At 71.3% G+C, this 57,441-nt stretch carries 50 protein-coding genes and 1 rRNA gene (1 of these 51 only partly in view); 33 read left to right on the top strand and 18 right to left on the bottom strand.

The features are described 5' to 3' along the window. Both C503_RS0125345 and C503_RS0125340 read right to left on the bottom strand, forming a co-directional pair. A protein-coding gene (locus C503_RS0125345; protein ID WP_026316685.1) for an FtsK/SpoIIIE domain-containing protein crosses the window boundary here: on the bottom strand, window positions 1-37 show its start. 2,636 nt of this gene lie to the left of the window's left edge; the window shows 37 of its 2,673 coding nt (coding positions 1-37); the start codon lies at window positions 35-37; the stop codon falls past the left edge of the window. Between the two features lie 120 nt (window positions 38-157). Beyond that, window positions 158-466, bottom strand: a complete 309-nt coding sequence (locus tag C503_RS0125340) for a hypothetical protein (RefSeq protein WP_018685030.1) — start codon at window positions 464-466, stop codon at window positions 158-160. A gap of 512 nt (window positions 467-978) precedes the next feature. Between C503_RS0125340 and C503_RS0125335 the strand changes: the two genes are divergently transcribed. The 7 genes from C503_RS0125335 (at window position 979) to C503_RS0125305 (ending at window position 6,546) form a co-directional block, all read left to right on the top strand. Beyond that, window positions 979-1,953: a LysR family transcriptional regulator gene (locus C503_RS0125335; RefSeq protein WP_018685029.1), complete on the top strand. Its 975-nt coding sequence runs from the start codon at window positions 979-981 to the stop codon at window positions 1,951-1,953. 51 nt (window positions 1,954-2,004) lie between these two features. Then, the gene (locus tag C503_RS0125330; RefSeq protein ID WP_018685028.1) at window positions 2,005-2,355 is read left to right on the top strand and encodes an antibiotic biosynthesis monooxygenase family protein; all 351 of its coding nucleotides are present in this window, start codon (window positions 2,005-2,007) and stop codon (window positions 2,353-2,355) included. 104 nt (window positions 2,356-2,459) lie between these two features. Continuing rightward, complete coding sequence (locus C503_RS0125325) at window positions 2,460-3,635, top strand: acyl-CoA dehydrogenase family protein (RefSeq protein WP_018685027.1); 1,176 nt, start codon at window positions 2,460-2,462, stop codon at window positions 3,633-3,635. Then, window positions 3,635-4,657, top strand: a complete 1,023-nt coding sequence (locus C503_RS0125320; protein WP_018685026.1) for a s-methyl-5-thioribose-1-phosphate isomerase — start codon at window positions 3,635-3,637, stop codon at window positions 4,655-4,657. The genes C503_RS0125325 and C503_RS0125320 overlap by 1 nt, the downstream gene beginning before the upstream one ends. After that, window positions 4,654-5,376: an acireductone synthase gene (mtnC, locus tag C503_RS0125315; RefSeq protein ID WP_018685025.1), complete on the top strand. Its 723-nt coding sequence runs from the start codon at window positions 4,654-4,656 to the stop codon at window positions 5,374-5,376. The genes C503_RS0125320 and mtnC overlap by 4 nt, the downstream gene beginning before the upstream one ends. Then, entirely contained in the window at window positions 5,369-5,977 is a 609-nt protein-coding gene (gene mtnB, locus C503_RS0125310; protein WP_018685024.1) for a methylthioribulose 1-phosphate dehydratase, read from the top strand. Before mtnC ends, mtnB begins: the two co-directional genes overlap by 8 nt. Further along, window positions 5,974-6,546, top strand: a complete 573-nt coding sequence (locus C503_RS0125305) for a 1,2-dihydroxy-3-keto-5-methylthiopentene dioxygenase (RefSeq protein WP_018685023.1) — start codon at window positions 5,974-5,976, stop codon at window positions 6,544-6,546. Before mtnB ends, C503_RS0125305 begins: the two co-directional genes overlap by 4 nt. A 217-nt stretch (window positions 6,547-6,763) precedes the next feature. Here C503_RS0125305 and C503_RS0125300 read toward each other — a convergent pair whose 3' ends face one another. Beyond that, complete coding sequence (locus tag C503_RS0125300) at window positions 6,764-7,423, bottom strand: DUF305 domain-containing protein (protein ID WP_018685022.1); 660 nt, start codon at window positions 7,421-7,423, stop codon at window positions 6,764-6,766. Window positions 7,424-7,481: 58 nt separating this feature from the next. Beyond that, window positions 7,482-8,258: a lytic polysaccharide monooxygenase gene (locus C503_RS0125295; RefSeq protein WP_018685021.1), complete on the bottom strand. Its 777-nt coding sequence runs from the start codon at window positions 8,256-8,258 to the stop codon at window positions 7,482-7,484. Between the two features lie 477 nt (window positions 8,259-8,735). Between C503_RS0125295 and C503_RS0125290 the strand changes: the two genes are divergently transcribed. Continuing rightward, window positions 8,736-10,793 (top strand): DNA gyrase/topoisomerase IV subunit B, encoded by a 2,058-nt coding sequence (locus tag C503_RS0125290; protein ID WP_018685020.1) that lies wholly within the window; start codon window positions 8,736-8,738, stop codon window positions 10,791-10,793. 50 nt (window positions 10,794-10,843) lie between these two features. Then, the gene (locus C503_RS44915; RefSeq protein WP_018685019.1) at window positions 10,844-14,389 is read left to right on the top strand and encodes a DNA topoisomerase (ATP-hydrolyzing); all 3,546 of its coding nucleotides are present in this window, start codon (window positions 10,844-10,846) and stop codon (window positions 14,387-14,389) included. A 169-nt stretch (window positions 14,390-14,558) separates the two neighbouring features. On the opposite strand, the gene C503_RS44105 is transcribed toward C503_RS44915, so the two are convergent. Further along, window positions 14,559-16,904 carry a tetratricopeptide repeat protein gene (locus C503_RS44105; RefSeq protein ID WP_211222457.1) on the bottom strand — a complete coding sequence of 782 codons (2,346 nt, stop codon included), beginning with the start codon at window positions 16,902-16,904 and terminating at the stop codon, window positions 14,559-14,561. Window positions 16,905-17,362: 458 nt separating this feature from the next. Between C503_RS44105 and C503_RS0125275 the strand changes: the two genes are divergently transcribed. Continuing rightward, window positions 17,363-18,496 carry a S1 family peptidase gene (locus C503_RS0125275; protein ID WP_018685017.1) on the top strand — a complete coding sequence of 378 codons (1,134 nt, stop codon included), beginning with the start codon at window positions 17,363-17,365 and terminating at the stop codon, window positions 18,494-18,496. A gap of 62 nt (window positions 18,497-18,558) precedes the next feature. Here C503_RS0125275 and C503_RS0125270 read toward each other — a convergent pair whose 3' ends face one another. Together C503_RS0125270 and C503_RS0125265 are read right to left on the bottom strand one after the other, a co-directional pair. Continuing rightward, on the bottom strand, window positions 18,559-18,795 hold the full coding sequence (locus tag C503_RS0125270) for a hypothetical protein (RefSeq protein ID WP_018685016.1): 237 nt from the start codon (window positions 18,793-18,795) through the stop codon (window positions 18,559-18,561). Next, window positions 18,788-19,144: a helix-turn-helix domain-containing protein gene (locus C503_RS0125265; RefSeq protein ID WP_026316684.1), complete on the bottom strand. Its 357-nt coding sequence runs from the start codon at window positions 19,142-19,144 to the stop codon at window positions 18,788-18,790. Before C503_RS0125265 ends, C503_RS0125270 begins: the two co-directional genes overlap by 8 nt. Window positions 19,145-19,441: 297 nt before the next feature. On the opposite strand from C503_RS0125265, the gene C503_RS0125260 reads away from it, so the two are divergent. Beyond that, window positions 19,442-20,830: a helix-turn-helix domain-containing protein gene (locus C503_RS0125260; RefSeq protein ID WP_018685014.1), complete on the top strand. Its 1,389-nt coding sequence runs from the start codon at window positions 19,442-19,444 to the stop codon at window positions 20,828-20,830. Here the strand turns inward: C503_RS0125260 and C503_RS0125255 are convergent, their stop codons facing one another. Next, window positions 20,831-23,536: an ATP-binding protein gene (locus tag C503_RS0125255; protein ID WP_169514611.1), complete on the bottom strand. Its 2,706-nt coding sequence runs from the start codon at window positions 23,534-23,536 to the stop codon at window positions 20,831-20,833. It abuts the gene before it with no gap. Window positions 23,537-23,794: 258 nt separating this feature from the next. Between C503_RS0125255 and C503_RS42735 the strand changes: the two genes are divergently transcribed. After that, window positions 23,795-24,475: a dioxygenase family protein gene (locus tag C503_RS42735; RefSeq protein ID WP_084477309.1), complete on the top strand. Its 681-nt coding sequence runs from the start codon at window positions 23,795-23,797 to the stop codon at window positions 24,473-24,475. A gap of 408 nt (window positions 24,476-24,883) precedes the next feature. On the opposite strand, the gene C503_RS0125245 is transcribed toward C503_RS42735, so the two are convergent. From C503_RS0125245 to C503_RS46200, 3 genes are all read right to left on the bottom strand, one after another. Further along, a complete protein-coding gene (locus C503_RS0125245) occupies window positions 24,884-25,687 on the bottom strand; it encodes a UTRA domain-containing protein (protein WP_018685011.1) in 804 nt (267 codons plus the stop codon). An 88-nt stretch (window positions 25,688-25,775) separates the two neighbouring features. Then, window positions 25,776-26,921, bottom strand: coding sequence for a GDP-L-fucose synthase family protein (locus tag C503_RS0125240; protein ID WP_018685010.1), 1,146 nt, complete (start codon window positions 26,919-26,921; stop codon window positions 25,776-25,778). Between the two features lie 613 nt (window positions 26,922-27,534). After that, on the bottom strand, window positions 27,535-28,434 hold the full coding sequence (locus C503_RS46200; RefSeq protein WP_018685009.1) for a hypothetical protein: 900 nt from the start codon (window positions 28,432-28,434) through the stop codon (window positions 27,535-27,537). Between the two features lie 371 nt (window positions 28,435-28,805). On the opposite strand from C503_RS46200, the gene C503_RS0125230 reads away from it, so the two are divergent. Beyond that, complete coding sequence (locus tag C503_RS0125230; RefSeq protein WP_018685008.1) at window positions 28,806-30,077, top strand: M14 family metallopeptidase; 1,272 nt, start codon at window positions 28,806-28,808, stop codon at window positions 30,075-30,077. A gap of 232 nt (window positions 30,078-30,309) precedes the next feature. Here the strand turns inward: C503_RS0125230 and C503_RS43585 are convergent, their stop codons facing one another. Then, window positions 30,310-32,712, bottom strand: coding sequence for a caspase, EACC1-associated type (locus tag C503_RS43585; RefSeq protein ID WP_018685007.1), 2,403 nt, complete (start codon window positions 32,710-32,712; stop codon window positions 30,310-30,312). A 189-nt stretch (window positions 32,713-32,901) separates the two neighbouring features. Between C503_RS43585 and C503_RS0125215 the strand changes: the two genes are divergently transcribed. The 3 genes from C503_RS0125215 to C503_RS0125205 all read left to right on the top strand — a co-directional run bounded on the left by C503_RS0125215 (window position 32,902) and on the right by C503_RS0125205 (window position 35,699). After that, the gene (locus C503_RS0125215; protein ID WP_018685006.1) at window positions 32,902-34,053 is read left to right on the top strand and encodes a hypothetical protein; all 1,152 of its coding nucleotides are present in this window, start codon (window positions 32,902-32,904) and stop codon (window positions 34,051-34,053) included. Window positions 34,054-34,140: 87 nt separating this feature from the next. Then, window positions 34,141-35,115 (top strand): helix-turn-helix transcriptional regulator, encoded by a 975-nt coding sequence (locus C503_RS0125210; protein WP_018685005.1) that lies wholly within the window; start codon window positions 34,141-34,143, stop codon window positions 35,113-35,115. Between the two features lie 236 nt (window positions 35,116-35,351). Beyond that, entirely contained in the window at window positions 35,352-35,699 is a 348-nt protein-coding gene (locus C503_RS0125205; RefSeq protein ID WP_018685004.1) for an STAS domain-containing protein, read from the top strand. Here the strand turns inward: C503_RS0125205 and surE are convergent. Further along, a complete protein-coding gene (gene surE / locus C503_RS40785) occupies window positions 35,647-36,423 on the bottom strand; it encodes a 5'/3'-nucleotidase SurE (protein ID WP_018685003.1) in 777 nt (258 codons plus the stop codon). The two genes, C503_RS0125205 and surE, sit on opposite strands and share 53 nt — an antisense overlap. A 235-nt stretch (window positions 36,424-36,658) precedes the next feature. On the opposite strand from surE, the gene C503_RS0125195 reads away from it, so the two are divergent. The 4 genes from C503_RS0125195 to C503_RS0125180 all read left to right on the top strand — a co-directional run bounded on the left by C503_RS0125195 (window position 36,659) and on the right by C503_RS0125180 (window position 39,394). Further along, window positions 36,659-37,048, top strand: coding sequence for a RidA family protein (locus tag C503_RS0125195; protein WP_018685002.1), 390 nt, complete (start codon window positions 36,659-36,661; stop codon window positions 37,046-37,048). A 48-nt stretch (window positions 37,049-37,096) separates the two neighbouring features. Beyond that, window positions 37,097-37,432 carry a hypothetical protein gene (locus tag C503_RS40780; RefSeq protein WP_018685001.1) on the top strand — a complete coding sequence of 112 codons (336 nt, stop codon included), beginning with the start codon at window positions 37,097-37,099 and terminating at the stop codon, window positions 37,430-37,432. Then, window positions 37,429-38,340, top strand: a complete 912-nt coding sequence (locus tag C503_RS40775) for a carbohydrate kinase family protein (protein ID WP_018685000.1) — start codon at window positions 37,429-37,431, stop codon at window positions 38,338-38,340. The genes C503_RS40780 and C503_RS40775 overlap by 4 nt, the downstream gene beginning before the upstream one ends. Before the next feature lie 211 nt (window positions 38,341-38,551). Beyond that, window positions 38,552-39,394, top strand: a complete 843-nt coding sequence (locus C503_RS0125180) for an SAM-dependent methyltransferase (RefSeq protein ID WP_018684999.1) — start codon at window positions 38,552-38,554, stop codon at window positions 39,392-39,394. Here the strand turns inward: C503_RS0125180 and C503_RS0125175 are convergent. Beyond that, on the bottom strand, window positions 39,363-40,268 hold the full coding sequence (locus C503_RS0125175) for a LysR family transcriptional regulator (protein ID WP_018684998.1): 906 nt from the start codon (window positions 40,266-40,268) through the stop codon (window positions 39,363-39,365). The two genes, C503_RS0125180 and C503_RS0125175, sit on opposite strands and share 32 nt — an antisense overlap. A 71-nt stretch (window positions 40,269-40,339) precedes the next feature. On the opposite strand from C503_RS0125175, the gene C503_RS0125170 reads away from it, so the two are divergent. Continuing rightward, on the top strand, window positions 40,340-40,690 hold the full coding sequence (locus tag C503_RS0125170; protein WP_018684997.1) for a nuclear transport factor 2 family protein: 351 nt from the start codon (window positions 40,340-40,342) through the stop codon (window positions 40,688-40,690). A 175-nt stretch (window positions 40,691-40,865) separates the two neighbouring features. On the opposite strand, the gene C503_RS0125165 is transcribed toward C503_RS0125170, so the two are convergent. Then, window positions 40,866-41,642, bottom strand: coding sequence for an EI24 domain-containing protein (locus C503_RS0125165; protein ID WP_018684996.1), 777 nt, complete (start codon window positions 41,640-41,642; stop codon window positions 40,866-40,868). Between the two features lie 98 nt (window positions 41,643-41,740). Between C503_RS0125165 and C503_RS0125160 the strand changes: the two genes are divergently transcribed. From C503_RS0125160 to C503_RS40770, 10 genes are all read left to right on the top strand, one after another. After that, window positions 41,741-43,621, top strand: a complete 1,881-nt coding sequence (locus tag C503_RS0125160; RefSeq protein ID WP_026316681.1) for an ABC transporter ATP-binding protein — start codon at window positions 41,741-41,743, stop codon at window positions 43,619-43,621. 77 nt (window positions 43,622-43,698) lie between these two features. After that, the gene (locus C503_RS0125155) at window positions 43,699-43,920 is read left to right on the top strand and encodes a hypothetical protein (RefSeq protein WP_018684994.1); all 222 of its coding nucleotides are present in this window, start codon (window positions 43,699-43,701) and stop codon (window positions 43,918-43,920) included. Window positions 43,921-44,259: 339 nt separating this feature from the next. Then, window positions 44,260-44,511, top strand: coding sequence for a hypothetical protein (locus C503_RS0125150; RefSeq protein WP_156893463.1), 252 nt, complete (start codon window positions 44,260-44,262; stop codon window positions 44,509-44,511). Between the two features lie 102 nt (window positions 44,512-44,613). Continuing rightward, window positions 44,614-45,693, top strand: coding sequence for a sensor histidine kinase (locus tag C503_RS0125145; protein WP_018684992.1), 1,080 nt, complete (start codon window positions 44,614-44,616; stop codon window positions 45,691-45,693). Continuing rightward, window positions 45,690-46,457, top strand: coding sequence for a LytR/AlgR family response regulator transcription factor (locus C503_RS0125140; protein ID WP_018684991.1), 768 nt, complete (start codon window positions 45,690-45,692; stop codon window positions 46,455-46,457). Before C503_RS0125145 ends, C503_RS0125140 begins: the two co-directional genes overlap by 4 nt. Next, window positions 46,458-46,859 carry a hypothetical protein gene (locus C503_RS0125135; RefSeq protein ID WP_018684990.1) on the top strand — a complete coding sequence of 134 codons (402 nt, stop codon included), beginning with the start codon at window positions 46,458-46,460 and terminating at the stop codon, window positions 46,857-46,859. Further along, complete coding sequence (locus C503_RS0125130) at window positions 46,856-48,619, top strand: sodium/solute symporter (RefSeq protein ID WP_018684989.1); 1,764 nt, start codon at window positions 46,856-46,858, stop codon at window positions 48,617-48,619. The genes C503_RS0125135 and C503_RS0125130 overlap by 4 nt, the downstream gene beginning before the upstream one ends. Window positions 48,620-48,692: 73 nt before the next feature. Beyond that, window positions 48,693-49,040: a DUF485 domain-containing protein gene (locus C503_RS0125125; RefSeq protein ID WP_018684988.1), complete on the top strand. Its 348-nt coding sequence runs from the start codon at window positions 48,693-48,695 to the stop codon at window positions 49,038-49,040. Next, the gene (locus C503_RS0125120; protein WP_018684987.1) at window positions 49,037-50,659 is read left to right on the top strand and encodes a solute symporter family protein; all 1,623 of its coding nucleotides are present in this window, start codon (window positions 49,037-49,039) and stop codon (window positions 50,657-50,659) included. The genes C503_RS0125125 and C503_RS0125120 overlap by 4 nt, the downstream gene beginning before the upstream one ends. 164 nt (window positions 50,660-50,823) lie before the next feature. Beyond that, window positions 50,824-51,501, top strand: a complete 678-nt coding sequence (locus C503_RS40770; protein ID WP_033401034.1) for an HNH endonuclease family protein — start codon at window positions 50,824-50,826, stop codon at window positions 51,499-51,501. Window positions 51,502-51,588: 87 nt separating this feature from the next. On the opposite strand, the gene C503_RS0125110 is transcribed toward C503_RS40770, so the two are convergent. Then, a complete protein-coding gene (locus C503_RS0125110) occupies window positions 51,589-52,305 on the bottom strand; it encodes a S1 family peptidase (protein WP_018684985.1) in 717 nt (238 codons plus the stop codon). Between the two features lie 391 nt (window positions 52,306-52,696). Here C503_RS0125110 and paaZ point away from each other — a divergent pair, with 391 nt between their 5' ends. Then, window positions 52,697-54,721, top strand: coding sequence for a phenylacetic acid degradation bifunctional protein PaaZ (gene paaZ, locus C503_RS0125105; protein WP_018684984.1), 2,025 nt, complete (start codon window positions 52,697-52,699; stop codon window positions 54,719-54,721). A gap of 366 nt (window positions 54,722-55,087) precedes the next feature. Here paaZ and C503_RS0125100 read toward each other — a convergent pair whose 3' ends face one another. Together C503_RS0125100 and C503_RS0125095 are read right to left on the bottom strand one after the other, a co-directional pair. Further along, window positions 55,088-55,939, bottom strand: coding sequence for a hypothetical protein (locus tag C503_RS0125100; protein WP_018684983.1), 852 nt, complete (start codon window positions 55,937-55,939; stop codon window positions 55,088-55,090). 118 nt (window positions 55,940-56,057) lie between these two features. Beyond that, window positions 56,058-56,624 carry a snapalysin family zinc-dependent metalloprotease gene (locus tag C503_RS0125095; protein WP_018684982.1) on the bottom strand — a complete coding sequence of 189 codons (567 nt, stop codon included), beginning with the start codon at window positions 56,622-56,624 and terminating at the stop codon, window positions 56,058-56,060. A gap of 693 nt (window positions 56,625-57,317) precedes the next feature. Between C503_RS0125095 and C503_RS0125090 the strand changes: the two genes are divergently transcribed. Further along, a 16S ribosomal RNA gene (locus C503_RS0125090) occupies window positions 57,318-57,441 on the top strand; the annotation flags it as partial.

The raw sequence follows: 57,441 nt of genomic DNA, 5'->3' as shown, positions 1-57,441 counted from the left end.
CCTCCTCGGCGCGCTCCCGGCGTTCCCGCTTACCCAACGTGCTCACCCGACCTGTGCTGTCCCTGTTCCGACGACGCGAACGACGGTGCCGACCAGTGCGGGTGGGCGCGCTCCGGAGTCCGGCGCGCCGCCCGCGCGCCTGCCGGTGCCACGGGGGTCAAAGCCGGGCCGCGTAACCCTCGACGGAGGTGATGCCCGCCTGGACCACGTGCTGTGCGTCGGCCAGCGCCCGCACCGCCTCGCCGAGCAGACCCGCCGACCGCTCCACGTCGGCCAGCCCGGCGCTCGCCGCGGCCGCCGCGGGGCCGGAACCCGCCGCCGCGGCCGACGCGGCGGTGGAGGCGGCCGCCAACGCGCCGCGCGCCTCGTCGAGCTGCAGGGACGCCTGCGCGATGGCCGCGACCCCCGCGTGCGCCTTCTCGGTGGCCACCGCGATCCAGGAACGGATCTCCTCCACACCCGCCATACCTGAACAGGCTAGTGCGGATGATCTCCGTCGGCCGCACCGGGTTCGCCGGGCTACTCCGATCGTGTCCGGCGCCCCGACGTGGTCCGAACAGGTGAATCACCGGTGAACGACGATGTCGACTTCGCGTGGATTCGCCGGGCTTTTCCGGTTGCCTTCCCAGCCGATCACACCGAGAAGCGGGTGGGAACCGTTATGGCGATCTGTGATCTGCCCACCCCGTCCGCCGCCGTTCTACCGTCGACCCCGGCCGCGAGTGGAACGGACGCGCACCGTTTCAACGGGCCACAGGCGCTCACGCACGCCCGTCCGGTCCCGGTGGGGGCACCGGCCGGGCACGCACACCCGAGTGTCCTGGCAACAGGGAGAGACGGGGCTCGGATCCCCGGCAGGGATAAGGGGAGGGGTCCGCGCGGCGCGCGCGGACCCCTTTCCCGCGCGCCCACGCCGGGGGTACGGTCGCTGGACCGCCGCGGACCGCGTCCCCGGTCCGGCGGGATGCGGAGGGTCCCGTGGAACTGGAAGTACGCCACCTGCGCGCGCTGGCCGCCATCGACGAGACCGGCAGCCTCACCCAGGCCGCCAAGCGCCTCGGCATGTCCCAGCCCGCGCTGTCCGGTCTGCTGCAACGCATCGAGCGCACCGTCGGCGGCCGCCTCTTCTTCCGCGCCGAGTACGGCTGCCTGCCCACCCCGCTGGGCGCCGAGGTGCTCAACGAGGCCCGCGTCGTCCTCAGCGGCATGTCGGCGATCGCCGAGCGGGTGGGGGAGTGGTCCCGCCGCGGCCTCCCCTCCGACCCGCTGCGCCTGGGCGGCTACTGCGGCTTCCTGCACGTGTCGATGGGCAGGTGGCTGAGCGACCAGCCGTGGTGCTCCGGGGTGAGCCTGCAGGAGGACATCGACGAGCGCATCAGCGTCGACAAGGTCGCCATCGGCGCACTCGACCTGGCCGTGGTCTACCGCCCGCCGCTGTCGGGCATCACCACACCCCCGGGCGTGCTGAGCCTGATGGTGCATGCGGCCGAACCGGTGTTCCTGGCCGTCGCGGGCGACCACCCGCTGGCCGCCATGCGCCGCATCAGACTCTCGGACGTCGCCGAACACCCCTGGGTCGACGAACCCCCTGGCACGACCCGCTGGTCCGGCTACGTCAACCAGGTCTGCCACGAGCACGGCGTGGTCCTCGACCAGCCGCACAGCACCCAGTGCCTGGCCACCCTCCTGGAACTGATCTCCGCAGGCCTCGCCGTCGGCCCTGCCCTGGCCACCAGCCGAGGCCGCCCGGGCGCGATCGTCATCCGCCCCATCGAGGGCCACCCCATGCACCAGGAACTGCGGTTGTTCTATCGGCCGGGAACCGTTGTGGCCGCCCACATCGAGGAGATCTACGCCCAGGTCATGCGCTGGTACCACCTCCGCCAGGGCTGCAGCCAGGCCTATGACGAGTGGTGGGGCGAACGCGGCCGGGACCTGGCCCCCACCGGCTGATTTCCCGCGAGCGACCAAAGCGTTGTCGCACAAGCGTGTTTCACTGGCCACATGCACCTGTCCACCACCCCCGAACCCCCGTACTACGCCGTCGTCTTCACCTCCCTCCTTGCCCAGGACCACGACGGCTACGCCGAGACCTCCGACCGCATGACCGAACTGGTCCGCTCCTCCCCGGGCTACCTCGCCCACGACTCCGCCCGCGACGACACCGGCACGGGCATCACCGTCGCCTACTTCCGCGACGAGGAGTCCATCGAGACCTGGCGTCGTCAGGCCGAGCACGTCGTCGCCCAGGACCGCGGCCGCGCCCAGTGGTACGACGCCTACGAGGTCCGCGTCGCGAAGGTCGAGCGCGCCTACGGTTTCCGGCGGGTCGAGCGGTCCCACCCGCGCGGGTGAGTTTTCGGTCACCGCCCGACCGCGGGCCGCGCCCGATCCCACCTGCCGGTCCCGCTCCCGCCGCCCGGCATACTCCCTGGGAGTCGACGAGAGCGGGGAGTGCGATGGGCCGGGAGCACTGGGTCGCGGTGGCCCGCGAGGTGGCCGCGCGGCTGGTCGCGGACGCCGTGGCACGCGAGCGTGAAACCGCCGAACCTGTTGCCGAGGTGGCGTTGGTGCGCGACAGTGGGCTCCTGCCGCTGATGATCCCGGCCGACCATGGTGGCCACGGCGAGGATTGGGCCACGGCGCACGCCGTGCTCGCCGTGGTCGCCGCCGCCGACGCCTCGGTGGGGCACCTGCTCGGCTACCACTACCTGCACGTGTGGCGCACCTCCCTGTTCGACGTCCCGGCGACCGCGGCCGCTTTGGACCGTGCCACCGTCGAACACGGATGGTTCTGGGCAGGCGTGGCGAACCCGCGCGACGACGCGCTCACCGTGTCCGATGTGGACGGTGGGTTCGCGGTGGCAGGCCGCAAGTTCTTCGCCACCGGCGCCAGCGTCGCCGACCGGCTGGTGGTCAGCGGGCAGCACGCGACGACCGGCCGCAAGCTCACCTTCACCCTGGACGCCCGCGCCCCCGGCATCCGCTACCTCGGCGACTGGGACAACCTGGGCCAGCGCCGCTCGGCCAGCGGCGGCGTCGAGTTCGCGAACGTCGCGTTGGCACCGGACGCCGTGCTCGGCTGGACACCCGAACCGGACGACCCGCGCGCGCAGCGTGACTCCCTGGCCGCGCTGGGCTTCCAGCTCGTCCTCAGCCGCGTGCTCGCCGCCATCGGCCGCGGCGCGATCACCGAGGCCGCCCGCTACACCCGCGAGACCTCCCGCGCCTGGCCCGCCTCCGGCGTCGAACACGCCGTGGACGACCCGCACATCCTCGCGGGCTACGGCTCGCTGATCTCCCGACTGGACGCCGCCGACCTGCTCGTCGACGCCGCCGCCGACTCGTTCACCGCGGCCGCCGCGCGCGGGGACGGTCTCACCGCGACCGAACGCGGCGAGACCTCGCTGCGGATCTCCGCCGCCAAGACCGTCACCTCCGAACTGGCCACCGAGATCGCCAGCCGGGTCTTCGAGTTCACCGGCGCCCGCGCCACCGCCGCCAAGCACGGCATGGATCGCTTCTGGCGCAACGCCCGCACGCTCACCCTGCACGACCCGGCGGTCTACAAGGCGGCCGAGGTCGGCAGGCACCTGCTCACCGGCGAGTACCCCACGCCCGGCGGGTACAGCTGATGGAGCCCACGCTCGCCCGCAGCGTGCGGCTCGACGACGACGCCGTCGTCATCCTGGACCGCCGCCGCTTCCCGTTCGAGCGGGTCTGGGTGCGCTGCGCGGACGTCGAGGCGGTCGCGGTCGCCATCGAGGACATGGTCACCCAGTCCTCCGGCCCCTACTTCGCCGCGCTCTACGGCCTGGTCCTGGCCGCCCGCGACGCCCGCGCGCTGCCGCCCGCCGAGGCCCGCGCCGCGCTCGGCCGCGCCGGTGACCGCCTGGTCGCCAGCCGGTCCACCAACAACGCCCTGCGCCAGGCCGTCGCGATCGTCCTGGCCGAGGTCGACGCGGCGGGACCGGTCGCGGGGGAGGAGCTGGCGGCCGCGGCCCTGCGCGGCGCCCTCGACGGCGACGCGCGCTACCGGGCCGCCAGCCGCGCCCTGGGCGAGCACACCGTCGCCCTGCTGCCCGACGACGCCCGCGTCCTCACCCACTGCTGGGCCGACACCTACCTGATGGAGACCGTCGCCGCGGCCGACCGCCTGGGCAAGCGGCTCTCCTTCCTCTGCACCGAGACCCGCCCCTACCTGCAAGGAGCCCGCCTCACCGCGGAGACCCTGGCCGAGCTGGGCGTCGACACCACGCTGATCACCGACGGCATGGGCGCGTCCGTGCTCTCGGCCGGGCTGGTCGACGTCCTGCTGACCGCCGCGGACCGGGTCACCATGGACGGGCACGTGGTGAACAAGGTCGGCACCCTCGGGCTCGCGGTCGCCGCGCACGCCTTCGGGGTGCCGTTCCTGGCCCAGGTGCGGGCACCCGACCCGGCCGCGCCGACGGCCGCCGACGTGCCCATCGAACACCGCCCCGGCGACGAGGTGCTGCACACCCTGGGCACCCGCACGGCCAGCGCGAAGGTCCGCGGCCACTACCCGGCCTTCGACGTGACCCCGCCGCGCTACGTCACCACGATCGTCACCGACCGCGGCCCGTTCACCCCGGACGCCGTCGCGGAGTACCACCGGAAAGAAGAGGAACCGTGACCGACACGCTCACCGCCCAGTGGGTCGTCCTGGACATCGAGGGCACCCTGATGCCCACCGCGGGCGTGCACGTCGTGCTCTACGACTACGCGCGCCCCCGACTCGGCCCCTGGATCGACGCGCACCCGGACGACCCGACCGTGCGCTCCGCCGTGGCCGGGACCAAGGCCGAGGCGGGCCTGCCGGAGACCGCGGGCACCGCCGAGGTCGTGGCCGTGCTGCACGGGTGGATGTCCGCCGACCGCAAGGCGGCCCCGCTCAAGGACCTGCAGGGCCTGATCTGGCAGGACGGCTACGCCCGCGGCGACCTGGTCTCGTCGTACTTCCCGGACGTCGTGCCCACCCTGCGCGCCTGGGAGTCCGCGGGCCTGCGCCTGGCGGTGTTCTCGTCCGGCTCGGTCGCGGGCCAGATCGCGTCGTTCTCCACCACCACCGAGGGCGACCTGACCCGCCTGTTCCGCCACCACTTCGACACGGTCAACGCGGGCCCCAAGCGCGAGGCGGCCTCCTACGCGGCCATCGCCGAGGGCATCGGCGGCCCCATCCCGAACCGCATCGTGTTCCTGTCGGACGTCCCCGCCGAACTGGACGCCGCCGCCGAGGCGGGCTGGCAGACGATCGGCCTGGCCCGCGACGGCGAGCCCTACGCCGCCGCCGACTTCGGCGGCCACCGGGTGGCCAAGTCCTTCGACGAGTTCCGGATCACGCCCGATGCCTGACCTCGTCACCGCCGGTCGGGCCCTGGCCGCGGAATCGGCCAGGTACGCCGGTCTTGGCTGGATGCGCGGCACCTCCGGCAACCTGTCGGTGACCCTGGGCCGCGACCCCCTGCGGCTCGCCGTCACCGCCAGCGGCCTCGACAAGGGCGAACTGACCGCCCACGACGTGGTCGAAGTGGACGCTGCCGGAGAAGCGCTACCCGGCCAACGTCTCCGCCCGTCCGCCGAGGCAGGCCTGCACGCCCGCATCGCCGCCGTGGCCGGTGCGGGCGCGGTCGTCCACCTGCACATGCTCGCCCCGGTCATCGCCGCCGAACGCTGGCCGGACGGCATCGAGCTCAGCGACCTGGAGATGCTCAAGGGCTTCGGCCGCGCCGCGCACGACGACCGCGTGCTGATCCCGGTCGTCCCCAACTCCCAGGACATGAAAGTCCTCGGAGACGCTTTCGAGGTCGGTTACGATCCGGCCACCCCCGCCCTGGTGGTCGCCCGCCACGGCGTGTACGTGTGGGGGGACGACCTGCTGACGGCCCGCCACCGCGCCGAATGCCTGGAGTGGCTACTGCGCTTCAAGACCACGATCCCAGGAGGCACCCCATGACCCACCTCACGATCTGGGCCGACACCGACCCGTCGACCCCCTTGACGACCACCCGCGACGCCACCGAGATCACCCGGACACTGGCCGCCCTTGGCGTCCGTTTCTCCCGCTGGCCCGTGGTGGACCTGCCTGCGGAACCGACCTCCGAACAGGTACTGGCGGCCTACCGGGAGCACGTGGACGAGGTCATCGCCCGCGAGGGATACGTGTTCGTCGACGCCGTCTCCATGGTCCCGGCCGACACTCCCGAATGGCGTGCCCAGGCCGCAGAGGCCCGAGCCAGGTTCCTCGCCGAACACACCCACGACGACGACGAGGACCGCTTCTTCGCCCGCGGCTCCGGAATCTTCTACCTGCACATCGACGGCAAGGTCCACGCCGTCCGCTGCGAGGCAGGCGACCTGCTGAGCGTCCCCGCCGAGACCACCCACTGGTTCGACATGGGCACCCACCCCGCCTACGTCTCCATCCGCTTCTTCCACGACGACGACGGCTGGGTGGCCACCTTCCTGGACGACTCGATCGCCCACCTCTTCCCCAGCTACGACCAGCTGGTCCACGGTTCCTGACCCCTGGCGTAACCCCCACCCGTATCAAGAGGCAAGGGTGCCGAAGGCCGACGGCACCCGCCGCAGGCCACCGCCACTGTGACCCCCATCCCGGCGGTGGCCTGCCCTCCCCATCTCACCGGTGGCCGTCATCCTTACGCCCACACACGGAAAAGGCCGGTTCCCCGGTGGAGCGGGAAACCGGCCTGAACCGTCAGGGTTACTATCCACTAACCTCTCACTGCTGCTCAAACCGAAGCAACTGCTGAATCTGCGCCGTGCGGGACTTCACGACCTTATCCGCAAATGCCTTGACCGGACCGCTGACACCTTCTTTGCCCTCATCGAGGGCGAATTCGACAGCATTGTGCTGATGTCCGGTCAAAATCGGAATGAACTGTTTCTCGAACTCCGCGTCCGGCAGCTTGTCCAGATCGGAGATGGTCTGCGGATCGGTGATCGGCATCCCACCGTGCGCCGCGTGGGCGTTCGGGTCGGTGCTGGCCTCGATCGGCTTGCCCCAGTCGGTGAGCCACTTCTTCATCTGGCCCAGTTCCTGCTGCTGTGTCACCCGGATAGCGTCCGCCAGGTTGCGCAGCTCAGGACGGATGTTGTGCTTGTCGGCCAGGGAAGCCAGCTGGATCCCCTGGTCGTGGTTCGCGATCGCCATCTGCAGGAACATCACGTCGGCGAGGTTCCAGTCGCCGCCGACGGCAGGCGCCGCCCCCGCCGTGGCCGAGCCCGCCTCGGGCGCCGGAGCCTGGGCCGGGGCCGACGCGGACGTGGGGGCGGTGGCGGCGCCATGACCGGCGTGGCCCGCGTCGGGTCCGTCGGCGTTCGCGCTGCCGCACCCCGCCAACAGCAGGGCGCAGCCGACGGCCAGGAACGGACGTCTCATGCGTGCCTCCTCGGGAGGGACCCGGCCTGGGCCCGCCGAGACCCAGGCCGGGTTGCCACTAGTTGCGCGCCCAGAGGGCCGGGGTGGTGTCCGGCTCCCAGCCCGCGATGGCGGTGTGCCCCTGCAGGCAGCGGTAGGACGCGCCGTTGTAGGTCACGGTCGCGCCGGTGGCGTAGTTGGTGCCCGCGGCCCACGTGCCGGACTGCGGCGGCGTGGTCGGGGGCGTGGTGGGCGGCGTCGTCGGCGGGGTCGTCGGCGGCGTGGTCGGCGGCGTGGTGGGCGGCGTGGTGGGCGGGGTCGTGCCGCCACCGCCGCCACCGATCTGCAGGTCGACGCAGCTGTAGAACGCGTTCGCGGTGTCCGCGATGTTCCACACCGCGAGGAGCTTGACGCGGCCGGAGTACCCGCTCAGGTTCACCGTGTGGGTCTTGGTCGCGCCCGGCTGCTTGCCGCCGTCGTTGAACACCGCCACCCGGGTGCTGCCGATGAAGTACTCCCACGTCGAGGTGGCGTGGCGGGCGGTCAGGGTCCAGGTGAAGTCCACGGAGTTGCCGACGGAGGCCGCGGGCCACGCCTTGGAGTCGTCGTTGAGCTGGGAGAACTGGCTCAGGCCGCCGTTGCAGCTCTTCAGACCCTTGGGGCCCTCGACGCTCTGCGGCTCGTAGATGATCGAGCCGCAGTTGCTCACCTTGCCCGCCGCGCAGTTGGCCTGGCGGCTGGGCGGCGAGCTGATGTACCCGTGCGCGGACGCGGAGGCCGCGGGCAGGGCGACCATCAACAGGGGGGCGATGCCGACCCCGGCCGCGGCCGCGGCGATCTTGCGCGTGTGTTTCATGTTCAGTGCTCCTCCACTACAGTGGACGGCGTTTCCGCCGGTCGCGACAGCGACCGGCGCAGGGGGGAAACGGGGAGCAAGGGGACGCCTGCCTCCCGTCGGGCGTCGGCCGGACCCGGACGCCGGAGGGTCGAACTGGTGTTGCTGTGGTCTAGACCATAAGACGCTCGCGATCACCCGTCAAGACGAGGCCGAACGTCCCGGCGACGGTAAATTCACATATCGTCCGTGACGGTTCAAGCCCCGGTCAAGCGACCGTACGGCGCATGTCATCACCACTGGACCGACCGCCATCGCCCGTGCGGGCGGACATCGTCGGCCGTTCGGGCGTACGACCGGTGTGGTGAACCACTCCCGCCCTTCCCGGCGCGGTGCGGCCGGGGTGTCCGACACCGCGGATACCCTCCGGTACCTTGGGACACCTGTTCGAGCGGGACGACCGCGCGGGCGCGAGAACGATCCGGGGAGAGCGACCCAGTGACTGCCGAGACCCTCTACGGGGCCGACGACCTGACGCACCTGGAGGGTCTGGAGGCCGTGCGCAAGCGGCCCGGCATGTACATCGGGTCCACCGACAGCCGCGGCATCAACCACCTGTTCTCCGAGATCGTGGACAACTCCACCGACGAGGGCGTGGCCGGGCACGCGACCAGGGTCGTGGTCATCCTGCACCGGGACGGCAGCGTCCAGGTCGACGACGACGGCCGCGGCATCCCGACCGGCGTGCACGCCAAGTCCGGTCTGTCCGGTGTGGAGCTGGTGCTGACCCGCCTGCACGCGGGCGGCAAGTTCGGCGGCTCCGGCTACAAGACCTCCGGCGGCCTGCACGGCGTTGGCGCCTCCGCGGTCAACGCCCTCTCGCACCGCTTCGACATCCAGGTCAAGCGCGAGGGCAAGGTCCACCGGATGTCGTTCGCGCACGGCGTGCCCGGCGTGTTCGACGGAGACGGTCCGCAGGCCAAGTTCACCCGCCAGTCCGGCCTGGACGTGGTCGGCAGGATGAAACGCGGCGAGTCCACCGGCACCTCGACCCGCTACTGGTACGACGCGCGCTACTTCGAGAACGGCGCCGCCCTCGACGTCCAGGCCGTCCGGACCAAGCTGCGCAACACCGCCTTCCTCGTCCCCGGCGTCACCTACGTACTGCGCACGACCGACGCGGAGACCGGCGAGCAGGCCGAGGAGACCTTCCACTACCCGCACGGCCTGGTCGACATGGTCGAGTTCCTGTCCCCGTCCGACGAGAAGGCCGTCTCCGGCACCGTCCTGGTCAACGGCGAGGGCACCTACCTGGAGAACGCCGCCGACGAGAACGGCGTGATGCGGTCCAAGGTGGAGCGCCGGGCCGAGGTCGAGGTCGCGTTCCGCTGGGGCACCGGCTACGAGCGCGTCGTCGAGTGCTTCACCAACACCATCCGCAACATGCACGGCGGCACCCACCGCCGCGGCTTCGAGCGGGCGGCGCTGAAGTCCCTGCAGGACGCCATCGCGAAGACGAGAGGTCTGCTCAAGCCCAAGGAGGACCTGCCCACCCTGGACGACGTCCTGGAGGGCATGACCGCCGTGGTGCACGTGCGCATCCCGGAGCCGCAGTTCACCTCGCAGACCAAGGACGAGCTGTCCACCGCGGGCATCACCAAGGTCATCCAGGGCGTGGTCGACCGGCACCTGCGCGAGTGGACCGAGGACCGGCGCACCAAGGCCGAGGCCAAGGTGGTGCTGCAGAAGATCGTGGACGCGGGCCGGGTGCGGATCGCGCAGAAGCAGCAGAAGGACGCCGCCCGCCGCAAGACCGCGCTGGAGGGCGCGGCCATGCCCGCCAAACTGGTGGACTGCCGCAGCACCGGCCTGATCCGCAGCGAGCTGTTCCTGGTCGAGGGCGACAGCGCGCTCGGCTCGGCCAGGATGGCGCGGGTCTCGGAGTACCAGGCGCTGCTGCCGCTGCGCGGCAAGATCCTCAACGTGCAGAAGGCCAGCCTGGCCGACACCCTGCGCAACGCCGAGATCGCCTCGATCGTCCAGGTACTCGGCGCGGGCTCCGGCCGCACCTTCGACCTGTCGGTGATGCGCTACGGCCGCGTCATCCTGATGGCCGACGCGGACGTCGACGGCTCGCACATCCGCACCCTGCTGATCACCCTGTTCGCCAAGTACATGCGCCCGGTGATCACCGATGGCAGGCTCTACGCCGCCATGCCGCCGCTGCACAAGATCACCACCCGGGGCCGCAACCCCGAGACCATCTTCACCTTCACCCAGCGCGAGATGGAGACCACCCTGGCCCGCCTGGAGAAGGCGGGCAGGCAGGTGGTCACCCCGGTGCCCCGCTTCAAGGGCCTCGGTGAGATGGACGCCGACGAGCTGTGGGACACCACCATGAACCCGGCCACCCGCTCCGTCCGCCGCATCACCCTCGACGACGTCGAGGCCGCCGAGGCGGCCCTGGAGCTGCTGATGGGGGAGAAGGTGGAACCCCGCCGCAACTGGCTGGTCGACTCCGCCGCCCGCGTCGACCAGTCCGCCATCGACGTATGAGCCGCCCGACCTTCCCGAGCTCTGACGAACGCGAGAGAGAGCGCTGAGCAATGGCCCGCCGTAAAGCCCCCTCGGCCAAGGTCGACCCGTCCGCGTTCGACCAGCCGGGCGCGCAGGTCTTCGAAAACTCGATCAAGACCGAGATCGAGGACTCGTACCTGGAGTACGCCTACTCGGTCATCCACTCCCGCGCCCTGCCGGACGCCAGGGACGGCCTGAAGCCGGTTCACCGGCGCATTCTCTATTCGATGAACGAACAGGGATACCGCCCCACTCACGCTTATGTGAAATCATCCCGAGTCGTCGGCGACTGCTTTGTTCGCGGCGCACTGGTCTCGACTCCGGAGGGGCTGCGCCGGATCGAGGAGATCGAGCTCGGCGACCACGTGCTCGACGGTGACGGGTACCCGGTGCCGGTGACGGAGGTCTACGCGAACCCGGTGTCCGCACTGATCCGGGTGACCTGGACCAACGGCCACTCCATGGTCGTCACTCCCGGGCAGCGCTTCCGCACGGTCGCCGACGATCTGGCGACCGAGTGGGTCGCCGCCCGTGACCTCGTCGGGCACCGCACGCTCGGTTTCGGGGCAGGTCGGGCGCTGCCCGCCGCGGGGACGGACACGTACCCGTATGTCCTCGGCCTCATCGTCGCCGAGGGCTTCGCTGTCGACAGGTCTCGTGCGGTCGACGGGCGCGTCCGCATCCACATGTGTGACGTCGAACCGCTGGACATCGCGCACGGCTGGGCCATCGCCGAGGGTCTCGCGGTGTACCGGGGCAAGCGGGAGGCGGTCAACCCGAAGCACCGGGACCAGCACATCCTCACCTTCGCCAGGCACGAGGGCCTGCTGTCGGTGGGGACCCCGCTCAGCGCGAACAAGCAGATCCCCGGTTCGGTGCTCGCCGACCGCGCTTCCTGGATCCCGTTCCTCGCCGGTCTCCTCGACGGCGACGGCTACGTCCGGCGGAAGAACCGCGAGATCGTTTACGTGACCACCAGCCCGGTGCTGTCACGCCAGGTGAGCGGACTGCTCGCCGACTGCGGCATCCATGTCCACCATTGGACTCGGGCGGGCAAGGAGGGGCAGTACCCGTTGCTCGGCCTTTCCATCAGCGGCGGGGACGCGGCCCGGTTGGCGCAGGCACTGTTGCCCTGGGTTCGGATCGGATATAAGCAGGATGCCCTGCGCAGGCTGCTTGAGATCGAATACGAGTACAACGGCAAGCAGGGCAACGACCTGGAGATGTTGAGCGGTCGGTCGTTCCTGACCGTGGCGTCGGTCGAACCTGTCGACCCCGATGTCACCTATGACATCCAGGTCGGTTCGGAAGACCATGCCTTCGTCGTCGATGGCCAGGTCGTGCACAACTGCATGGGCAAGTACCACCCGCACGGCGATGTGGCCATCTACGACTCCATGGTTCGGCTCGCCCAGGACTTCTCGCTCAACGCCCCCTTGGTCGACGGGCACGGAAACTTCGGTTCGCCGGACGATGGACCTGCCGCGTCGCGTTATACCGAGGCGCGGATGTCGCAGGAAGCGATGCTTCTCGTCGGCGAACTCGGCGAGGACACGGTCGATTTCCGGCCCAACTACGACGGTTCACTCCTCGAACCCACGGTCCTTCCCGCCGCATTCCCGAACCTGTTGGTCAATGGGACATCGGGCATCGCCGTTGGCATGGCGACGAACATGATCCCGCACAACCTCGGCGAGGTCGTGGCCGCCGCCCGCTACCTGATCAGCCACCCGGACGCCACGCTGGACAAGCTCATGGAGTTCGTCCCCGGCCCCGACCTGCCGACCGGCGGCATGCTGCTGGGCCTCGACGAGGTGCGCAAGGCCTACGAGACCGGCCGCGGCGTGGTGCGGATGCGGGCCAAGGTGGAGATCGGCCCGCTGGAGGGCAGCCGGGGCAGGCAGGCGATCACCGTGGTGGAGCTGCCGTACCAGGTGGGCGCCGAGAAGATCATCGAGAAGATCGGCGACGAGGTCACCAAGTCCAAGCGGCTCACCGGGATCGCCGACGTCAAAGACCTGACCGACCGGGAGAACGGCACCCGACTGGTCATCGAGTGCAAGGTCGGGGTCAACCCGCAGGCATTGCTCGCCGACCTGTACCGGTTGACGCCGATGGAGCAGTCGTTCGGCATCAACAACCTGGTGCTCGTCGAGGGCCAGCCGCGCACCCTCGGCCTCAAGGCGCTGCTGGAGGTGTTCCTGCAGCACCGCTACGACGTCGTCACCCGCCGCACCCGGTACCGCAAGCGCAAGCGCGAGGAACGCCTGCACCTGGTCGAGGGCCTGCTGCTCGCGCTCATCGACATCGACAAGGTCATCCGATTGATCCGAGGCAGCGACAACGCGGCCGAGGCCAAGGACGGCCTGATGAAGCGGTTCAAGCTCTCGGAGATCCAGGCCACCTACATCCTCGACACCCCGCTGCGCAGGCTGACCAAGTTCGACAAGCTCGAACTGGAGGAGGAGCAGGACCGGCTCCGCGCCGAGATCGCCGAGCTGGCCAAGATCCTCGACGACGAGAAGGTCCTGCGCCGCCTCGTGTCGAACGAGCTGGGCAAGGTCGCCAAGGACCTCACCGCCGAGCGCCGCACCGCGCTGATCGACGGCGACCTCAAGGAGGTCCTGGCCGCCTCGAAGCCCGCGGGCCCGCTGGAGGTCGCCGACGACCCCTGCCAGGTGATCCTGTCCGCCACCGGCCTGGTCGCGCGCACCGCCGCCGAGTCGGAGGAGTCCGCCGAGGGCCGCCGCCGCAAGGGCCGCGCCCGGCACGACACCGTCGCCGCGATCGTCCACTCCACCGCCCGCGGCCAGATCCTCCTGGTCACCAACCGCGGCCGCGCGTTCAAGACGGATGTGCTGCCGCTCCCGGTCCTCCCGGAGCAAAGCGGCACGGTGTCACTGAGCGGCGGCATGGCGGCCAGCGAACTGGTCCCGTTGGAACCGAAGGAACACGTCATCGGCATTGCCCCCCTGGGCGACCAGGCGACCGGTTCCCCCGGCATTGCCCTGGGCACCCGTCAGGGCGTGGTCAAGGTCTGTTCCCCCGAATGGCCGGTGCGCGCGGACGAGTTCGACGTGATCACCCTGAAGGACGGCGACGAGGTGATCGGCGCGACCTGGCTGACCGACGGCACCGAGACGTTGGCCTTCGTCAGCTCCGAGGCCTCCCTCCTGCGCTACCCGGCCACCCTGGTCCGCCCCCAGGGCCTCAAGGGCGGCGGCATGGCAGGCATCAACCTCCCCGCCGACACCCACGCCACCTTCTTCGGCGCCGTCCGCACCGACGACCCCGACCACGGCGACCCCATGGTCGTCACCTCGACCGGCCAGACCGTCAAGGTCACCCCGTTCTCGGAATACCCCGCCAAGGGCCGAGCCACCGGCGGCGTCCGCGCCCACCGCTTCCTCAAGGGCGAGACGACCCTGATCCTCGCCTGGGTAGGCCCGCGCCCCGCGGGCGCCTCCCGCACCGGCTCCGCCGTGGAACTCCCCGACCCCGACATCCGCCGCGACGGCTCCGGCGCCGCCCACCCCGGCCCCGACGTCATCGGCCACGTCATCGAACGCGACTGACCCACGGAACGTGGGGTGGCGCAACCCTTTCGCCACCCCACTTTCCCCAAACCGGCCTCCTCATGTGTGGGCGGGCACGGATGAAATCCACAGCCGGAGACCGCGTCCCGCCCTCGGTCGAAGATCCACCGACCCGCTGGTCCGGGATGAACCTCAAGCACCAGCCCTATTACGCACTGCTCAGACCCGCTCGCGCACGCCAGTGTGCGGCGTTCGCGCGTGTTTCCACCGTGGAGCGGTGCATGGCTCCCTGCACCCGAATCCGATCCACCAGCAGCTCCTCGAAGGCCCGCGCCGCCCCGAGCACGTCCCCCGACTCGCCTTGCCTGCGGGCGAGGTTGCCCCGGGTTTTCAAGGTGTCCGGGTGCTCGGCGCCCTGCACTCGGATCTGGTCCGCGAGCAGCTCTTCGAACGCTTGCGCCGCGCCGAGTGCGTCTCCTGACTCGCCTCGCCAATGTGCCGCGTTGTGTCGGGTCGTGAGGGTGTCCGGGTGATCGGGCGCCAGTACACGGAGTTGGTCGGCGAGTACGTCCGCATACGCTCGTACCGCTCCCGCGATATCGCCGGACTCGCCAAGCCAGCGGGCCAGGTTGCCGCGGGTGCGGAGGGTGTGGGGATGATCCGGGCTGAGTACATCGAGTTGATCGGTCAGGACCTCGGTGTAGGCGCGGACTGCTTTGCGGGCATCGCCGGACTCGCCGTGCCAGTGGGCCAGGTTGGCGCGGGTGGTCAGGGTGTCCGGGTGATCCGGGCCCTGTACTCGGAGTTGGTCGGCCAGTAGCTCGGTGTAGGCCCGGACCGCGCCCTCCGCGTCGCCGGATTGGCCCTGCATGTGGGCGAGGTTCGCGCGGGCGACCAGGTTGTGCGGGTGGTCCGGGCTCAATACCCGCAGTTGTTCGTCGAGCAGGCGTATGTAGGCCTGGGCCGCGCCTGCGGCGTCGCCGGATTCGCCTTGCCAGCGGGCCAGGTTGGCGCGGGTGCCGAGGACGTCGGGGTGGTCGGCGGATTGGACGCGGAGGCGGTCGGCGAGCAGGTCGATGTAGGACTGGACTGCTCCGAGGACATCTCCCGACTCGCCGAGCCAGCCCGCCAGGTTGTGCCGGGCCTTCAGGGTTTCCGGGTGGTCGGGGCCGAATACCCGGTCGACTGTCGCGTGCAGGCGTCGGTAGTGGGTGATCGCGGCGGAGACCTGGCCTGCCGTGCCCAGGCTGTTCGCGGCTCGGAACAGGACCGCGTGGCGGCGCAGTTGCCACAGGTGTTGCTCGGCGTGCTCGGACAATGCTGCCGCGTTGGCTCGGAGCATTGTGGCGAAACCGGTGTCCCGTTCCACCGGGGGCCAGCAGACCAGCAATGCGCCCGCCGCCGTTCGCGCCGTCTCGGCCAGCGCGGTGCTTGAAAGTTGTTCGCGGGCGACCTGCTGTACCAGCGCGTGCACTCGGACCACCGGGGTCGGACGATCGCGGTCGATCGTGACCAGGTTGAACCGTTGCAGGCAGCCCAATGCCCTCGCGGTGCTCTCCCCGCCGTCCGCGGACAAGTACTGCCGCACGGGCGCCGAGGTGAGCACCCGCAGCGGGATGCCATGGGGGTCGAGCACGGACATCAACGCGAGCATGGGCCGTGCCGACCCCACCGGGTCGAGCCGGTCGGCGGCCTCGATCGAGATGGACCACGTCGTCGCCACCGTGTCCGTGCGCCCATCCGCCCCGGCCCGGTCCGCGGGGAACATCCGGGACAGGGCAGCTCGCTGCGCACGCCATTGCCGGACGTAGTTCGCGCAGGTCATGCCGGGCACCATCGCGATGTAGGCGGCCGCCTGGCCGAGTGCCAGCGGGAGATGTCCGAGCAGGGAGGCCAGTTCTGCCACGTCGAGTTCTCCGAGCACGGCGCGGAGATATGCGGTGGATTGCTCCGAGGTGAACGCGCCGACCGGGGTCAGCAGGCGGGTCGAGGTGCGCAGCGTCCAGGGTTCGTTGCGTCGGGTGGTGACCACCAGCCGTCCCGAGGCGCCGGGATGCGGCCACAGGCCGGTCAGCTCGGCCGGGTCGGCCACGTCGTCGAACACCACCAGCCAGCGGTGGCGCGTGCTCGCGCACCAGTCCAGGAACCGCCGCGCGCCCTTCTCCGCGTCGTCGACCGCCTCGCCGGTCACGATCCCGCCGAGCTCCGCCAACGCCGTGACCACGTTGGCCCTGGTCGACGCCGTCACCCAGCCCACCAGCTCCACGCCATCGCGCCACGCCCGGTCCGCGTAGTCCGCCGCGGCCTGCGTCTTGCCGACCCCACCGAGCCCGGACAGCACCACCCCGCCGACGGTTGCCGTGTCCAGTTCCGGCATAGACCGCCGCTGGAAACCGTCCACCACCACCGGCACCGCCCCGGACCGATACGGCAGCGATCCCGCCGGGCCGCGTGCCCCGGTGGTGATGTGCACGTCCCGACCGACCCTGCTGATCAGCGTCGCCGACCCCGACACCACGCCGGTCAGCTCGTTGGCGTCACCAGCCCCGCTCATGAACTCGACATCGGTCCGACGGCCGGGAACGATACGGCCAAGCGCCACCTCGGAAACGATTCATTACCACACGTTCGCGAACCCCGAACATGTCGATAATGCGACCGGGCGTCATTCCACGGCCGGCCAAGATGGTCATGACGGAATTCGACCGCGTCAACGCAGGCGCGCACCCGATTGCATTCACCGTAGCCCGCGGACGGCGGTGGCGCTGCGTAGCGGGCACGTTCACTCGAATGCCAGTCGGATTTCGGCTGGTGGGCGGCCTCGTCAACAGCGGTTTTCACACCGAGTCCTTATCCGGTAACAGCGCACCCTTGTGGCTGCGCCGGCCGGGCGAGCAGTATCCGAAGGGCCGCCGCATTCGCCTAGGTGAGGGCAGCGCGGATTCGGCGGAATGGAGGCCGGGCCCGACCGGACGGCCTCCGTCCCTGCAATCGAGCACCGATGGAGTCCATGTGAAACGCACTCTCGTCGCCGCCGTGGTGCTGACCGCCTCGGCTGCGGTCGTGGTCACCGCTCCCGCGTTCGCCGGCCAGGACACCGCCCCCGACACCGTGACCCCCGAACTGCTCTCCGCCATGCAGCGCGACCTCGGCCTGTCCCCCGAGGCCGCGATGGCCCGCATCGCGAGCGAGCGCACCGCCGCCACGCTGGAGTCCGACCTGCGCGGCAGCCTGCGCGACACGTTCGGCGGCGCCTACTACGACGCGGCCGCGGGCAAGCTGGTCGTCGGCGTGACCGACGCAGCGAGCGTCGACTCCGTGCGCTCGCACGGCGCGAACGCCACCGTGGTGCGCTACAGCGCCCAGCGCCTCGACGCCACCGTCTCAGCCATGGACAAGCGTGAGAGCACCGCTCCGCGCGCGATCACGGGTTGGTACGTGGACGTCCAGCGCAACGCCGTCGTGGTGACCGCCGCCCCCGGCACCGCCACCACCGCCCGCCAGTACGTCGCGGGCCTGGGCGCCGACCTGTCGTCCACCATCTCGGTCGTCGAGTCCATCGAGGCCCCGCGCACGCTCTACGACGTCCGCGGCGGCGACGCGTACTACATCGGCTCCGGCTCCCGCTGCTCCGTCGGCTTCTCGGTGCAGGGCGGCTTCGTCTCCGCCGGTCACTGCGGCACCCGCGGCGCGCAGACCTCCGGCTCCAACCGGGTCGCGCAGGGCACCTTCCAGGCCTCGACCTTCCCCGGCCGCGACTACTCGTGGGTCAAGACCAACACCAACTGGACCCCGAAGGGCGTCGTCAACCGCTACAGCGGCTCCCAGACGGTCGCGGTGCAGGGCTCCCAGGAGTCCGCGGTCGGCGCGTCCATCTGCCGCTCCGGCTCCACCACCGGCTGGCACTGCGGCACGGTCGGCGCCAAGAACCAGACCGTGCGCTACTCCGAGGGTGCCGTCAACGGCCTGACCCGCACCAACGTCTGCGCCGAACCGGGCGACTCCGGCGGCTCGTGGCTCAGCGGCAACCAGGCCCAGGGCGTGACCTCCGGCGGCTCCGGCAACTGCAGCTCCGGCGGCACCACGTACTTCCAGCCGGTCAACCCGATCCTGCAGACCTACAGCCTCAGGCTGGTCACCAGCTGATCACCGGCACCCGGCCCCGGGCGCGCAGGCAGTCCTGCCGCCCGGGGCTTCGCCATGCCCGGTCAGCCGGGACGAGCGGCGTTCCCGCGGGGGTTCTCCTGCAGCCACGTGACGCACTCGTACACGTCGTCGGCGTTGCAGCGCATGTCGTCGAGCGCGACGTGGATGACGACGGTGTCGAGATCCTCGTCGTCCAGCGCGTGGGTGATCGTCTCGACGGCGGCGGCCAGGTCGGTGAGGGTGTTGGACAGGAACGGCAGGCTTCGCGGCCGTCGCAGGCCCGGCGTGCTCTCATCCATCGTGGGCGGCCATCCATGCCGTGAGTCGGTCGATGAGTCCGGCCAGGTGGCCACTGAGCGTGTCGAGGCGGCGGAGCACCGCGTCGTCGATCAGCTGCTGGATCTCGGGCGGCTGTTGCCCCAGGGCGACCGCGTCGAGGTGGTCGGGGTGGTAGCCCAGCGCCGCGGACAGTGATCGCAACGTCCGGAAACTGCGGCGACGTTCCACGCTGTGGAGCTGGATCTCGCGCACGGTCCCCGGCGAGATGCCCGAGCGACGGGCCAGTTCCCCCGGCGGCCAGCCCAGTTCGGCGACGCGCGTGCGGATCGTCAGACCGACCACGGCCCAGTCCATAGTGGATTTTGTCATTGCGGCTCACTCTCTTCGGTGCGGGCGAATGCGTGTCGCGGACTCCGGCGGGGATGGCGAAGCCCGCGACCGCAAGCCTGGGACCGGCGGGGCGTGTTGCGCGTGCGCGCGGCGACATGCGGTTGGACGTGTTCCGACGCCTTGCCCTCGGTTCGGTCGTCGGCCATGTGCGGGACATATGCCCTTGAGGCATATCCCGGCCGAAGGGGCGATTGGCTCGCTCGACCGAGGTCACATAGAGCTTCCGGTCGGCTACGGTGAGACAGACCGCGTCGGGCGCTCCGGAGGCAGGCGACAGTGAACACCGGTACGAACGACTCCCGGGCGCCGATCGACCCGGTGACCTGGGAAGACGGGGAGATGCGCGCAGCACTGGCCTGTCACGACATGCGCACCGTGTTCTTCCTGTTGAGGCGGGTGGGTGTGACTCAGCGGCGGATCGCGGCGTTGACCGGGCTGTCCCAGCCGGAGGTCTCCCGCATCCTGGGCGGTCGCCAGGTCCAGTCCTACGCGGTGCTGGCGCGGATCGCGGACGGCCTGGCGGTGCCTCGCGGGCTGATGGGCCTGGTCTACGCGCCCGAGGTCGACCCCGACACGGTAGACGGAGCGATAGGCCTGGCGTTGTACGGCGCCCGGGTCGTGGAGGAAGGAGGTGCCGCCGTGCAGCGTCGCGCGTTCATCGCACTGGTGGCCCAGGCGGCGATAGCGGGATTGTCCGAGCCCGACCTGGCACGCCTGGCACAGGTGTCCGGGTCGTCGGCCATGGCGGTCTCGCCGGTCGGCAGGGTCGGCGACTCCGATGCCGCCGCCCTGGAAGACACGGTGTCGTTCTTGCGAGCGCAGGACAACCTGTCGGGTGGGGGAGCGGTGCGGGCCGCAGCCACGGGGTATCTGGACTGGGCGGGCACCCTGGCCAATGCGCCCGCGACCGACATCGTGCACCGACGCATCCAGATCGCCCGAGCCGATCTCTACAGCGTGGCGGGGTGGAGCGCGTTCGACGCAGGCGACCATGCCACCGCGCGGCGTCAGTTGGCGACCGGGCTCGCGATCGCGAAGGACGCCGACCAGCCCGATCTCGCGGCAACGGCGTTGTACGAGCTGGGCCGGGTCTTTCTGCATGCCAACGACCCCGATGGGGCGCTCAAGTGTTTCCAGCTCGGACAGGCCGCCGCGCAGGACGCGGACAGTCCCTACGCCTTGGCGCTCGTGCAGATCAATAGTGCGTGGGCCTACAGCGAGATGGGGAAACCGCAGCACGTCTCCTCGTTGTTGGCGCGAGCGTCGGAAGAACTGGAACGCGCTCGCGGTGACGCCCCGAGCTGGCTCGGCTTCATGGGGCACGCGGAGATCCACGGCATTACGGGAATGTGCTACACGGCTCTGTCCGCCCGTGATCGCACCTATGCGGAATCGGCGCTGGAACACGCGAGCTTGTCCTACCACGCCCGCCCCGAGTCTGAGGCCCGGTCGCGCGCGTCCGACCTGCTGGCGATGGCCGCCGCGAACTTCCGCGCGGGCGATCCGGACGCGGGGTGCCGGACCGCGCACGACGCACTGGCCCTGGCCTCGACGGTGCGCTCGTCCCGCCTGACCGATCGCCAGGCGTGGATAGCGCAGGGCGCGAGTCTCTATCCCCGCCATGCCGGGGCACGCGACCTCGTCGCGACACTTGCCACCGTCTAGCTACGAATCAGTCTGCGGGTAGTCCCAGGGCAGTTCCGACCGCGTCCGCACCGCGCACTTGCGCATCGCGTTGGCGACATGGTCCTCCACCGTGCGGACCGAGATGAACAACGCCTCCGCGATCTCCTTGTTCGTGCTGCCCCGCGCCGCCATCCGCGCCACCGACTCCTCGCGCGGCGACAACGCGTCCCCATAACCGCGACGGCCGCCGCGGTGCCGGGGGGTGATTCCGTGTTTGCGCAGTCGGGCCGCGCAGCGGGCGGCGTCCCAGCGGGCGCCCAGGGCGGTGTACACGGCGACGACGTCCAGCATCGGTTGTTTGTCGCCCGCCGCCAGCCGGGCGGCGGCGCGGGCCTCGCGGGCCTGGGCGGCCCAGTACGGGCGGCCGATGTCGTCGTAGGCGGCGGCCGCGGCCTCGAAGCGGTCCAGGCGGCCGGTGGCGTAGCCCGACGCCCACAGGGCCGCGGCAGCGGCGGCGGGCGCGTCACGGTCGGACACCGCCGCCGAGAACTCCGCGTGCAGGGCGCGCGTCGTGTCGATGTCCGCTGCCGCGCAGACCAGCGGCACGATCGGCGCGGCCCACACCCAGTTCCCATGCCGCCGCACCGCGTCCAACGCGGGCCGCAACAACGCCAACGCCTCGTTGTCACGGCCGCCCGACAACGCGATCCGCGCACGCGAGGCCGCGGCACCGACCAACAAGGGAATCTGCAACGCCGCCCCCACCTCGGCCACCCCGCGCAGATCCACCTCCGCGTCGGCCAGGGCGCCGGTCGCCAACGACAGTTCCGCGCTGACCAACCGCGCCTCGATATCCAGCAACGGCAACCGATGCGCCCCCGCGCTCGCCCGTACGTACGCGATCCGGTCGGACAACCCGTCCCAGTGCCCGGCAGCCAGATCCAGCCGCAGCCGCGTGCCCGTGATCAACCGCGCCGTGTACAGCCCGGAGTCCTCGTCCACCAGTGTCGGCATCAACGACAACAGCTCCCGCGCCCGCGCGTCGTGCCCCAGCCACAGCGCCGCGTCCGCGCCGTTGCTCGCCCCGCGCAACAGATGCAGGCGGGCCTCCGGGGACGTGCCGCGGGCCAGTGCCGCGCGCCAGACCGGCCAGCCGTCCGGGTCGCCCGAGTACATCAGGACCGACGCGTGGTTGACGTGCACCGCCGTGTGCACCGCGTGGTCGTCGAAGCTGCCCAGCATGCTCAGCGCACGCGTCGCCCACGCCTGGTGTTCGGCGATGGTGCCCGAGGTGTCGGACGGGATCGCCAGTGCCGCCATCGCGCGGGCGGCCAGGTCGGGGCGGTCGCCGAGTTCGTCCACCGCGGCGCGCAGGGCCTGCCTGCCCGCCCCCGCCTCGCCCGCCTGCGCGATCAGCAGCATGCCCAGGCCGAACCGGATCTCCCCGCGCCATCGCGCGGGCAGCTCGTCCTCGGCGAGCACCGCGCGCAGCGCCGTCACCGCCTCGCTGTGGCGCAGACCGGGTAACGCGGCACGGCTGAGCAATGCCGCGACCCGTGCACGCGTACCCATATCGATTCCGGGCTCCGCGACCACCTCGGCCAACATGTCCACCGCCGTGTCACCGTCGCCCAGCGCGACCGCGCGCGTGGCCGCCGCCTCCGCGTGCCGGACCCAGTCCGAGACCAGACCCGCGTGCCGACAGTGCCGCGCCAACCGCGCGTGCGGCACGGGATCCGCCGATGCCAACGCGGACGCGGCGTTGCGGTGCGCCTTGCGCAGTTCCCCCGGCTGCAACAGGTCGATCACCGCGCGGGTCGCCAGCGCGTGCCGGGTGGCGAACTGGCCGGGCGCGGCCTGGCGCAGCAAACCGTGCAGCAGCGCGCGATCTATCGCGTCGGCCGCCGTCTCCGCGGCCAGTCCGGCCACCCGGGCCAGCAACTCCTCGTCGGCGGGCGCGGCCAGCGTCGCCGCGGCGGCCACCACCTCGCGCACCGCGGGCGGCTGGGTGGCCAGCCGTTCGGCGATCGACCCGCGCAGCGCCACCGGCGCCGACAATCGGTCCAGCACCGAGCGCGGCGCGTCCGCCAGCCGCGGCGCGGGTTCCGCGGGCAGCGCCCTGGACACCTCCTCCACCACGAACGGCACGCCGCCGGTCAACTCGTGTAGACGAACCGCGAACTCGTCGGTGACCCTGGTCAACCCGAGCAGCCCCGCGGCCAGCTCGCCGACCTCGCCGACCCGCAGCGGCCGCACCGTCGTCTCCACCGCGCGCGCCCACCGCGGCAGGTAGCCCGCGAGATCCACGACGGGGCGTTCCATGCGCACGCTCTCCGGCCGGTAAGTCACCAGTATCCGCAGCCGCGGCGGCAGTCCCCGGCAGAGGAAGCGCAGCAGCTCGTAGGTCGCCTCGTCGGACCAGTGCAGATCCTCGACGACCAGCACCGTCGGTCCCAGTTCCGCCAGTGCCGCGCGAATTCTGGGAAAAACGTCCACCCGGTCCAGCCTTCCCACCGGGGGTGTGAACACGTCCACGCCCTTGAAGGCGTCCAGCACCGGGCCAAGTGGGAACGGTTCCCGCAACGGCAGGCACTCGCCCACCAGCCAGTGGTGGTCGACCAGCGCGGGGTGATCGCGCAGCTCCGTGACGATGCGGCTCTTGCCCACCCCCGCCTCGCCCGCGACCAGCAGAAGCGCGGGCGCGGCAACGGAGGACAGCCGGGCCAGCTCACGCGCGCGACCCACCAGCGGCACACGGTCCGGTGCCGGCGGTGATCTGTCCACTGTGGTTCCCAGAGGACCGGTTTCCATGCCACACCCTTTGCCTGGGGCGAACGACGTCTCGGCCGGATGCCGTGCGTTCACCGCGGTTCTGTCCACCGTAGCGCCTGAGTTAAGCCCGTATCACCACGGATTGCAACGCAACCGTCACTGCCACAGCATCGGTTGTGCCAATCCGTGACGATCGCCGACCCGGCGGTCTCGTCCAGGAGGTACTCCCCAGTGACTGCAGAACTCCCACCCGTGCCCGACGAGGACGTCGCGCGCCTCGGCGGCGATGGCAACATCACCCGCAAGCGCCTGCTGCAGCTCGGTGCCCTCGTGGTGCCCGCCGCGGGCCTGGCCGCCGTCACCGCCGGTGGCGGTTTCGCCTCCGCGAGCGTTCCGGACACCGCCCCGGACACCGCGGGCGAGCTGCTCGCCTGCACGCCCGGCCAGGCGACCACCATCGCGCAGACCGAGGGCCCGTACTTCAAGCCGGGTTCGCCCGAGCGCACCTCGATCGTGGAGCCGGGCCGTCCGGGCACCGCGCTGACCGTCAGCGGCTTCGTGTTCAGCCGGTCCTGCAAGCCGCTGGGCCGCGTGCTGCTGGACTTCTGGCAGGCCGACAACGGCGGCAACTACGACAACACCACCTACCGCTACCGCGGCCACCAGTACACGGACGCCAGCGGCAAGTTCACCCTGACCACGATCGTGCCCGGCCTCTACCCCGGCCGCACCCGGCACATCCACGTCAAGGTGCAGAACCCCGGCGGCCGCATCCTGACCACCCAGCTGTACTTCCCGGGTGAGCCGCGCAACAACACCGACACCATCTACGACCGCCGCCTGCTGATGAACGTGCGCACCGTGGGCAACGGCAAGGAAGCCAGCTTCGACTTCGTGTTGAACGTGGCCTGAGTCGCGCTCCCGGCCGCCGTCCGGGATTGTCACGGCAACCGGTAATACCGGGAATGTGACCTCGACGGCGACCGGAATATCCACTGTGGACGGACAGTTCCGGTGGCAGCAAGGAAACGTCCGACGGTGCGACAGCCGCCGCGGGCGGCGCCCACCCGACGCGGCGGCACAACCGAAGGCGGATCGCGCACCTACGCCTCGCGCACCGCCACCGCCCGTCGGGTCCGGCGCCCCCGTGGCCGGGCGACCACCGCCGGACCGGCGGTCGCCCCCGGGTCGGACCGGCCGGGGAACGGCCACGGGGGTAGGGGCGTCGGGCACAGCAGGGCCCGGCGCCCCGTCGTCGTCTCCGGGCGGTCCCCGGAAAGCGCCGGGTCGTCTCCGGCGGGAGACCGACCGGTCGCCGGATCAGAACCGCGAACGTCCATTGTGGACGTCGAGGTGGTAGCCGGAGCGCTCGGAGAAGTCCGCCACCACGCTGAACCGGTCCCCGCGCACCACCGTGTGCCGCCACTCCACCGGCGTCCGGTCGCACACCCCGAGCCGGTCCACCGCCAGCGCCGCGATGCCCGCGGGCGCGCCAAGCAGCCGCCGCTCGCCCACCGTGGGCACCACCGCGCGGATGTGCTCACGCCCGCCGGTCAACCGGATCCCGCAGCGCACGTCGAGTTCGTGGTACAGCGAGCACTCGCGGAAATCGGCCTCCCGCAACGCCGCGGCCAGCGCGAACGGCAGCCACACCCGGTCGACGGCCAGCGGCGCGCCGTCGGCGTGCCGCACCCGCTCCAGGTAGAGCAGCGGCGTCGACTCCTCCAGCCCCAGCCGGGTCGCCACCACACCGTCCGCGCGCACGTCCAGCGCCCGCACCGTGCAGCGCGCCGCCACGCCGCGCGCGCGTGCCTCCGCCAGCAGGCTGTAGAGCGCGCCCAGCGGCGTGGTCAGCTCGGTGACCCGACCCAGCCGCGGCGGCTGTCCGCGCCCGGCGACCACCGTGCCGTCGGCGCGCAGCCTGCGCAGCGCCTCGCGCACCGTGTTGCGGCTGACCGAGTAGGCGGCGGCGAGCGCCAGCTCACCGGGGAAGGCGCGGTCGAACTCGCCCGACTCGACCCGACGCAGCAGGTCGGCGTGCAGCTGCGCCCACAGCGGGGTGGCCAGTGTGCGGTCCAGTCGCGTGGCACCGGAGTTCTCGACGGCGCGGGTCAGCGGGGACACCCCCTCACTGGGGAACGGTGCCGAAGAACCTAGCAGGTGCCGCCCCGCCCGCCCGCACAGCCCGGACCCGCCCGCCCATGGCGGCGGCTCACCCCATGGGGTTCACCGGAACGCCCTCGTGATCGCGCGCCGCCACCCGCTGGCGTGGGAGCGTGAGGCTGTCGAGGTACCACCGGTAGGTGGCGGCGATACCCGCGCGCAGCCGCACCCTGGGCTGCCAGCCCAGCCCGGCCAGTGTGCCGGTGTCGAGCACCTTGCGCGGCACGCCGTCGGGCCTGGTGGGGTCGAACTCGATGGCGCCCGGGTACTCGACGGTGTCGGCGATCATGCGGGCCAGGTCGGCCACGGAGATGTCCCGGCCGGTGCCCACGTTCACCGGCTCCGCGCCGTCGTAGCCCGCCAGCAGCGCGATGCAGGCGTCGGCGAGGTCGTCGGAGTGCAGGAACTCCCGGCGCGGCGTGCCGGTGCCCCAGACGGTGACCGCGGGCGCGCCGGAGACGGTGGCCTCGTGGAAGCGGCGCAGCAGCGCGGCCAGCACGTGCGCGCGGGTGGGGTGGAAGTTGTCGCCGGGGCCGTAGAGGGTCGCGGGCATCGCCACGATCCACGGCAGGCCCTCCTGCTCGCGTACCGCCCGCACGTGCGCGATCCCGGCGAGCTTGCCCAGCGCGTACGCCTGCGCGGTCGGCTCCAGCGGCCCGGACAGCAGCGAGGTCTCCCGGATCGGCTGCCGCGAGTCGCGCGGGTACAGCCGCGCCGAGCCGAGGAACAGCAGCCGGGGAACGCCCACGGTGCGCGCGGCGTCGAGCACCGACAGCTGGATGCGCAGGTTGTCGGACAGGATGTCGGCCGGGTGCGCGGTGGCCGCCGCGATCCCGCCGCCCCGCCCGGCCGCCAGCACCACCACGTCCGGCACCTGCTCGGCCAGGTACCGCGCGGTCGCCGCCCGGTCCCGCAGGTCCACTTCGGACGACGGGGCCAGCGCCAGGTTCTCGTAGCCCTCGGCCAGCAGCCGACGGCACAGCGCCGACCCCACCAGACCGCGGTGGCCCGCGACGAAGATCCGGGCGGCGCGGGTGAGCTCCGGGGCACGCATGGCGATCCTTTCCGGCCGGGTCGCGGCAGTGATCACCGCGGGCACCGGCCAGGATCGCACCTGCGCGCCCGGATCGCCGCCGCCCGGAAGCGCTCGTGGCGCGGGCCGGGGGAGCCGTTCGGCACCGCCCGTGTCGATCACGGCGGCGGATTCTCGCTGGTTACCGCTTTCGAGGGCTCGTTGATGACGGGCTGTGCGTCGCATGGCCCGGATTTCCGTGCTGCCACCACGTTCGGGTGAGTTTCCCGGGTGCGGCCGGGTGGGCTTCCTCGTGGTGAGCGGGCCGGTGGTGGCATCGCCCGTTCGGGTTGTCCTGTGGTGGCCCGGATCCGACGGGTGTGTCCACAATCGAGTATGCCGGGCCGATCATGTACGGGCATGGTCATACGGCCGCGTGTCCTGGTTGACCCACGTCATGGTCGTCCCACGACCCCGCTGAACGATCTCCGCCCCACGTCACCGCTCGCCACGGCTCTAGTGGACAACTTCGCGCGCGACCGCTCCCGCCGACGGTAATGTGGAAATCGGGGGATCCCGGCGAGTTACCCACAACCCCGCCGATTCATCCACAGGCCCACCGCGCCTCTTCCGTGACCCCGACCTGGGCAGATAGGATCGCGCGCAGGCCGGCCCCCGGGTGGGCGGGGCCCTGTCCGCCGGGATGATCTTGGGCGGGATGATCTTGATTGGGACGGCCGCGGGTTCGGGTGGGGTTCGTGGTCGGGTCGATGGTGGTGGACCCGGTGCACGGGCGTCAGTAGGGGGACCAGGCCCAGCGCATGCCGTATCGGCCCTGCACCAGGTCCAGCGCGACCGTGTGGGCCGTGTGCGCGGTATCCAGCGTCACCGCCCGCACCTGCTCCCGCCCGTCCGTCTCCGCGTACTGCACGCAGTACCGCGGCAGTGCCCGCGGATCGAACCGCACCTCCATCAGGTACTCCCGCACCGGTAACCGGCTCAACCGCTGATGCCCCAACGTCACCGGGCGCGGGAACGGCACGTGCCACTCGTGTTCGACCACGATCGTCTCGCGGCGCACCAGCGGATGGTCGAACACCAGCTCGGCCGCCACCTGCCCGGTCCGGTCCACCACCACCCGTCCGATCGTGCAGTTGCGGATGCCGCGGATCACCTGCGGTCGTCCACCCCGCCGTTCGGGCCAGTTGGTCACGACGATCCGGTCCACCCCGTCGCGTTCGGCGCGCAGGAGCTGGCGGGTGCGTTGCAGGCGTTTCGCCCGGTCGGGGCCGATCTCGATCCAGTCGTGGGCGCTGATGCGGGTCAGTTGGGCGTCGTGGCTCAGGTCGAGCTCGGCCATCAGCCTGCGGTAGTCGGCCAGGTCGGACCAGGGGGCCGAGCCCGCGATCGGGGTGGGGGCGCGGCGGGCGGCGCGGCCGCGTGGGCGGGGGGCGTCGAGTGCGCCGCGCAGGGTGCCGCGGTCGAGGTCGAGGAGGTCCTCCAGCTGGTCGAGGGCGGCCAGGGAACGGGGGCGCTCGGGGCGGCTGCGGCCGGTCTGCCAGTAGCTCAGCGTCGCCAGGCTGACCGGCGTGCCGCGGCTGCGCAGCTCCTCGGCCACGCGTTCCAGGGTGGTCCGCGAATCCCGGATGGCCGTGCGCAGGGTGTCGGCGAAGCCGAGTGGGGCGGGGTCGGTCACCCATCGGAAGGTAGCTTCAGCCCCCACTCGGGGGAAGAGGGGTAGCGGGAATCCTCTATTCATCGAATACTCCTCGGGAAAATCGGTGACGCGGTGAAACCGGCGGCGGATTACCCGCTCGCCCGACCGTGTGAGCAGGGTGTTAAGTGTTCACAGACAGCTCTGATAGCCGTGTGTCACCACGGTGACCTGCGGCTGAGGTCACCAATGGGGTATTCGTCGCCCATTCGACCGTATTTCCCGGGGTTGGGAAAGAAACGGCAACATCACGCCGAGCCGCTCCCCTTGCCGACACCGCCGCGATCAGGTCACTATTCGCCGGTAACGCTGTCGGCGGTGGCCGGCAATCCGGAGCCGACGCGGGAGGAACCGTGAAACGCACTCGCCTGTTCGGCTGCGCGCTCGCCGCCGCCGCACTGGTGGTCTCGGCGGTCCCGGCGGAGGCGGCCCAGCAGGCGCGCACCTCGGCCGACTACGCCGTGCTGGGTGTCGACACCGCTCGGGAGCGCACCGCCGTCGCCGCGACCGGTGCCGCGATCAACGGCACCGAGGACGGCCGCACCCTGGTCACCGCCACCCCCGACGAGGTGGCGCTGATCAGAGCGCTCGGTCACGTCGTGGTCTCCGAGGCCCCGCCGCCCGCCCCGCGCGGCGGCACCGGCACGCAGGACTTCCCCAGCTCCGACTCCGGCTACCACAACTACGCCGAGATGGTCGCCGCCATCGACCAGGCCGTCGCCGCGCACCCCGGGATCATCACCAAGCGCGTGATCGGCAAGTCCTACCAGGGCCGCGACATCATCGCCGTCAAGATCTCCGACAACGCCGCCACCGACGAGAACGAACCGGAAGTGCTGTTCACCCACCACCAGCACGCCCGCGAGCACATCACCGTCGAGATGGCCCTCTACCTGATCACCACGCTCACCGACGGCTACACCACCGACAGCCGGGTCAAGAACCTGGTCGACACCCGCGAGATCTGGGTGCTGCCCGACCTCAACCCGGATGGCGGCGAGTACGACATCGCCACCGGCACCTACCGCAGCTGGCGCAAGAACCGCCAGCCCAACGAGGGGTCCACGGCCGTCGGCACGGACCTCAACCGCAACTGGGACTTCAAGTGGGCCTGCTGCAACGGCTCCTCCACGAACCCGGCCTCGGAGACCTACCGCGGCCCGTCCGCGGCGTCGGCGCCCGAGGTGAAGGTCGTGCAGAACTTCGTCAAGAGCCGCGTGGTCGGCGGCAAGCAGCAGATCAGCACCGCGATCGACTTCCACTCCTACGGCGAGCTGGTCATGTGGCCGTTCGGCTGGACGCAGCAGCAGGTCGTCACCGGCATGACCCGCGACCAGTACAACACCTTCGCCACGCTCGGCCGCGCCATGGCGCAGACCAACGGCTACACCGCCGAGCAGGACTCCACGCTCTACATCACCGACGGCGCGATCGACGACTACCTGTGGGGCACGCAGAAGATCTACGCGTTCACCATCGAGATGTACCCGACGGGTTCGTCGGGCGGCGGTTTCTACCCGCCCGACGAGGTGATCGCCCGGGAGACCGCGCGCAACAAGGCCGCCGTGCTGCACCTGCTCGACTTCTCCGACTGTCCACCCCGGGCAATCGGTAAGTCCTGTTAGGACACTTGAGGTGGACGGTGTGGACGGCAACGTCCCCACCCCGGACGCCCACCACAGAGACGGCCTGCGACTCACCTGCTGGGTGTGCCGCCGGCTCCCGCCGCCGGGTCCGTCAGGGGCGCGATGGACCCGGCGGCGGATCCCGAGGACATCACCGCGCGGGAAACGTCCCCACAGAGACAAGTCACCACAGAGGCAAGTCACCGCACAGGCACGTCACCGCACAGGCACGTCACTGTAGTTCGGCGCAGGTCGCGCGGATGTCGTGCGCCAGCTCGTCGTCCGGTCCGACGACGCGTTCGACGTCGGCCAGCAGCTGCCACAGCATCCGCACCCCCTCGGCGTGCTGCCCGGCGTTCGCCACCCAGCACGCGTGGTGGTGGCGCAGCAGCAGGGTCAGCGGGTCGTCGGCGCCGCGCGCGGAGGTCGACGCCCGGACCGCCGCGCCGAAGTTGTCCCGCGCGCCCACCACGTCCCCCGCGGACCCGGCCCACCGCGCGAACTCCAGCCAGGTACGCAGCGTGTCCTCGTGCTCGACCCCCAGCGTCCGCGTACGGATGCCGAGCACGGCCGCGAGCCGATCCCGGGCGGCCGCCGGGTCACCTCCCTCCCCGGCCCACACCGCCACGTCGAACCAGGCGGCCAGGGTCGTGGGCGCGTTCGGGCCGTCCCGGCGCTCATACCCCTCGGCGACGCCCTGCAGGTAGGTGCGCGCCAGGTCCAGCTCGCCGACGCCCCACAGGTACACCGACAGGTGGTGATACACGGCGAGGACCTGGTCGTGCTCCTCGCCCAGCACGCGGATCAGATCCCCGATCAGGTCCTGGTACCGCTGCCGGATGGTCGCGTCGTCGTCCGAGCTCCCGTCCCACGTCACGAACGCGACCCTGACGTCCAGGGTGATGAGCGAGTCCGGTCCCCGCGCCTCGGCGCACACCCGCACCAGCGCCTCGTACTCGTCGCGCACCTCGGCCACCGGCCCGAACAGGGCGAACACGCGCACGGCTGCCGAGCGCGTCCACACCGTGTCCGGGTGACCGGCACCCATGACGCGGGTCCGGTCGGCGGCCAGGGACACGTACTCGTCCCGGGCCCGCCGCGGGTCGCCCGACTGCTCGATCTGGAACGCGTGGCTGTGCCGGGCCCGCAGCGTGCCGGGGTGATCGGCGCCCAACACCCGCGTGTAGTCCGGCAGCACGGCGGCGAGCAGGGCCGCGGCCCCGGCGAAGTCGCCCGACGTCCCGGCGTCCTCGGCCAGCTTGCGCCTTGTCGACAGGGTGTACGGGTGGTCGGGTCCGTGGGCACGTTCCAGCGCCACGAGCACCTCCGCCAGCCGCGCGAGACCGGCGTCCGGGTCGCCCGCCTCGCCCACCCAGGTCGCGTGGTCGACCCGGGTGATCAGGGTGTCCACGTGGTCCGGGCCGAGCACCCGCACGTGGTCGGCGATGATGTCGGCCAGCTGGTCGCGCGCGGTGGCCGCGTCGCCTGCCAGGCCGATGCCCACGGCGAGGCACCGCCACGCGCGCAGGGTGTCCGGGTGGCCGTGGCCGAGCACGCGGGCGAACGCCTCCGCGAGATCGCCGAGCTCGTCCCGGGCGGCGTCCAGGTCGTCGTCGCAGAACGCGTGGTTGAGCCGGGTGCGCAGGGTCAGCGGGTGCTCGGCGCCCAGCCGCCCGGCCCGGACGGGCACGAGCGCCGCGAAGTGTTCGCGCGCCGTCTCCCACTGGCCCGCGTGGGCCTGCCAGTACGCGAGGTTGTGCCGGGCGGTCAGCGTCTCCGGGTGCTCCGGGCCCAGGGTCTGCCGCCTGCCCGCCAGCTGCCGGGTGTGGTGCCGCACCCGCTCGACGGCCACCCGCATCGGGACCGCGGGCTCGTCGACGAACGGGTTGCCGTCGATGTCCTCGACCGCGGGGTTCGCGCCCCTGGTCAGCGCGATGGCGCCGGTCGTGTTCACCTCCTTGCGGCTCGGCCTGGGCAGGCCGCGGGTGGTCAGATCCCGGTCCACCCGGGCGAAGACCTGGTCCAGGTTGAGCGGTTCGGCGTCGTCCAGCGCGGCGAGCAGCGCGCCGGTGAACGCGGTGTGCGTCGCGCCGACCGGCGCGGCGGAGGTCGAGTTGGCCTCGCTGGACACCATCAGGTACGTCCCCGCGACGTCCAGCTGCCCCACCACGGCCGCGCGCTCGTTCGCCATCGCGGTGATCGCCCGCCCGGAGAAGCAGCAGTCCAGCACCAGGACCCTGGACCGGGCACCGCTGTTGCCGATGTCCTCGCGCAGCACGTCCACCGGGACGGCGGTGTAGCGCAGCGAGCCCTGCGTGGTGGCGGGCAGTGCCAGGTAGAGGCGGCCGCGCGCGTCCAGCAGGCCGTGCCCGGCGTAGTAGACCAGCAGCAGGTCGGTGGCCTGGTCGGCGGCCGCGGCCAGGGCCGAGCCGACCGTCTCGGCGTCCACCGGGTCGGGCAGCACGGCGCAATGCGCCTCGCGGAACGTGCCCGTCACCGGGTCGGCCAGCCGCGCCCCCAGGTCCCGCAGGTTCTCGCGCACGGCGGGCAGGTCCGGCAGCCCGTCGTCCCGTGGGCAGCCGCTGGTGCCGAACAGGACCGCGCGGGACCGCTCGGCGTCGGGGAAGACCAGCACGTCAGGTCATCGCCCTGCCCTCTGGCCCGTTACACGGTGTACGGCCGGACCGGACGGCGTCCGGTCCGGTCAATCCACAGTGGACGGATGGAAACCCTTGGGGCGGCCGAGAAAATCGGTGGTCGAGAGGCTGGATTGGGCTATCCGGCGTCTGCCGAACAAGCCGAATCGGGCACTACTCTGTCGATCATGTCCCGCGCCTCCCGCCGCCTCGTGCCCGCCGCGGTCGCCACCGTGCTGCTGCCCCTGCTGGTCACGTCCGCCCAGGCGGCCGGGCGCGGACCGCTGCTCTCCGCAGGCCCGCTGCCGTTGCCGCCCGGCCAGACCGGCGCGTCCGTGGTCGACGTGAACGAGCGCGGCGACATCGTCGGCGAGAGCGGCGGCCCCACGCACGTGGCCCTCTGGCGCGGCGACGGCGTCACCGACCTCGGCGCGGGCTCCCCGACCGGGATCAACGACCGCGGCCAGGTCGCGGGCACCGAGTACATCGCGGGCCCGAGCGGCACCTACGAGCGCACCCCCAAGATCTGGTACCGCGGCGCCATCACGGTGATCACCCTGCCCAACCGCGGCTACGTCGCCACCGGCCCGATCGCCGAGGACGGCACCGTCCCGGTCACCTTCCCGAACTCCGTGCAGGGCTACCACATGGAGAACATCGGCTACTGGAAGGACGGCACCTACACCGCCCTGTCCGCGCCCAGCTCGAACGGCCCGCACCTGAGCCTCAACGTCGTCAACAACCGTGGACTCACCGCCGGTTCGTATCTTCCCATGTTCGGCACCCGCGCCTACGCTTTCCGCTGCCAGCTCACGGCATGCGTCGAACTCCCGACCATTTCGGACGCGACCGGCAACCCTGCGCCGGTCGCGGCCAACGATCGCGGGGTGGTCGTCGGCAACATCGGCGCCACCGCCGTGCGCTGGGAGGGAAGCGCGGTCACACCGTTGCCCGCGCTTCCCGGGGGCGGCGCGACCCGGGTCTCGGCCAACCGGCAGGCGGTCAACCAGCGCGGCGACGTCGTCGGCACCTCCGGCGACCGCGCGGTCCTGTGGCGCGCCGGGCAGGCCGTCGACCTGGGCTCGCCGCTGGGCGGGGCGAGCGCGGCCGTCGCGGTCAACGACCTGGGCGACGTCGTCGGGTACACCAGCTCGCCGGACGGCGCGCAGCGGCACGTCTTCCTGTGGCGCGACGGCAAGGCGACCGACCTGGGCACCGCGGGCGCGCCGAACGCCGTGCCGGTGGGCCTGAACAACCACGGCGTGATCATCGGCCGGGCCGACCTGGGCGCGCCCACCTACGGCACGCTCCCGTTGCGCTGGGTCGTGCGAACCCGCTGACACCTGGCCGATCGCCACGTGGCCGATGTGGATGCGCGGTTCGCCGAACCCGCTGTATCCCCGTACGCGCACCACTAATGTGTCGTCATGGCGCACCTGTTGGGGCCGATCGGGCTGAGCGAGACGGACAACGCGGTCTATCTGGCACTGGCAGGCCGCGCGCCACGCGGGACCGCGCAGGAGATCGCCGACGCCACCGAACTGGGCCTGCCCGCCGTGCGCCGTTCCCTGCGCGTGCTCACCGAGTCCGGGTTGGTCACCACGTTGCTCGCCCGCCCCGTGCGGTACGTGGTGGCGCCGCCGGACATCTCCATCGACGCGCTGATCTCGCGCCGACAGCAGGAACTGGAAGGTCTGCGCGCCGACGCCCGCCGACTCGCCCTGCGGCTGCGGGAGACCCGGGTCACCACCGAGTCCGGTCTGGTGGAGATCCTGGAGGGCCAGGACGCGATCGCGCACAGCCTGGCGCACCTGCAGCTCGGTGCCCGGGACGAGGTGCTGATCATCGACGCGCCGCCCTACCTGTACGGCACGCCGGTCCAGAACGAGCAGGAGTTCGTCGCGCTCGACCGCGGCGTCGGCTACCGCAGCCTCTACCACGGCCCGGCGCTGCGGCTGCCCGGCCACTACGACCAGATGATGGCCTGCGTCGCGGCGGGGGAGCGGGCCCGCACGCTGGCCTCGGCGCCGATGAAGATGCTGATCGTCGACCGCCGGGTGGCGCTGATGCCGGTGTCGTTCGCCGCCGACGAGACCCGCACCCGCCTGCTCGTGCACGCCCCGCCCCTGGTCGAGGGCCTGGTGATGTGCTTCGAGGCGCTGTGGGACCAGGCCGCGCCGGTGCACGACGGCGGCACCGGCGACGGCGCCGTGCCGCTGTCCGAGCGCGACCGGCGGGTGCTCTCGCTGATGGCCGCGGGCCTCAAGGACCAGGCGATCGCCCGCGCCCTGGGCGTCGCGCAGCGCACCGTGGTCCGCCGGATCGGCGAGATGATGACGACGCTGGGCGCCGAGACCCGCTTCCAGGCGGGCCTGCTGGCCGCCCGACGGGGGTGGATCTGACCGGATCACCCCCGGTTTGGTGACACCGAGTGAGACCGAGGTGACGCTGCGCCGCCGGAGTGGTCGCCCGGCCCGGGGGTTGTGCGCCCGGACGAGAAGCGTAGCGTCGAGGTGTCCGATCTTTCCCATCCTCGAACCAGAGATCCGGTGACGCTGCGGCGGAGATGCCATTCGGGTGTCCAGACCGAACTCGGACCACATTTTCTTCGTGGCCGCCCCGAACGAGGGAGCGCCACATGAGGCCCAACCGACCCGAGATGTCGGTCTCGCACGATCGACTGGCCCCCGTGCTGCGCTTGCGCGGGGACATCGACCTGGCCACCTACCCGACCGTGGAGGCCGCGCTGGCCGTGCGCCTGAGCCGCGCCCCCCGGGTGCTCGTCGTCGACCTGTCCGAGGTCGGATTCATCGGCTCCAGCGGCCTTCTGCTGCTGGCCCGCACCCGCGAGGACACCGACGGCCGCATCATGGTCGCCGGTTGCGTCCCCGGCGTCCTGCGCGCCATGGAGGTCACCGGCCTCCTGGGCACCATCAGCCCCTACCGCACGGTGGGCGACGCGCTGGCCAGCGTGGCGGAATGCTGATCGCCCCGTGCAGCACGGGATCCTCATGCACTGACCGAATGGCCGTGACGGTCACATAACCGGCGGCGAGTAGTGCCGCGTCCGTGTCCGGCGCGGGTTCCGCGTCTGTCTCGACAGTGGTGACGGAAATGGTGCCGTCCTCCAGCCGTTCGATCACGCTCTGGACGGAACCGAACTCGGCCAACCGCGCCCACCGGATCCCACGCAGCTCATCGACGGGCACGTTGGGCACGTTCACGTTGAACATGCTGCCCGGCGGCGTATCCGCGACGATCGCGAACACGTCGTCGAACACGGACGCGGCCGTCTCCCAGTGCACCTGACCGTCCACGAACCCGGTGTCGAGCGAGAACGCGACCGCCCTGATCCCCACCACCCCCGCGGTCAACGCGGCCCCGACCGTGCCGGAGTGGATGATCGCCCGCCCCAGGTTCGCCCCGAGGTTGATCCCCGACAACACGATCTCCGGCACGGGCCCGAACCCGCCCCGCGCCGCGATGAGCGTGATCAGCCCCGGATGCGCCGGAAGCGCGTACCCGCTCGGATGCTCCTCGAACGGCACCCGGTGATGATCGGCCGCGGTGGTCAGACTGGCCCCGGTCCCACTCGCCTCGGTCGCGGGCGCCGCCGTCGTCGTGCTCAACCCGGCCCGCGCCGCGGCCGCCGCCAACGCGACCAACCCGGGAGACCCGATCCCATCGTCATTCGTGATGAGGGCGTGCACCCATCCTCCCCATTCCGCGCCACCCGACCCAACCCCTGCCACCGCCGAGCACCGGCCCAGGACCACGCCACCCACCCACCCGGGGGGCGAACCCGCCCTATACGAGGAACCCTAGGCGATCTTGCTGGTTGTCAATATCCCCCGACCGGGACCTGTGGATGGATCGGCGGGGTTGTGGACAAACCCGTCCCGCGCCGTCCGACATGCCGACCGGTGATCCACTAGCGTTCGGTGCATGACGGAGCGGCGCGCGATTCTCAGTGGCTCGACCTTCGAGGAGCTGGTCGGCTATGCCCGAGCCGTGGTCGACGGCGACCGGGTGCACGTGTCCGGCACCACCGGCTTCGACTACACCACCATGACGATCTCCGACGACGTGGTCGAGCAGGCCGAACAGTGCCTGCGCAACATCGAGGCCGCGCTCGTCGAGGCCGACTGCACCTTCGCCGACGTCGTGCGGGTGCGCTACCTACTGCCCGAGCGGGACGACTTCGAACCGTGCTGGCCCGCCCTGCGCCGCTGTTTCGGGGAGGTCCGGCCCGCCGCCACGATGCTGGTGTGCGGGCTGTCCGATCCCCGCATGCGAATCGAGATCGAGGTGGAGGCGCGGCGGGCCGCGCGGTGACCGGCGGCGGTCGAGCGGTGTGTCGGTGCGGTGCTGCATGCTGGTGCGGTGACCACCGAGCCGCTGTTCCCCGCCGCCGTCGAGGATCCCGTGTACGCGGGGCTGGCCTCGGTCGCCCGCCAGGAAGCCGCCCGGTTCGCTGATCGCAACCTCCGGGTGCGCCGGTCCGCGGTGGTGCACGCGGTCCGGATGACGCCCTGGGTCGCCGGGCTCACCATGCCCGCGCCCGCGTGCGGTCAGGGCTGGTCCGGGGCGGGCGCGGGCGAGCTGCACCCGGCCGCCGACCCGGTCAACTGCGGCCACTGCCTGGCCTCCGCCGAGGCCCGTGCCGCCGCCGTCGCCGGGGGATCCGGGTCGCAGCCACAGCTGCCGTTCCCGGCATGATCTCCGTGGTCGGCGAGGCGCTGGTCGACCTCATCGCCGGGCCGGACGGCCGCACCTTCACCGCGCACCCCGGCGGCAGCCCCGCCAACGTCGCCGTCGGGCTGGCCAGGCTGGGCACCGCGACCGCCCTGCACACCCATCTCGGCGACGACCTGTTCGGCCGCTTCCTGCGCGATCACCTGGCGGCGGAAGGCGTCCCGGTCGACCTCCTGCCCGCCCGGGACCCGGGCACCAGCGTGGCTTTCGCCGCCACCGACCAGGACGGCGTCGCCGCCTACGACTTCCGCATCGGCTGGGACGTCACCCGGATCCCGGCCGCCCGCGTCCTGCACACCGGCTCCCTCGCCGCCGCCCTCGCGCCCGGACCGGTCGAGGCCGCCATGGACGCCGCCGCCACCGTCTCCTACGACCCCAACATCCGGCCCGCCCTCGCCGGGCCGCGCGCGGCCGAACGGGCCAGGGTCGAGCGGCAGGTCGGCAAGGCGGACATCGTGAAGGCCAGCGCCGACGACCTCGCCTGGCTCTACCCCGGCGCCGATCCGCGCGAGCGGGCGGCCGACTGGCTGGCCCGCGGACCGCGGCTGGTGGTGGTCACGCTCGGCCCGGACGGGGCGTACGCGGTGACCCAGGACGGTCAAGTCACCCGATCGTGCGGGCCGGTCACCGTGGTGGACACGGTGGGCGCAGGCGATTCCTTCACCGCCGCGCTGCTGCACGCGCTCGACCGCGCGGGCGCCCTGGAACACGGGTCGGACCGCCCGGAAGACCTTGTTGCCGCGCTCGACCTGGCGAACGCGGCCGCGGCCGTCACCTGTGGCCGGGCGGGCGCCGACCCGCCGACGGCGGACGAGATCGACTACGGAAAGTTCACCCGAACCGGGGGCGAAGTCCCGGGGGACGCGGACTGAGCGCTCGCGAAACTCGTCGCGTTGGGTAGTAACCACCCCCGGACGACTCCACGGTCGGGGTAACGCCCTGCCGACTTCCGGGTGACTGTGCGACGAGAACACCCGAACGCACCGGAGAGCGAGTACGACGTACGGTAGGGGCCGTACGGGGCCGCCACCCGGTGTCCTACCCTGTTCACCGTCCGTTGCCACGTCCTGTGGAGTCAGTCACATGCCCGCTGCCGAACACACCTCCTGGGATCCCCACTCGCGGGGCGCCTCGATCGACTTCGACGCCCCCAACCAGGCCCGGCTCTTCGACGCCCTGCTGGGCGGCCGGGACAACTACGTGGCCGACCGAGAAGTGGTCGACCAACTCGCGGACCTGGCCCCCGGCGTCGGCCAGATGGTGCGCGACCACCGCGAATGGGTCGGTCGGGTGCTCCGGCTGCTGGTCACCCAATGCGGGGTGGACCAGTTCCTCGACCTCGGGTCCGGGCTGCCCGGCCTCGACAACACCCACCAGATCGTGCAGCGGAACAACCCCGAGGCCAAGGTCTGCTACATCGACAACGACCCCGTCGTCCTCGCCCACGGCCGCGCGCTGCTGGAGGAGAACGAGAACACCCACATGCTGGAGTTCGACATCACCCGCCCGGAGACGGTCACCACCGACCCCGGCCTGCGCAGGCGGGTGGACTTCGACCGGCCGATGGCGGTGTTGCTGTGCGCGGTCACCGGACACATCCTGGACGACGACGTGGTCCGACAGACCGTCCGCGGCTGGGTGAAGGCGATCCCGTCCGGCTCGTACGTGGTGGTCAGCCAGCAGTTCGACCCGGCCGACGGCAGCGTGCACAGCGAGCTGGCACGCACCCTGCACAAGGCGTTCCTGGGCACCGCCGTGGCCACCGCGTTCCGCGAGCGCGGCGAGATCGAGTCCTACTTCGAGGACCTGCGCATGGTCGAGCCGGGCCTGGTGCAGCTGCACAAGTGGTGGCCGGACGGGCCGCGGCTGGTGCCGCTGTCCGAGTGGAACCACCTCATGCTGGGAGCCCTGGCGCGGAAACCCTGAGCGCGGCCCGTACCCGCTCGGCCAGGGCGCGGGCGGGCGGGCTGAGCGGGCCGCCCGCGCGCCAGGCCAGCTCGACGCGGCCGCGTGGGACGGGGTGGGTCAGGGTGACCACGTGCACCGCCGGGGTGTGTCGGTCGGCGATCAGGCGCGGGATCACGGCGACGCCCATGCCGCGGGTCGCCAGCTTGGCCAGGACGTCGGGGGCGCTGGCCTCGAACGCGACGCGGGGGGTGAACCCGGCCGTGGCGCAGGCGGACTCCAGGGCGCCGCGGATGCCGGTGCCCGCGGGGAGGCTGCCCAGGGCCCGGTCGCGGAGGGCGGTCAGGTGGATCGTGTCGTGCTCGGCGAGGGGGTCGTGGGGTGCCACCGCCGCGACCAGTTCCTGTTCGGTGAGCACGATGCTTTCCAGGCCGGTGGGGGTGTTGCCGGAGGTGCTTACCCAGGCCAGGTCGATGGAGCCTGCCAGGATGCCTTCGATCAGGCGGTCGGAGGCGTCTTCGCGGAGGCTGATCTCTACTGCGGGATGTGCCTCGTGGAACTCGGCCAGTAGGTGCACGAGGTCGTCCGAGGGGGTGGCGGTGAGTACGCCCACTCGGACTCGGCCGCGTAGGAGGCCTGCCAGTTCGTCCAGGGCGAGGCGGGCGTCGGCGGCGGCTTTGAGGGCGGTGCGGGCGTAGGGGAGTAGGACCTCGCCTGCCTGGGTGAGGCGCACTGTGCGGGACGTTCGGTCGAACAGGTCGTGGCCCAACTCCCTTTCCAGCTTGCCGATCTGGGCGCTGACGCCGGGTTGGGCGACGTGCTCGCGCGCCGCCGCGCGGGTGAAGCCGCCTTCCTCGACTACCGCGAGGAAGTAGGTCAGCTGGCGTAGTTCCATAACTGGTAGTTCTAGCATGGGGAAGTTCTAGCTATTCGACTTATGGGGGTGTGGGGGTGAGACTTGGGGGTATGAGCACTGAGGGTATGAGTCCGGAGCGGATCGTGGCGGCGTATTTCGATGCTTGGCGGGCGCGTGACTTTGATCGGTATCAGTCGTTGTTGGCTGATGATTTCTCGTTTGTGGGGCCGTTGGCGACGCTTACCGGTGCGGTGGAGGCGCGGCGGGGGATTGAGGGGATGGCGAAGATTATTACCGATCTGGTGGTGTTGCGGCGGTTTGTTGAGGGGGATGAGGTTTTGACCTGGTTTGAGTTGCATGCGGGTGGGGTGGCGCTGCCTACCGCGAACTGGGCGAAGGTCGAGGGTGGGAGGATTGTTAGTATGAAGGTGACTTTTGATCCGCGGCCGTTGTTTGCATAACGGCTGGTGCTGTGTTTGTTGGCTCGGCTTCGCCTCGCGGCGGGATCGCCTTTAGCCGGTCTCTTCCCACCCGATCCCACTCGGCCCTGGGGGCCTCCTGGGATCGGGTGGGAAGAGACCGGCGCGATCCCGCGTGGTGGTCGAGTTGGGGGTGGTCGAGTTGGGGGTGGGCGGGCTAGTGGTGGGGGCTTGGGTGGGTGGGGTCTGTCATGGTTTTGTGGGCTAGGAGGGTGCCGCCTGCCATGGCTGCTGGGAATATGACCAGGGCTGCGAGCGGGATTAGGCACAGGAGATAGACGGGTAGGGCGAAGCCGAGAGTCATCGCTCGCTTGCTGCGCAATGTGCGGCGTCGGTCGCGTAGGCTTACGCCTCGGCGTACGAAGGGGATTGCGGTTAGTTCGATGGCCAGCAACCAGGCACCTACGCATATGGCCAGGACCGGTACGACTGTTTGGCCCAGCACTGGGATGAAGCCTAGTGCGAACAGGACGATTGCCCAGATTAGGCCGCGTATTACCAGGAGGATTGCGTCTCGTAGGCCGATCCAGGCGCTGCGGGACCAGCCGATTTCCTGGGCGGTGGGGACTCCGCCCAGTTCTTTGTCTTCGACGTGTTCGGCGATGTTTTCGTAGAAGGGGCCGCCGATGATCAGGGTCAGGGCCGAGAACAGCAGTAGCGACACTGCGATGGCGGCTACGACGATCGATACCCCGGACGCGATTCGTAGGGCCGTTCGCCATAGGGGTGCCCAGTCGTTGGCGAACGGGGTTGCCCAGGTGACCAGGTCGTCGGCGGTGAGGGTGAGGCCGATGAGGGCTGCGAAGAGCAGGGTGCTGGTCACCAGGACCGGCAGGGCGCCGCGTAGTAGTAGGGCGCGGTTGGTGGCTACCAGGCGGATGCCGCGGGCCAGGAAACGGACACCGGTGCCTAAATCGCGCAAAGGGGTGATCACGCGGGCATCCTACGGGCGGGCTTGACCTCCACCTTGGCTCAGCTCCTACTGTCGGTGCCCGATGCTCTACTGGGGCCCGTTTCGGTGGGGAGGCCGTCATGGATATGCAGATGACCGCGTGGACCGCGCTGTATCGGACGATGCACGCGCAGCAGGATCAGCGGGGGCTCACTCGGGCCGCGCTGCGGCGGGTGGTGGTGTTCGCGCGGCCGCATCGGGCCAGGATCGTCAGATTCCTGCTGGTCAGCGTGTTGCTCTCGGCGTTGGCGGTGGCGACGCCGGTGCTGGCGGGGTGGGTCGTGGACGCGATCGTGCGGCGGGAGTCGTCGGGGGTCGTGGTCGGGCTGGCCGCGATCATCGCCGGGGCGGCGCTGGTGGAGGCCGGGTTCGGGCTGGTCAATCGGTATCTGTCGGCCAGTATCGGCGAGGGGCTGATCCTGGACCTGCGGACCAGGGTGTTCGACCATGTGCAGCGGATGCCGGTGGCGTTCTTCACCCGGACCCGCACCGGTGCGCTGGTCAGCAGGCTCAACAACGACGTCATCGGAGCGCAGCGAGCGTTCAGCGACACGCTGTCCGGGGTCGTCGGCAACCTGGTCACGTTGACGTTGACGCTGGTCGTGATGATCGGTATCTCCTGGCAGGTCACGCTGTTGGCGCTGGTCCTGCTGCCGGTGTTCGTGATCCCGGCCCGGCGCATGGGCTCCCGGCTGGCCTCGCTGCAGCGGGAGGCGGCCGAGCACAACGCCAAGATGAGCACGCAGATGACCGAGCGGTTCTCCGCGCCGGGCGCCACCCTGGTCAAGCTGTTCGGCCGCCCAGCCGACGAGTCCGCCGAGTTCGGCGCGCGGGCGGGTCGGGTGCGCGACATCGGCGTGCGCACGGCGATGGTCCAGTCGGTGTTCGTCACTGCCCTGACCCTGGTCTCCGCGCTGGCCCTCGCCCTCGTCTACGGCCTGGGCGGCTATCTGGCCATCGTCGGGTCGCTGGAGCCGGGCGCGGTCGTCTCGCTGGCGCTGCTGCTGACCCGCCTGTACTCGCCGCTCACCGCGCTGGCGGGGGCCCGGGTCGAGGTGATGAGCGCGCTGGTCAGCTTCGAGCGGGTCTTCGAGGTGCTCGACCTACCGCCGCTGATCACCGACGCGCCGGACGCCCGGCCGGTGCCCGAGGGACCGGTGTCGGTGGAGTTCGACCGGGTCAGCTTCGCCTACCCGGCGGCCGACAAGGTGTCGCTGGCGTCCCTGGAGGAGGTCGCGACCCTCGACACCCGAGGCGGCGTCGAGGTGCTGCACGAGGTCTCCTTCCGCGCCGAACCCGGACAGCTGGTGGCCCTGGTGGGCTCGTCCGGCGCGGGCAAGTCGACGATCGCGCAGCTCGCCCCGCGGCTCTACGACGCCGACTCCGGCGCGGTCCGACTGTCCGGTGTGGACGTCCGGGAGCTGACCGCGGACTCGATCCGCGGCGCGCTGGGCATGGTCACCCAGGACGGCCACCTGTTCCACGAGACCATCCGCGCCAACCTGCTGCTCGCCCGCCCGACCGCGGCCGAGGACGACCTGTGGGACTCGCTGCGCCGCGCCCGCCTCGCCGACCTGGTGCACAGCCTGCCGGACGGTCTGGACACCGTCGTCGGCGAGCGCGGCTACCGCCTCTCCGGCGGCGAACGCCAACGCCTGACGATCGCCCGCCTGCTGCTCGCCCGCCCCCGCGTGGTGATCCTGGACGAGGCGACCGCCCACCTGGACTCGACCTCGGAGGCGGCCGTGCAGGAGGCACTGGGGGAGGCCCTGGCCGGGCGGACGGCCATCGTCATCGCGCACCGGCTGTCCACCATCCGCGAGGCCGACCTGATCCTGGTGGTCGAGGCGGGCCGGGTGGTCGAGCGCGGCACCCACGAGACCCTGCTGGCCGCCGGTGGCCGGTACGCGGAGCTGTACCGGACTCAGTTCGCGGAGGACGAGGTGGAGCCCGCGGCCTGAGTACGACCATGGGTGGACCCCGGACCCGACCATGGCATGACTCGCCGTCACTCGGCGAGGCCCTAGCGTCGGGTCCCATGGATGAGCGGGGGTATGACGGGCTGCAGGGACTGGTCTTCCTGGTGGGGATATGGGAGGGCTTGATCCCCTTCGTCGCGCGGATCTTCGACTGGCACCCGTTCCTGGCGTTCCCACTGCGCTTACCGTCCCCACTGTGGTGGATCGTGTCCGGGGCGGTGGTGGTGATCAGCATGGTGTGCCTCGAACTGCTCGACCGCGCGAAGAAGCGCCTCCGGTAGCCCTGTCACGCTTCACGGCGAGCCGCCCCACCACAAAGCCCACCGCTCCCAGGGGGATCCCCCTCGGCCATTCTACCGGGTGGGGGCGACGGTGGGTCTTGGAAACCGGGTCGTGGATCTTGCCTGTGGATAAGTTCTGTCGCTGGGTCGGGTGAAATCCCGGAGGCGGGGCGAAATGCCCTGGCGGTTCTGGTTTGCTGCCCACCGAACGAGTGAAGTTTGCTCGGCCGGTCCGGTGTGGACTGTCCGTCACCTGGCACGGTGCGCGCAGCTCAGGGCAGTGAAGTGCGTTCACGTTACGGCAACCGGGGGACTTTACCGGTTCGGCATGCTGGTCCAATGCCTACCTCGACGACACCTCATGCCGCCGTTCCCGACGTTTCCGCGATCGCCGCGGAGATCGGGCGGGTGTTGGTGCACGAACATCCGGGGCTGGGCGGTGAGGTCGTGGTCGCCGTGGTGTATCAGGCGGCCGGGGAGCTGCTGGGGCGGTCGCGGATACCCGCCGACTTCGGACTGTTGCTGCGCCGCCGGGCGGAGGCCAGGTTGGCGGCCATGGGGGGTGTGTTCACCCCGATCCGGGCGGACTGACTCTCGGATTCGTCACCCCCGGTATACCGACGGCGGCATACCCTCACTCCTTCGTGTGGCGGGCGCTTACCATTTCCGAGACCCGCCGAAGGGACCTAGCGGATGCCGGTGCAGCAGCAGGAGCAGGGGGAGCCGTCGCGGTTCCGGCTGCCCTGGCAGCGGGTGCCGGTGGACCCGGCGGCCGTGCTGGCCGTCGCCAGGGGGATCGGCGAGGACCTGGCCGACGGGCTGTCCGGGGACGGGGTCCGCGCGGCCGTCCGGGGCATCCGCAGGCTGCTCGGCGCGGACGCGGTCGGGATCGCCGACCTGTCCGGGCGGCCCACCTGGGCCGGGCCGCTGCCCGGCGGCACCCGCTGGGTGGCGCTGGTGGACGAGGTGCTGCACAGCGAGACCCGGGTCGGGCGCCCGCCGCTGACGGCCGTGCCGCTGCACGTGCACGACGAGCTCGCGGGTGTCCTGCTGGTCGCCGGGCCGGTGCGAGGCTGGGCCGTGCGCGAGGTGGCCGACTGGATCGTCGCCGCACTCGAACGGGCCCGCCTGGAAGCCTCCGCCGAACACGCCGCACAGGCCGAGCTGCGGGCGCTGCGCGCGGAGATCTCGCCGCATTTCGTCTACAACGCGCTCACCGTGATCGCCTCGTTGGTGCACTCGGACCCGGAGCGCTCGCACGAGCTCATGCTGGATTTCGCGGACTACAACCGATACAGCCTCGCCCGCCACGGCGAGTACACCACTGTGGCCGAGGAGTTCCACGCGATCGAGACCTATCTGGCGTTGCAGCGCGCGGTGCTGGGGGAGCGGTTGCGCGTACAGGTACGGGTGGCGCCGGAGGTGCTGGCCGTCGCGATCCCCTACCTGGTGCTGCAACCGTTGGTGGAGAACGCGGTGCGGCACGGCATCGAGCCGCGCGCGGGCGGGGGACAGGTGCAGGTGCGCGGCGAGGCGGAGGGCACCGACTGCCTGATCACCGTGGAGGACGACGGCGTCGGCATGCCCCCTGGCCGCGCCGAGGCGATCCTGGCCGGGCGCGGGCCCGCCGACCGGGTCGGCCTGGCCAACGTGGACCGCAGGCTGCGCAACGTCTACGGCCCCTGGTACGGGCTGGTGGTGGAGACCGCGCCGGAGGCGGGCACCCGGGTGGTCGTCCGGATGCCGATGTTCGCGCCGGGGGTGGTGCCGTGAGCGGGGTGCGGGTGCTGGCGGTCGACGACGTGCACGCCGCCCTCGACGAGCTGTGCAGGCTGCTGCGCGACTCGCCGGAGGTCGCCGAGGTGCGCGCGGCCGCGGACGCGTTGAGCGCGTTGAAGATGATCCAGGCCGAGCACTTCGACGCGGTGTTCCTGGACATCTCCATGCCCGGCCTCAACGGCCTGGAGGTGGCGTCGCTGCTGGCCAAGCTCACCGACCCGCCCGCCATCGTGTTCGTCACCGCCTACGACGGCCACGCCGTGTCGGCCTACGGCATCGGTGCGGTCGACTACCTGCTCAAACCCGTCCGCGCCGAACGCCTCGCCGACGCCCTCACCCGCGTCACCCGGATCGTGGCCAGCCGCCGCTCGGTGCCCGAGCCGGTCCCCGCCCGCCCGGACGCCATGCCCGCGCTCCCGGTCGAGTCCGAGGGCCGCACCCGCTACGTCCGGCGCGGCGAGGTCAAGTACGCCGAGGCCCACGGCGACTACGTCCGGCTGCACACCTCCACAGGCGTGCACCTGGTCCGGATGCCGATCTCGCGGCTGCAGGAGTACTGGGAGGGCTCGGGTTTCGCCCGTGTCCACAGAGGATTCCTGGTCGCCCTGGACGCCGTCCGCGAGCTGCGCAGCGACTCCGTCGGCGGCATGCTCGCGCACACCGACCTCGGCGACGTCCCGGTCAGCCGCAGGCACGCCCGCGAACTGCGCGAACGCCTCCTCCAGGCCGCCCAACGCGGCGAACTGGGCAAACGCTAGATGACCCAACACCGGCGCGTCGCGGTCACCAGCCCCCAGACCCGCCTCGCCCACGCCCGCCGCAGGCACCGCACCGCCTGGCGCCCGCCGACCCTGGACCCGGGCGAGGTCCGCCAGGCCGTCCACACCTACCGCGCCCAGCGGCGCTGGGCCCTGCTCGCCCTCGCCATGCTGTTCGCCCTGCTCATCGGCCTCCCGATCATCCTGCGCGTCACCCCGGAGCTGGACCACGCGCGCGTCCTCGACATCCCGGTCTCCTGGCTCGCCACCGTCGTGATCCCGTTCCCCGCCATGATCCTCATCGCCCGCTGGCACCTCCGCCGCGCCGAACGAGCCGAGGACATCGACCCACCCCGGGATCCGGTCGTGCCACGGGGCGAGGGGCCGGGGGAGTGTCCGTGATCGCCGTCTTCGCGGTCGTCCCGGTCGTGATGATCACGCTACTGGTCGGCCTGCGCGGGGTCGCCGCCATGCGGACCACCTCCGACTTCCTGGTCGCCTCCAGGCGCGTCTCCCCGCTGCTCAACTCCGCCGCCGTCTCCGGCGAGTACCTCTCCGCCGCCTCCTTCCTCGGTGTGGCGGGGCTCGTGGTCAAGGACGGCATGGGCGCCCTCTGGTACCCCGTGGGCTTCACCGCGGGCTACATCGCCATGCTCGCCCTGGTGGCCGCCCCCATGCGACGCTCCGGCGCGGTCACCGTCCCCGACTTCGCCGAGGCCCGGCTGGCCTCCACCGCCCTGCGCAAACTCGCCGCCGTCACGGTCCTCGTCGTCGCGGGCCTCTACCTCGTGCCCCAGTTCCGCACCGCGGGCCTCGTGCTCAGCGTCGTCAGCGGCGGTCCCTACTGGGTCGGCGTCGTCATCGCCGCCGCCGTCGTCAGCGTGACGCTCGCCGTCGGCGGCATGCGCGCGGCCACCTACGTCCAGGCCTTCCAGTTCTGCTTCAAGCTCCTGCTCTTCATCGTCCCCGCCATCTGGCTCCTGCTCCAGGTCACCCCGGACGTCCGCCACGAGGCCGTCCACCCCGTCCCGTTCACCCACTTCGCCAGGGACACCCCCGTCGACTTCGGCCTGGAGGTCACCCTGGAGGTGCACGAGCCGCTGACCGTCCGCACCGGTGACGGCGCCCCGCTCACCATCCCGCCCGGCGAGTTCCGGGTCGCCGAGGGCACCCGCCTCACGTTCCCGGCGGGCGCGCCGGTGCCCGACGTCCGCGGCGGCGCCCCGCCCGGTGGGCCCGACTGGCAGCGGCCGCTGCTCGACGTCCAGGACACCGGCCACCCGCTGCTGGGCACCTGGGCGATCCTGCTTGCCACCATGCTCGGCACCATGGGCCTGCCGCACGTGCTCATGCGCTTCCACACCAGCCCCGACGGCCGCGCCGCCCGCCGCACCGCCGCGATCACCGTGACGCTGCTCGGCGTCTTCTACCTGTTCCCCGGCATCTACGGCACGCTCGCCAAGGTCCTGGTCCCGCAGCTCTACCTCTCCGGCGCCACCGACACCGCCGTCGTCGCCCTCCCGTCCCAGGTCGACAGCGGGGCTGCGGGCACCGTGTTCACCACCCTGCTCACCGCGGGCGCGTTCGCCGCGTTCCTGGCCACCTCGCTCGGGCTGCTGCTCGTGGTGGCGGGCGCGATCTCGCACGACCTGGTGCCCGGTGGCCTGGCGCGGCTGCGGTTCACCGTCGTCGCCGCGGCCGCCGCGGTCGTGCTGTTGGCCCTGCCGTCCGCGCGGCTGGACGCGAGCGTGCTGGTCACCTGGGGGTTCACCGTGGCCGCCTCCACGTTCTGCCCGCTGCTCGTGCTCGGCATCTGGTGGTCCCGGCTGACCGCCGCGGGCGCCATCGCCGGGGTCGCCGCCGGGTTGCTGGCGACCGCGGGGGCGATCGTGTTCACGTTGTTCGGGCCGCCGGTGGACGGCTGGCAGGCGATCCTGGTCAGCCAGCCCGCGCCATGGTCGGTGCCGCTGGCGTTCGGCACCATGGTGGTGGTGTCGCTGTTCGGCAGGCCGCCCGCCTGGTCGACGACCGCGATGCTGCGCCTGCACCTGCGCGAGCGCCGGGACCCGGTACCCCTGCGCGGGCGTGACCCAGGCCACTCGTCCTGGTCGGCCCGCCGCTCGTCGGCCGTTCGTCGCATGATCCGTCGTTTGGGCCGCTGAGACCTCCCGACCGGACCCGCCACCTCCCTAACGTGACGCGGAACACTCCAGCGTCAGAGGAGGGTCGCCCCCGATGAGCACCACCGACCACGCCCAGGCACCGCCCCCGGACCAGGCGGACTGGGACGAGGTCCACGGCAGCGCCGAGTTCGTCGAGCTCCGCGCGCGGTTACGCCGGTTCGTCTTCCCGATGGCCGCGTTGTTCCTGGTCTGGTACCTGGTCTACGTCCTGCTCGCCGACTACGCGCACGAGTTCATGGCCACCAAGCTAATCGGCAACGTCAACGTCGGACTCGTGCTCGGGCTCCTGCAGTTCGCCTCCACCTTCCTCATCACCTGGCTCTACGTCCGCTACGCGGGGCGCAAGCTCGACCCGCTCGCCGAGCGGGTGCGCGAATCGATCGAGGGGGATGCCAAGTGAGGAACCTCGCCGCGGGCGTGACCGGCAACAACCCCGGCCTCAACATCGGCATCTTCGCCGCGTTCGTGCTGATCACGCTGATCGTGGTGTTCCGCGCCAGCCGCAACAACCGCACCGCCGCCGACTACTACGCGGCGGGCCGCGCGTTCACCGGCCCGCAGAACGGCATCGCCATCTCCGGCGACTACCTGTCCGCCGCCTCGTTCCTGGGCATCGCGGGCGCCATCGCGCTCAACGGCTACGACGGCTTCCTCTACTCCATCGGCTTCCTGGTCGCCTGGCTGGTCGCGCTGCTGCTGGTCGCCGAGCTGCTGCGGAACACCGGCAAGTACACGATGGGCGACGTGCTGGCGTTCCGGATGCGGCAGCGCCCGGTCCGCGCGGCGGCGGCCACCTCGACGCTGGTCGTCACCTTCTTCTACCTGCTGGCCCAGATGGCGGGCGCGGGCGGCCTGGTCGCGCTGCTGCTGGGCGTGACCAACAAGGCCGGGCAGGCCGCGGTGATCGCCGTGGTCGGCGTGATCATGATCGTGTACGTGCTGATCGGCGGCATGAAGGGCACCACCTGGGTGCAGATCATCAAGGCCGCGCTGCTGATCGTGGGCGCGTTCGCGATGACCCTGTGGGTGCTGGGGCGCTACGGGTTCAACCTGTCCGACCTGCTCGGCGGCGCGGTGGACGCGCACCCGAAGGGCGGTTCGGTGCTCAACCCGGGCCTGCAGTACGGCGCGACCGGCACCAGCAAACTGGACTTCCTGTCGCTGGGCCTGGCCCTGGTGCTGGGCACCGCGGGCCTGCCGCACGTGCTGATGCGCTTCTACACCGTGCCCACCGCTAAGGAGGCCCGCCGCTCGGTGGTCTGGGCCATCGGCCTGATCGGCGTGTTCTACCTGTTCACCCTGGTCCTTGGCTACGGCGCGGGCGCCATCGTGGGCCCGGACGCGATCAAGAACGCGCCCGGCAAGGCCAACTCGGCCGCCCCGCTGCTGGCCCAGGCGCTGGGCGGGCCGGTGCTGCTGGGCATCATCGCCGCGATCGCGTTCGCCACGATCCTGGCCGTGGTGGCGGGGCTGACCATCACCGCGTCGGCCTCGTTCGCGCACGACATCTACGCCAACGTGATCAAGAAGGGCGAGGCGTCGGACAAGAACGCCGAGGTCCGGGTCGCCCGGATCACCGCGGTGGTCATCGGGATCGTGGCGATCGTCGGCGGCATCGTCGCCAACGGCCAGAACGTCGCGTTCCTGGTGGCGCTGGCGTTCGCGGTGGCCGCGTCGGCGAACCTGCCGACCATCCTCTACACGCTGTTCTGGAAGCGGTTCAACACCGCGGGCGCGCTGTGGAGCACCTACGGCGGCCTCGCGGTCAGCATCGTGCTGATCGTGTTCTCGCCCGCGGTGTCCGGCAAGCCGTCCACCGCGGCCACCCCGTCCATGATCACCGGGGTCGACTTCCACTGGTTCCCGCTGGAGAACCCGGGGCTGGTGTCGATCCCGGTCGCGTTCATCCTCGGCTGGCTGGGCACGATCCTGTCCAAGGACCGCGACCAGTCGAAGTTCGCCGAGATGGAGGTCCGCGCGCTCACCGGCGCGGGGGCCGAGAAGGCGATCTCCCACTAGACAACGGCAATACGACCGGGCCCGTCCCCGCCTCCCCCGGGGACGGGCCCGGTCGTGCGCGTGGGCTTGTGGTGGCTGTCATGCGACCTCGTCCGGCGTGCCTCCCGGACCCGAGCGATGATCAGGAGAGTCTATGCAGGAATAGCTGCATCGAGGGAGTGATCATGCGTTCCCGAGTCCTCGTCCCCACCCTGGCCCTCGCCGCGTTGGCCTTATCCGGCTGCAAGGTCGACCTCAACGCCGCGGCCTCGGGCGCACCCGACGCCCCCGGCGCGGGCACCGCCGCCCCGGCCCGCGGCGTCTCCGGCGACCACGCGGCCGCGCTGGCCGCCCTCGGCGCGCCCCGCCCGGAGGACACCGGCGCGCACTACGACCGCGACGACTGGGGCGACTGGGCCTACGACTCGAAGTCCAAGTGCGACACCCGCGAGTCCATCCTGGTCCGCGACGGCGACGGCGAGACCGTGGACAGCCAGTGCCGCAGCGCCTGTCCCAAGGAGGCCTGCTGGACCAGCCGGTACGACGGGGTGACCGCCAAGGACCCGCACGACCTGCAGATCGACCACATCGTGCCGCTCGCCGAGGCCGCCCGCTCCGGCGCCCGCGACTGGACCCCCGCGCAGCGCAAGCAGTTCTACAACGACCAGGAGAACCTGGTTGCGGTCACCGTCCGGTCCAACACGCAGAAGAGCGACGGCGACCCGGGCAAGTGGCGGCCCGCCCTGCAGACCTACTGGTGCGACTACGTCACCGGGTACGTCGCCATCAAGACCAAGTACAAGCTGAGCGTGGACGACAACGAGCTCGCGGGCATCACCGCGATGTTCCGCTCCTGCGGCTAGTCCCGGGCACGCCGAACGAGCCGGGGCGTGTGGGCCCCGGCCCGTTCGGACCGTCTTGTCCGTACTGTCCTTTTAGGACTGTCTAGATCAGACGCCCGCGACGCTGCGGATCCAGCTCCGGTAGACGCCGACGTGGGTGTAGTTGGTGACCGAGGACCGGTCGCTGGTGGACGCGACGCCGATCTGCCTGCCGTTGGCGAACATCGGGCCGCCCGAGTCGCCGCCCGCGGTGATGCCGCTGCCGCGGGTCGCCTGCACGGCCTGGCCGCCGTACGCGTCGGTGGCGCTGGTGGAGCGCACGTTCACGGTCGCGACCTTCAGGTAGCGCGACTGGCAGTTGATCTCCGGCTGGTTGGTGCAGGTGGCACCCCAGCCGTAGACCTGGGCCTGCTGGCCCGCGCGCACGTCCGCGGTGGTGCCCAGCGGCGAGTAGGTCGCCTGCACCGAACGGTCCAGCTTCGCGATCGCCAGGTCGGCAGTGGAGTGCCGGGTGATCTGGACCGCGTTGGCGGTGGTGCCGCCGGAGGTCTGGTCCAGGCTGCCGATCCGGAAGCTGATGGTGCCGCTGGCCACGCAGTGCTTCGCGGTCAGCACGTACTGCGGCGCGATGATGGTCGCGGTGCAGGACTGCTGGCCGTTGGCGAACAGCCGCGCCGCCCAGGGGGCGTTGCTCGCGGTGCTGCCACCGATGATCGCCGGGCTCAGCACGGGGTCTCCGGCCGGAGCCGCCAGCACGGTCGGGGCGACGGCCATGACGGCCGCCGCCGCGCCCACGACGGCGACGGCGAACTTCGTCTTCTTCATGCTTTTTCTCGATTCTGCGGCGATGCCGCGGCAGGGGTGAATCGGGAATGTCCGCGGCACCGGGATGCCGCGGCGCGACCCGGCGACCGCAGGCCGGGAGTGGCGAAACCCGGGACGTAATCCCAGGTCGGCTTGGTTCGGCTACCACCCGCGACCAGTCGATCACCCTGTCGAGAATCCACCTTTTCACCCAAAAGTGGTCATTCGCAAGGGCGGTGTGTTCACACGCTCGACGGCCGAACAACTGGCAACGACAGCACCTCTAATGGTGAGAAACAGTGCATGTTTGGGCACGACACACAGTGGGTAAGGAGGCTCCGGAAGGGCACTAGCATCGGAGCGGGGTGGGGCAACGCCGCCGCGCCCGAGGCGACTATGGAGGTCGAACCCGATGGCGCTGCTGCGCAGCTACGTGTGCGGTCGCTGGCACACCCCGACCGCCGACGGCGCCCCGCTGCACGACGCGGTCACCGGCGCGGAGATCGCCCGGATCTCCTCCGCCGGGGTGGACATGGCCGCCGCCCTCGACCACGGCCGCCGTGTCGGCGGCCCGGCGTTGCGCGAGCTGACCTTCCACCAACGCGCCGCCCTGCTGAAGGTCCTGGCCACGCACCTGACCGAGCGCAAGGACGAGCTGTACGCGCTGTCCACGCGCACCGGCGCCACCCGGCGCGACTCGCTCGTCGACGTCGACGGCGGCATCGGCGTGTTGTTCACCTACAGCAGCAAGGGCCGCCGCGAGCTGCCCAACGCCAAGGTGCTCGGCGAGGGCCCGGTCGAGCGCCTCAGCCGCGAGGGCACCTTCGTCGGCAGGCACATCGGCGTGCCGCTGCGCGGGGTCGCGGTGCAGATCAACGCCTTCAACTTCCCCGTCTGGGGCCCGCTGGAGAAGTTCGCGCCCGCCTTCGTCGCAGGCGTGCCCACGCTGATCAAGCCCGCCAGCCCGACCGCCTACCTGACCGAGCTGCTGGTCCGATTGATCGTCGAGTCCGGGATCCTGCCGGAGGGCAGCCTCCAGCTGGTGTGCGGCAGCGCGGGCGACCTGCTCGACCACCTCACCCCGCAGGATCTGGTGTCGTTCACCGGATCGGCCTGCACCGCGCGCAAGCTCCGCACCCACGAGACCGTCGTGCGGCACTCGGTCCGCTTCAACGCCGAGGCCGACTCGCTGAACTGCTCGATCCTCGGACCGGACGCGACCCCGGGCACGCCGGAGTTCGACCTCTACGTCAAGCAGCTCGTCGCCGAGATGACGGTCAAGGCAGGCCAGAAGTGCACCGCCATCCGCCGCGCCTTCGTGCCCCGGGCGCTGCTGGACCCCGTCGCCGAGGCCGTGTCCGCGCGCCTGGCCAAGACCGTCGTCGGCAATCCCGCCAACCCCGACGTCCGCATGGGCGCGCTCGCGAGCCTGGAACAACGCGAGGAGGTGCGCCGCTCCCTCAAGGCGCTCGGCGCCGCGGGCACCATCGCCTACGGCGACCCGACCAGGGTGGACGTGGTCGACGCCGACCCGGAACGCGGCGCCTTCCTGTCCCCGGTCCTGCTGCGCGCCGACGGCGACCGCGCCGAACCGCACGAGGTCGAGGCCTTCGGCCCGGTCAGCGCGCTGCTGCCGTACGACTCCACCGCGCACGTCATCGACCTCGCCGCCCGCGGCCTCGGCAGCCTCGTCGGCTCGGTGGTCACCGGCGACGCCGACTTCGCCGCCGACGTCGTGCTCGGCGTCGCGCCATGGCACGGCCGCCTGCTGGTGCTCGACCAGGACGACGCCGCCGAGTCCACCGGCCACGGCTCACCCCTGCCCGCCCTGATCCACGGCGGCCCGGGCCGCGCGGGCGGCGGCGAGGAGATGGGCGGCCTCCGCGGCGTCCTACACCACCTGCAACGCTCCGCGATCCAGGCCAGCCCCGCCGTCCTGTCCAGGATCACCGGCGAATGGGTCCCCGGCGCCCCGCGCCTGCCCGAGGCCGAACACCCCTTCCGCAAGCCGCTGTCCCGCCTCCGCGTCGGCGACAGCGTCACGGCGGGCCCGCGCACCGTCACCCAGGCCGACATCGACCACTTCGCCGAGTTCACCGGCGACACGTTCTACGCGCACACCGACCTGGAAGCCGCCACCGCCAACGAGTTCTTCGGCGGCATCGTCGCCCACGGCTACCTGATCGTCTCGTTCGCCGCAGGCCTGTTCGTCTCCCCGGAACCCGGCCCCGTCCTGGCCAACTACGGCCTGGAGAACCTCCGGTTCCTCACCCCGGTCTTCCCCGGCGACTCGCTGACGGTCACCCTGACCGCCAAGCAGATCACCCCCCGCGAGACCGCCGACTACGGCGAGGTCCGCTGGGACGCCGACGTGGTCAACCAGGACGACGAGCCCGTCGCCCGCTACGACGTCCTCACCCTCGTCGCCAAATCCTGATCCCGGCGGGTGGGTCGGTCCACAGTGGACCAACCCACCCGCCCCCGACCTCGGCGATACCCCGCACGACCGCCGAGCCCTCCACACACGACTTCACCCGTCCCAGCGACAAAAGTTATCCACAGCCCCCACCCCGAACCCCGCCGAACAAGATCCTCTGCCACCCCCACCGAGTAGAATGGGCCCTGGGGGATCCCCCTGGGAGCGGCGGGTAATGGTGGTGCGCCTGCCGACGACGAGCTTGATCTTGAGCGGGCCCGCCGCCTGACGGCGGGCCGAGCGAGCCGCGGTGACCGGGCCGGAAGCGCACAGCCCTCGGGGCGGGTGCCTCGGAAAGGCCCCGCCCCGATCGCGTATCGGACGAACTCACACGCCTGCCTTCTTGCCGGTGGCGGTCAGCGTGAACCACGTGCCGCCGACGCCCTGCCCCTTGGTGTCGCAGGGGACCTTGTCCTCGCTGAAGTGGTAGACCGGCCAGCCGCCGACGGTGACCTGGCGGGTGCCGTCACCGCGGTCGACGGTGCCGAGCACGGCCGGGTCCAGCCCCTCGACCGCGGCACCCGCGGGCACCAACAGCGGCGGCCACTTCTTCGCGCAGTCACCGGCGCAGTTCGACTTCGACGGGGACGCGGTGTCCTTGTCGAACCGGTACAGCGTCATCCCGCCCCGGTCGGTCACGATCGGACCGAGCTTGCCCACCTTCATCACGGTCACCGTGACCGGCGCCCCCGGCACCTGCGCGCTCGCCTTCTTCCCCTCCGGGGTGAACGCGAACCACGTGCCGCCCGCGCCCTGGCCCTTCACGTCGCCCGCGGTCGTGTCCTTCGAGTAGTGGTAGGCGGGCCAGCCCGCGATGGTCAGCTGGTTGCCCTCGGGCCGCGCGAGCGTCCCGAGCAGCGACTTGTCGATGCCCGCCGCCGCGGACACGGCCGACACGTCGGACACCAGCACCGGGGGCCAGGCGGTGGCGCAGTCGCCCGCGCAGTTGGACGTCGGGGGCTTCGCGGTGTCCTTGTCGAACCGGTACAGGGTCTTGCCGTCCGACACGATCTTGCCAAGCGCGGGCGCCTCGACGGCCTCTAGGACGACGGCGGCGAGGTCGGTGCCCGCCTTGGCCAGGACCGGGGCGGGCACCCCGGGGGCGGTGGCGGCCTGGCCGCAGGCGGCGAGGGCGGTGCCGAGCGCGGCGACCAGGACGAGCTTGGCTGAGCGGTTCACGATGGCTCCCTGTGGGTTTCGACTGATCCCCACACGGGCCCCGCGCCGCGCCGGTTCACCACACCGGAAAAAGACGCGGCGGCCGCCCCGAGGGGACGGCCGCCGCGGGTGGAGAGGACTACGCCGCGTCGTTGATGACGACGGTCAGCTGGGCGTCCGAGGACGCCGCGAAGCGGGCATAGTTGCGCTGGACCGTGGCGCGCTCAGCGGGGCTGGGGTGCGCGTTGGTGCAGCTGGTCGGCGCGGAGTGGCCGGACATCAGGTCCGAGCACTTGCCGGTGCGGTTGTCCGGCAGGCCGAGCGAGTGGCCCATCTCGTGCGCGATGATCCGCGTCTTGTCGAAGCCCTCGTCGACGGCCTGCTTGCCGAACCAGATCTGCACGCTGCCGTTGGAGCGCACCGGGCCGAGGGTGGCGTGCGGCCACCCCGGGTCGGCCACGATCCGGATGTTCGCCCGCTGGCCGCGGGCGGCCTTGACGATGTGCACGTTGGGCGCGTCGGTGTTCCAGACCTCGACCGCGGCGGCGGTGTTCGCCGCGTACTGCGGCGCCTGGCTGTCGTCGTAGGTCAGCTGCGTGACCGCGGCGGCCTGCGGGGCCGCGTCCGCGGGGGTGGTCACGCCGACCACCACGGCGGCGCCCAGGCAGGCGTTCGCCGCGACCAGCGCGAGTGTTCGTCGATGCATGGATATCTCCTGAGTGTTCTCCGACCGGCGCGCGCGCCGGTCGGACCCGGGTGGTTGCCATGCGGTGGGCTACGCCGAAGTGACGGTCGACGACGTCCTACCTGCCGCTGCTCATCGCGTCGGGGCGCCACCGGCAGGCAGCGCCCCGTGACCATGGGTACTAGGTGGGCCGGGCAGACCAGGCGGAAAGTGACCGCAGTCACACGATTTGCCTTTCCCAACCCGGGGCACGTCGTTAAGTGAACGGACAGCCCCGCCATAACAGGTTTGATCAGGGCAAACGCCCCCTGCGGGCAGGTTCGGCGCGGTCGCGGCCCGCTCGGCGGGAGCGTGGCCATGGCCGTCGTGGATGTGTTGGCGCGCAAGGGTTTTCACTTGTTCGACGTCGTTTCGGCACCCCCGATTTGATCCCGCCTTGGCGGCCGTGTAACTTTCTTCCTGTCAGCGCGGAACGGGCCGGGAAAACCGGAACGAGCGGGACACGAAAACTTAGCGAGTAACCAGCCTCGGATGAGGGCGCTCCGGAGACGGACGCACGAATCGGATGTGCGTGTGTTGTTTGAGAACTCAACAGTGTGCCGATTTAAGCCAGTAGAGCTTAAATGAAGTGAACCCCTAGGGGTTCCTTTGAGTGACAGATGTTGATGCCAGTTTGATGGTGTCTGTTTGTCAGGAGTTGTACTCTTTGAAGCATCTTTGGAGAGTTTGATCCTGGCTCAGGACGAACGCTGGCGGCGTGCTTAACACATGCAAGTCGAGCGGTAAGGCCCTTCGGGGTACACGAGCGGCGAACGGGTGAGTAACACGTGGGTAATCT

The sequence above is a fragment of the Actinokineospora enzanensis DSM 44649 genome, from assembly GCF_000374445.1.
GTDB classification, from domain to species: domain Bacteria; phylum Actinomycetota; class Actinomycetes; order Mycobacteriales; family Pseudonocardiaceae; genus Actinokineospora; species Actinokineospora enzanensis.
Note: the sequence above shows the minus strand (reverse complement) of the source record. Positions and strands in the feature narration are given on the sequence as shown.

What these genes read in the sequence shown, in the direction of transcription:
- C503_RS0125210 (WP_018685005.1), top strand. Translation starts at nt 34,141, where the DNA reads ATGGCGCACCTGTTGGGGCCGATCGGGCTGAGCGAGACGGACAACGCG.
- C503_RS40770 (WP_033401034.1), top strand. Translation starts at nt 50,824, where the DNA reads ATGCGTTCCCGAGTCCTCGTCCCCACCCTGGCCCTCGCCGCGTTGGCC.
- mtnB (WP_018685024.1), top strand. Translation starts at nt 5,369, where the DNA reads ATGCCTGACCTCGTCACCGCCGGTCGGGCCCTGGCCGCGGAATCGGCC.
- C503_RS0125195 (WP_018685002.1), top strand. Translation starts at nt 36,659, where the DNA reads ATGACGGAGCGGCGCGCGATTCTCAGTGGCTCGACCTTCGAGGAGCTG.
- C503_RS0125095 (WP_018684982.1), bottom strand. Translation starts at nt 56,624, where the DNA reads ATGCATCGACGAACACTCGCGCTGGTCGCGGCGAACGCCTGCCTGGGC.
- C503_RS0125145 (WP_018684992.1), top strand. Translation starts at nt 44,614, where the DNA reads ATGCCGGTGCAGCAGCAGGAGCAGGGGGAGCCGTCGCGGTTCCGGCTG.
- C503_RS44105 (WP_211222457.1), bottom strand. Translation starts at nt 16,904, where the DNA reads ATGAGCGGGGCTGGTGACGCCAACGAGCTGACCGGCGTGGTGTCGGGG.
- C503_RS0125295 (WP_018685021.1), bottom strand. Translation starts at nt 8,258, where the DNA reads ATGAAACACACGCGCAAGATCGCCGCGGCCGCGGCCGGGGTCGGCATC.
- C503_RS44915 (WP_018685019.1), top strand. Translation starts at nt 10,844, where the DNA reads ATGGCCCGCCGTAAAGCCCCCTCGGCCAAGGTCGACCCGTCCGCGTTC.
- C503_RS0125160 (WP_026316681.1), top strand. Translation starts at nt 41,741, where the DNA reads ATGGATATGCAGATGACCGCGTGGACCGCGCTGTATCGGACGATGCAC.
- C503_RS0125300 (WP_018685022.1), bottom strand. Translation starts at nt 7,423, where the DNA reads ATGAGACGTCCGTTCCTGGCCGTCGGCTGCGCCCTGCTGTTGGCGGGG.
- C503_RS0125325 (WP_018685027.1), top strand. Translation starts at nt 2,460, where the DNA reads ATGGGCCGGGAGCACTGGGTCGCGGTGGCCCGCGAGGTGGCCGCGCGG.
- C503_RS0125175 (WP_018684998.1), bottom strand. Translation starts at nt 40,268, where the DNA reads ATGGAACTACGCCAGCTGACCTACTTCCTCGCGGTAGTCGAGGAAGGC.
- C503_RS0125150 (WP_156893463.1), top strand. Translation starts at nt 44,260, where the DNA reads ATGCCTACCTCGACGACACCTCATGCCGCCGTTCCCGACGTTTCCGCG.
- C503_RS0125305 (WP_018685023.1), top strand. Translation starts at nt 5,974, where the DNA reads ATGACCCACCTCACGATCTGGGCCGACACCGACCCGTCGACCCCCTTG.
- C503_RS0125215 (WP_018685006.1), top strand. Translation starts at nt 32,902, where the DNA reads ATGTCCCGCGCCTCCCGCCGCCTCGTGCCCGCCGCGGTCGCCACCGTG.
- C503_RS0125330 (WP_018685028.1), top strand. Translation starts at nt 2,005, where the DNA reads ATGCACCTGTCCACCACCCCCGAACCCCCGTACTACGCCGTCGTCTTC.
- C503_RS0125320 (WP_018685026.1), top strand. Translation starts at nt 3,635, where the DNA reads ATGGAGCCCACGCTCGCCCGCAGCGTGCGGCTCGACGACGACGCCGTC.
- paaZ (WP_018684984.1), top strand. Translation starts at nt 52,697, where the DNA reads ATGGCGCTGCTGCGCAGCTACGTGTGCGGTCGCTGGCACACCCCGACC.
- C503_RS0125125 (WP_018684988.1), top strand. Translation starts at nt 48,693, where the DNA reads ATGAGCACCACCGACCACGCCCAGGCACCGCCCCCGGACCAGGCGGAC.
- C503_RS0125110 (WP_018684985.1), bottom strand. Translation starts at nt 52,305, where the DNA reads ATGAAGAAGACGAAGTTCGCCGTCGCCGTCGTGGGCGCGGCGGCGGCC.
- C503_RS0125265 (WP_026316684.1), bottom strand. Translation starts at nt 19,144, where the DNA reads ATGACAAAATCCACTATGGACTGGGCCGTGGTCGGTCTGACGATCCGC.
- C503_RS0125170 (WP_018684997.1), top strand. Translation starts at nt 40,340, where the DNA reads ATGAGCACTGAGGGTATGAGTCCGGAGCGGATCGTGGCGGCGTATTTC.
- C503_RS0125270 (WP_018685016.1), bottom strand. Translation starts at nt 18,795, where the DNA reads ATGGATGAGAGCACGCCGGGCCTGCGACGGCCGCGAAGCCTGCCGTTC.
- C503_RS0125135 (WP_018684990.1), top strand. Translation starts at nt 46,458, where the DNA reads ATGACCCAACACCGGCGCGTCGCGGTCACCAGCCCCCAGACCCGCCTC.
- C503_RS0125180 (WP_018684999.1), top strand. Translation starts at nt 38,552, where the DNA reads ATGCCCGCTGCCGAACACACCTCCTGGGATCCCCACTCGCGGGGCGCC.
- C503_RS0125340 (WP_018685030.1), bottom strand. Translation starts at nt 466, where the DNA reads ATGGCGGGTGTGGAGGAGATCCGTTCCTGGATCGCGGTGGCCACCGAG.
- C503_RS40775 (WP_018685000.1), top strand. Translation starts at nt 37,429, where the DNA reads ATGATCTCCGTGGTCGGCGAGGCGCTGGTCGACCTCATCGCCGGGCCG.
- C503_RS0125205 (WP_018685004.1), top strand. Translation starts at nt 35,352, where the DNA reads ATGAGGCCCAACCGACCCGAGATGTCGGTCTCGCACGATCGACTGGCC.
- C503_RS0125155 (WP_018684994.1), top strand. Translation starts at nt 43,699, where the DNA reads ATGGATGAGCGGGGGTATGACGGGCTGCAGGGACTGGTCTTCCTGGTG.